Here is a 57,671-nt window from a genome sequence, read left to right as displayed (position 1 = left end):
CCGGCCGGGCTCTGGGTGAGCTCGTACTCGTACTCGAAGAGGTTCTTGAAGAAGAGGTTGCTCCACTGGGTCGGCGTCTCGGTCCAGGTGACCTCGAGGCCGGAGGTGATGGCGTCCTTGCCAACGCCCGTGTTGTACGTGCTCTTCCAGCCGAGGCCCTGCTGCTCCATCGGGGCGGCCTCGGGGTCGTTGCCGACGTTGTCCGCGGGGCCCGCGCCGTGGGTCTTGCCGAAGGTGTGGCCGCCGGCGATGAGGGCGACGGTCTCCTCGTCGTTCATCGCCATCCGGCGGAACGTCTCACGGATGTCGCGGGCCGCGGCAATCGGGTCCGGGTTGCCGTTGGGGCCCTCGGGGTTGACGTAGATGAGGCCCATCTGGACCGCGCCGAGCGGGCTCTCCAGCTCACGGTCACCGGTGTAGCGGGCGTCGCCCAGCCACTCGGTCTCGGGGCCCCAGTAGACGTCCTCCTCCGGCTCCCAGACGTCCTCGCGGCCGCCGGCGAAGCCGAAGGTCTTGAAGCCCATGGTCTCCAGGGCGACGTTTCCGGTGAGGACCATCAGGTCGGCCCAGGAGATGTTCTTGCCGTACTTCTTCTTGACCGGCCACAACAGGCGGCGGGCCTTGTCGAGGCTGGCGTTGTCCGGCCAGCTGTTGAGCGGCGCGAACCGCTGCTGGCCGGCACCGGCGCCGCCGCGGCCGTCGCTGATGCGGTACGTGCCCGCGCTGTGCCAGGCCATCCGGATCATCAGCGGGCCGTAGTTGCCGAAGTCGGCGGGCCACCAGTCCTGCGAGGTGGTGAGCACCTCGGCGATGTCCCGTTTGACGGCCGGGAGGTCGAGGGAGTTGAACGCCTCGGCGTAGTCGAACTCCTCACCGAGCGGGTTGGCCACGGCGGGGTTCTTGGCAAGAATCTTCAGATTCAGCCGGTCCGACCACCACTGGCGGTTGCCGCCGCCCTGCGTGGGGTGCGGCGCACGGCCATGGGCGACCGGGCAGCCTCCGCCCTCCTCGACCTTCGCGTCGGTGACGATTGCGTCCGGGTTCTCAGCCATGGGAAGCCTTTCGAACTGAGTGAATCGTGGTGCTGGAGGACTGCGCGGTGAGACAGCCGGGGCTGGGCCCCGCGGGGGGAGAGGTCGACCGAAACGGACTGAACCGCTCCCTTGGTCATCGTAGGAAACCGATCCTACGATGGACGCTGTCCAGGTCAAGAAGCTCAACTGATTCGTATTGATTCAGAATCCGTACGGGTGCCGGTAAACTCGTCGTACGCCACCGAGCCTGAATGGGTGAACCGATATGAGCGACCTGCTGGAGCGACTGCGAGGGCGTGGCTGGCGGGTGACCTCCCAGCGGCGTGTCGTCGCGGAGGTCCTCGACGGCGACCACGTGCACCTGACGGCCGACGAGGTGCACGCCCGCGCGGCGCACCTGCTGCCGGAGATCTCCCGGGCGACCGTCTACAACACCCTGGGCGAGATGGTCTCCCTCGGCGAGGTCATGGAGGTCTCGACCGACGGCCGGGCCAAGCGCTACGACCCCAACGCGCACCACCCGCACCAGCACCTGGTGTGCTCGAACTGCGGTGCCATCCGCGACGTCCACCCGAGCGGCGACCCCCTCGCCGACCTGCCGCAGGAGCAGCGCTTCGGCTTCACGGTGTCGCAGGTCGAGGTCACCTACCGCGGACTGTGCCCCTCCTGCTCCTAGCTCCCCGCTCGCACCTCCGGGCTCCGCACCACCCGGCCGGGCGTGTCCGGCCGGGTCGCCGCACGCACCGCGACGCGTCGCGGGAACGCCGTCGCACTGTGGCCGGAATTGTCGTCTGACGAGGGGTCAATTCCGGCTGATACTCAGGCCTGGGCGATCCGTCCCGCATTCCCCACGTCCGGAGGCCGCTGATGCACCAGACCAGTGTTCCGACCACCGCCGTGCTCACCGCCTGGCTCTCGGGTGCCGAGAGCGCGTACGGCCAGGCGAACCCCGCCGGGCCGCTGTACGTCGGCGGCACCGCCGCCGAGGCCGCGCTCACCGACCCGAGTGACTCCCTCTACGGCTTCTGCTCCAGCCCGAGCGGCTCGCACGGCAGTTGGTGCTGCTGACCGACGAGCGGGCGTGGGGGAGCGTGCGTGACGTCGCGTGCCCGGGCTTGTCGCACGGTTCCCCGCGCCCTGTCGTCGTGGTCGGACTGGTCTGCGTTGTCTGCGTTGTCTGCGTGGCGGTCGTCGGACAGGGGGATGGTGGACGGTGAGCGGATCGGCGGCGGGACACAGACCTGAGCAGCGGCACGAGGCGGACTGGTTCGCCCAGCCGGTACGCGCCATCGCCCGCCCCTGGCGCGACGAGCTGGCCCGGCGCCTCGCCGCCGTGGACGCGCTCACCCGCACGGAACGGGACGTGATCCTCGAAGCCGGGCGCACCTCCCTGCTGAGGTCCTTGCACGCCAAGCTGTCCCGCTTGTTCCTGATCGAACTGCACGCGCTGCGCATGACCGCGTCCGGCGGGCGTGTCGCCGAGAGCGCCGGAGCCGGATCCGACACGGAGACCTGGACCGCGTTCATCGAGGAGGCGTGCCAGGAGGGTTACGTCGACCGGCTCGCCGAGCGCTATCCGACCCTCGGCGCGCGGATCGCGGCGGTGGCACGGCTCTCCGTGGCCGCGACGGCGGGCTTCGCCGAACGGCTCGGCACCGACCGTGAACTGCTGCGGCCCCTCCTCGGCGCGTGCGCGGGGGAGTTACGGGCCCTCGCGTTCGGCGCGGGCGACAGCCACCGGGGCGGCCTGACCGTCAGCCGGGCCGATTTCGCCGCCGGAAGCATCATGTACAAGCCGCGGCCCTCCGGGACCGACGTCGCCCTGGGCGCCCTGCTGGACGAGGTGTTCGCGGACTTGCCCCACGCCCCGGCGCCGGACCGCCGCATCCGGGTGCCGCGCACCCTGGTACGCGAGGGATACGGCTGGGCCGAGTTCGTCCGCCACCGCTACTGCGCGGACGACGCCGAACTCGCCGCGTTCTACCGCAACGTCGGCCACTGGCTGGCCGTGCTGCGCTTCACCGGCGGCACCGACATGCACGCCGAGAACATGATCGCCGCGGGTCCGGTGCCGGTGATCGTGGACGGCGAGACGCTGTTCGACGCCCCGGCTCCGTTCCCGCCCAGCGGCCAGGGCGACGCGGTCGACGTGGCGGCGGCCGCGATCCGCCGCACCGTCCTGCGCACCGGGCTGCTGCCCGTGCGCGGCACCGGCTTCGCGCTCGCGGGAGTGGACATCTCCGGCGTCGGGGCGCTGCCCGGCCAGCAGCCGCTGATCCCGAACCCGGTGATCGCCGACGGCGGCACCGCGGCGGCCCGCTTCGAGGTGGACCTGGTGGCGATGCCCACCGCGGGCAACCACCCGAGCCCCACGCCGGTCCTGAGCGCGTACTGGGACCGGATCCTGGCCGGGTTCCGGGAGATGACCGCGCACCTGCACCGGCCCGGCACGGACCCGCACCGGTTGCTTCGCCGGTTCGAGGGCGCCCGGGCGCGCCGCATCCTGCGGCCCACGCAGGCCTACGTCGACATCGGCCGGATGCTGTGGCACCCGGCCTCCCTGCACGACGAACCGGCGGCGGTCGAGCGCGCCCGCGACATCCTGCGCCGCAACGCCGAGGTGCTGCCCGGCGCGCCGACCGACCGCGCGGCCATCGACGCCGAGATCGCCGACCTGCTGGTCGGAGACGTACCGATGTTCGGCTTCACCGTGGACGCGGCCGCGGTCGGGGCCACTGTGGAGGACTGGCGCAGCGCCGATCTGGAGCTGGAGGAGTCGGTGATCCAGGACGCGCTGGTGGGCGCGTACCTCAATGAGCGTTCGCTGCCCGCGCGGGTGCAGGCGGCCGCCCATGAGCCGCACGCCCGGGACCGGGAGCGGCGGCGCCGGGATCTTGCCGCGCGGATGGTGCGGCGGCTGTGCGACGGGGCGGTGCGCGGCGAGGACGGCACGGTCACGTGGATCAGCCCGGTGTTCACGCCTGCGGGCTGGTCGATCCGGGTGCTGCCCGCCGACCTCTACACCGGGCAGGGCGGGGTGGCGTTGACGCTCGCGGAGTACGTGAGTGAGGCGCGGGCGGGGCGCGCGGATCCGGTGCCGGGTGTCGCCGGGACGTTCGAGGGGGCGTTACGGGTCCTGGTCGGCACGGAGGACCGGACGGCCACGCCGTCGGCGGGGGCGTTCAGCGGCGCGGCGTCGCAGGTGTGGACGTGGCTGGCGCTGCACCGGGTCCTGGGGGAGAGCCGGTTCCTGGAGCGGGCGGCGGCGAGGGCCGAACTGCTCGCACCGAACCAGCGGTTGGTCGAGGCCGACGTCGAGGTGGACCTTCTGAACGGGGTCGCGGGCGCGGTCGTTCCGCTCCTTAACCTGGCCGAGGCGACGGGGCAGGACCGCTGGCTGGCCGCGGCCGCGCACATCGGGCGCCGCCTTGAGGGCCTGGCCACGGTCGAGGGGAGCGGGGCGCGCTGGACGACGCGGCTCAACCCCGAGGGCATCGGAGGATTCGCCCACGGCGCCACCGGCATCGGCTGGGCGCTGACCAGGCTCGCCCTCAGCGACGCGGGCACGGAGGCCGAGCGGGGCGGCTGGCGTCGGCTCGCCGAGCGGGCCTTCGCTTTCCAGGAGTCCCTCTACCGGCCGGCGGACGGCAACTGGCTCGATGTGCGCGTCGGCGCCGAGGAGGACTTCTTCACCAGCTGGTGCCACGGCAGCGCGGGAATCGGCGTCGGCATGCTCGATCTGCACCGGCGCACGGGTGATCCGGTGCACCTGGACATGGTCCGCCGTGCCGCGTGTGCCAGTGCGGTGGAAGGCTTCGGCTGGAGCCACACCCTGTGCCACGGAGACCTCGGCCTCTGGGAATTCCTCACCTCCTTGGACTTCGACGACGCGTCCGACGTGGACTTCGGCAGTGCGTCGGACCTCGACGGTGAAATCCTCACCGGCCTCGAACAGCGCGGCCCGGTCGGTGGTTTGGCGCGTGAGGCGTTCTCTCCGAGCCTCATGTCGGGTCTTTCGGGCGTCGTGCACACACTGCTGCGTATGCACCATGGTGTGGCACTGCCGAACCCCCTTCTCCTTGACTGACCGCATGGTTACGCGGGCCTTCTAGGGAAAGATTTGACTTGTGATCCATGTCACATCCCGCCCGTAAAAGATCTTGGTCCGTCATATCCACACAGCTGTTTGGTTGTGGCACGATGCCAACGGATTGCTCATGGTCCAAGTAACCGATTGCGAAACTTTCGACGTAGGTCTTGTCTTACTGAGAACGACTTGTTGATGGTGTTGGCTGGACGTAATTCGGGGGATGCAAGAGTGCCATCGATCATTGTTGTTGGATATCGTGACGACCTTGACCGCGCGGTGCGGAGTCGCGGTTTGGATCCCTACTACATCGTGCAGGCGCCGATGAGCCCGCCGCCAGGGCGCAGGTTCACGAGTGTCGTTGACATGGAGAACGCCCAGGAATTGCTGAGGGCGGTTCTCTCCGCGTGCATCGATGATGTGGCGGGCGTGCTGAGCGTGCATGAGATGGGTGTCTTCGGTGCCGCCTATCTGCGGCAGCAGTTGGACCTCCCCGGGAACAGGGACTCGAGGGCGGCCCTGTATTTCCGGGACAAGTATCTGCAAAAGAGCGGGCTGCCGGACGACGTCAGGCGGGCCCGGTGCCGGTACGTCACGGAAGGGACTTCATTCGCCGACCTCGTCGGCGAGTTGGGTGAGGTATTCGTCGTCAAGCCCGCGACCGGAGCGGGTTCCCTGCGTACGGAAATCGTGCGCACACCGGACGAATACGCGCGCGCCCTGAAGGAGTTGCCGAGCCAGTCGGATGTGGGCGTGGTCGCCGAGTCCTTCATCGACGCCCCGGAAGTCTATATGGACGGCATCTGGGAAGGCGGCGAGCTCCGCTGGTCGTCCATGAGCAGCAATCACATCTCGCCGCTCAGCGCCGTGAAGGGAGGCGTCCTTGCCGCACACGTCCTCGACCGGAGGCGGCACACGGATCTGTTCCAGCAGGCGGAGACACTCGCCAGACGCGTGCTCACCGTGCTCGGCGCACCGGATTGTGTCTTCCATATGGAAACGTTCGTCGAAGAGTCGGGGCTGACCCTGGGCGAGTGCGCCATCCGACTCCCGGGGGCGCTGTCTCCGAACGTCAACAAACTGACGTTCGGCGTCGACCTCTTCGACGCCGAGATCAGCCTCGCGCTCGGGGAGCGGATCACCCAGGAGCTGGACGGCGGAACACCGGATCGCTTCTACGGCTACATCCTGCTGCGCCGCTCCCAAGGCCTGACGCAGGAGGACTTCGAGCGCGCCTTCACCTTCGACGAGATCGACTACCCCTCGTCGCCGGATGCGCCGCTCGGCCCGTACGGCCGCGTCGGCCAGGCCGTCGTGTCCGACGCGGACGAGCTGCAACTGCAGAAGACGATCGAGGAGATCGTGCGTTTCAACGAGCTCGGCTGATCCTGACGGGTCCGTCAGGATCAGCCGGCCACGGCATCGCGGCAGGCTGCATTCGGGGGAGACAAGAATGCCGACAATGATCGTCATCGGGTACCGGGTGGATCTGGACCGGGCGCTGCGGCGCCGGGGCCTGGATCCCCACTACATCGTGCAGGCACCGGCGAGCCCGCCGCCGGGACGGCCGTGCACGCGTGTCGCCGACATGGAGAACGTGCAGGAGGTGCTGCGGGCCGTGCTCGCCGCACGCCTCGACGATGTGGCCGGTGCGCTGAGCGTGCACGAGATGGGTGTGTTCGGGGCGGCGTATCTGCGGCAGCAGCTGGACCTTCCCGGCAACAGGGACTCGAAGACGGCCCTGTATTTCCGGGACAAGTTCCTGCAGAAGAGCAAGCTGCCGCCGCAGATCAAGCGGGCGCGCTGCCGATATGTCACCCAGGACACCTCCCACGCGGACCTCGTCCGTGATCTGGGAGACGTCTTCGTCATCAAACCGGCGACCGGCGCCGGTTCCCTGCGGACGAATGTCGTGCGTTCCCCAGAGGAATTCGCGCGAGCCGTGGACGTGCTTCCGGACCAGTCGGACGTGCAGATCGTCGCGGAGTCCTTCATCGACGCGCCGGAAGTCTATATGGACGGCATCTGGAGCGACGGCGACCTCCTGTGGTCGTCGATGACCCGCTATCACCTCTCACCGCTGAGTGCGGCACACGGCGCCGTCCTCGCCGCGCACATCCTCGACGAACGACGGCATCCGGCTTTGTTCCGGCGGACAGAGGAAATCGCCAGACAGACGCTCTCCCACCTGGGGGCGCCCGACTGCGTCTTCCACTTGGAAGTGTTCGTGGAGGAATCCGGGTTGACCTTCGGCGAGTGCGCGATCCGGCTGCCGGGGGCGCTGTCTCCGAACGTCAACCAATTGACGTTCGGGGTCGACCTCTTCGACGCCGAGATCAGCCTCGCGCTCGGAGAGAAGCCGGAAAAGCCCGTGGGCGACAGCGCACCGGACCGTTTCCATGGATACCTCCTGCTGCGCCGCCTCGACGGAAACACCTTGACCCAAGAGGACTTCGAGCGCCGTTTCACCTTCGACGAGATCCAGTACTCGTCGTCGCCCGACACTCCGCTCGGTCCGTACGGCCGTGTCGGACAGGCGATCGTATCCGACCCGGACGAGCTGAAACTGCGGCAGAAGATCGAGGACATCGTGCGATTCAACGAGCGCGGCTGACCCCATGAGCTTCGCCTTACGCCTTCGATTACCCGTGTGCGTCACGACGCCCTGATGCCGTGACGGACAGCAAGCGGTAGTCCGGGCGCCACAGACGCCCTTTCCGAGATACCGAAGCACAAGGGAACCCGGACGCGAATCAGCGACCCCGCCCCTTTCGTACACCTACGGCAGCCCTGCCCCGTACGGCTTCGCCATCCCTGAAACACCCCATCGTGATGGAAATACAGGGCCGTTATCCGACCCTTCTGATCGGAGGTCTTCGCCCCTATGCCGGAACACATATCCCCCTCGACGCTTCCGCAGTTGCTGGAGAGCGCGGCACGTGACACCACCCGAGGCATCACCTTCATCGGCGGTTCGTTCCTGTCCTACGCCGAGCTGCGGGACAGCGCCCGCCGGATCACCCAGGGGCTGCGCGGCCAGGGCGCCGCCCCGGGAGACCGCGTCCTCATCACCGCCGGCGACCCCGAGTCCTTCTTCCGCGCCTTCTGGGGCTGCGTCCTCGGCGGCCTCGTGGCCTGCCCGGTCGCGCCGCCCGCCGACCCCTCCCGGTGGCAGACCCAACTGGAGCACCTGCGGGACCTGTTGGACGACCCGCTGGTCGTCGCCTCCAAAGCCACCCACGGAGACCTGCCCGACATCGGCCTGCGGACCGTCACGGTGGAGGAACTGAGCCACGCCGCGCCCGACACCGCCGAGACCCGCACACCCGATCCCGGCGACCTCACCCTCCTCATGCTGACCTCCGGGTCCACCGGATCGAGCAAGGCCGTCCGCCTGACCCACGCCAACCTCCTCGCCGCGCAGGCGGGCAAGGCCGGAGCCCTCGAACTCGGCCCCGCCGACACCTCGTTGAACTGGATCTCCACCGACCACATCGCCGCGATCGAGGCGCACCTGCTGCCGATGTTCAACGGCGCCGACCAGGTCATGGCCACCCCCGCGACGGTCCTCGCCGACCCGGTGGAGTTCCTCAGGCTGCTCGCTGCCCACCGGGTGCGTGTGACCTTCACCCCGAACTTCCTCTTCGGGCAGCTCAACCAGGCGCTCGCCAGGCGGCCCCCCGCGCGGGACGAAGCGGACCTGTCGCACGTCCGGCACATCATCTCCGGCGGCGAGGCCACCGTCACCGCGACCGTGCGGGACTTCCTGACCGCGATGGCCCCGTACGGGCTGCGCCAGGACGTCATCGTGCCCGCGTTCGGGATGACCGAGACGTGCGCGGGCAGCGTGTTCAACCGCGACTTCGCCGCACGCGACCTGCGCACCGAGTTCCCACCACTGGGGCAGCCGGTACGCGGCCTGCGCATCCGCGTCACCGACGGCGAGGGCCACGTCCTCGCCGCCACCGACGAGCCGGGGCCGACCGGGGCGGGCGAGGTGCAGCTGCGCGGCCCGATGGTCACCGACGGATACTTCGGCAACGACGAGGCCACCGCGCAGGCCTTCACGGCCGACGGCTGGTTCCGCACCGGAGACCTCGGACACCTCGACGCCGACGGCCGGCTGACACTGATCGGCCGGACCAAGGACTCCATCATCGTCAACGGCGTCAACTACTACAGCCACGACCTGGAAGCGGCCCTCGACGAGCTGGACGACGTGCGGCGGGGGCAGGTCGCGGCCTTTCCGATCCGGCCCGGGGGAGCCGACTCCGAACAGCTCGCCGTCGCGTTCGTCCCGGCGGGCGACCTCGCCGACGACACGGCGGTGTACCGGGCGATCGTCGCGATCCGCAGCTCCACGGTGATGCACTGGGGGTTCAGGCCCCAGTTCATCCTGCCCGTCACCGAGGAGCAGATACCCCGCAGCAACCTCGGGAAGATCCAACGCACCCGGCTGCGCAAGGCCGTCGAAGCGGGCGGCCTCGACGGGGCGGCCCGCCGGGCGAGCGAGGTGAGCACCCGCTTCCTCGGCGCCCACGTGGCACCCGAGGGAGCCGCCGAGACCGCGCTGGCCGACATCTACGCCCGTGTCCTGGACGTCACGTCGGTGCCGGTCACGGCCAGCTTCTTCGACCTGGGCGGCACCTCCCTGGACGTGCTGCGGCTCAAGCTGGAGATCCAGACCGGGTTCGGCATCGACGACGTACCGATGGCGACCCTCCTCCAGGCCCCGACCGTACGGGCCCTCGCCGGACGTCTCACCGGCGGGCGGAGCGGCGACGGGGACAGCGCCTACGACCCGCTGGTGCCCCTGCAGGTCACCGGGGACGGAACACCGCTGTTCTGCGTGCACCCCGGCCTGGGCGAGGTGCTCGTGTTCGTGAACCTCGCCAAGTACTTCACCGGCGAGCGGCCGTTCTACGCGCTGCGGGCCCGCGGCTTCGGGCAGGGCGAGAGCCACTTCGCCTCGTTCGACGAGATGGTGTCCACGTACGTCGACGCGATGCGGCGGACGCAGCCCAGCGGGCCGTACGCCGTCGCGGGCTACTCCTACGGCGCGGCGGTCGCCTTCGAGATGGCCAAGCGCCTGGAGGCCGACGGCGACGAGGTCAAGTTCGTCGGCGTCTTCAACCTGCCGCCGAGCATCTCCGGGCGCATGAACGAGATCACCTTCACCGACGGCGCCATCAACCTCGCCCTGTTCCTCGAACTGATCGGCGCCGCCGACGTCGAGAGCCTCACCACCAGGCTCCGCGGACTGCCGGATGCCGACCAGCTCGCGTACCTGATCGACCAGGCCCCGCGGCGCCGCCTCACCGAACTCGACCTCACCGTCGAGCGGTTCACCGCCTGGGTGAACCTCGCCCAGAGCATGGTGCACCTCGGTCGCACCTACGAACCCTCCGGGTCGGTGGCGCGGACGCAGGTCTTCTACTGCACCCCGCTGCGCGGCACCAAGGAGGAGTGGCTGAACAACCAGCTCCGCCACTGGGACGACTTCACCCGCACCACCAACCGGTACGTCGAAGTCGACGGCGAGCACTACACCCTCATGAGCCCGCAGCACGTACAGACCTTCCAGGCGACCCTGCGGCGCGAACTGGGCAAAGCGCTCGCGGGACAGCCCGACGACCCTGCTGCCACCGCTGCCACCGCTGCGAACGCCGCCAACGCCGACACGACCAGGAGCCACTGACCATGCACGGGAAGAAGATCCTCATCACCGGCGGCACCGGCCAGGTCGCGCGGCCCGTCGCCGAGGCGCTCGCCGCCGACAACGAAGTGTGGTGCCTCGGCCGCTTCGGCGACCTGGCCGCCCGCAAGGCCCTGGAGGAACAGGGCGCCCGCACCTTCACCTGGGACATGGCCGACGGTGACCTGGAGGACCTGCCGCGCGACTTCACCCACGTCCTGCACTCGGCGGTGCACCGCGGCGACCGGGCCGACTTCGAGGCGACCGCACGCATCAACGCGGTGGGCACGGCGCACCTCATGACGCACTGCTCGGCCGCGGAGGCCTTCCTGTACGTGTCGTCCGGCGTCGTCTACAACCGCGCCGACCGCACCCACCGCTACCGGGAGGGTGACCCCCTCGGCGGCACGGCGCCCTGGCTGCCGACCTACCCCGTCGCCAAGCTCTCCGCCGAAGGAGTCGTGCGGGGCCTGGCCGAAGCCCTCGGGCTGCCCTCGGTGATCGCTCGGCTCAACATCGCCTACGGTCCGTACGGTCACGGCGGCGTCCCCATGATCCTCTTCAACGAGATGCGCCGGGGACAGCCGTGCGCGGTGCCCCGCGAGGGGCAGAACTACTGCAACCTCCTGCACACCGACGACGTCGTCCGGCAGGTGCCCCTGCTCTGGGAGGCGGCACAGACGCCCGCGCGGGTCGTGAACTGGGGCGGCGACGAGGAGGTCGGCGTCACCGACCTGCTGGAGTACATGTCCGCGCTCACCGGCGTACCGGTCCAGCTGGACCGGGGCGACTACAGCCGCGAGACCGCGATCTTCGACCACAGCGTCCGCCGGAGCCTGATCGGCGACTGCTCGGTCGCCTGGAAGACCGGCATCGCCCGCACCCTGGCGGAGCTGTTCGAGGAGTACCAGGACCGCATCGGGGAGTACTTCGCCACCGAGCTCGACAGCGAACGGAGCTAGCATGCGCAGGCCCTCAGATCTCGACGCGCTCCAGCAGGTGCTGTGCGCCGCCCTCGGCTCCGCCGAACCCGTGGCCCCCCTGGCCCGACTCGGCCACGACACCCGGGCGTTCGCCACCCTCGACGCCGCCGTGCGCGAACGCCCCACCCTCATCGGCGGCGGATCCCTGTACAACCCGACCAGCCCCGTCCCGACCCCGCACGCCCTGGCGGAGCTGGCCCGCCGCGCGGAGGCGCTGGACGTGCACCAGATCCTCGTGCCCGGCGTGCGGCGCGCCGACGACACCCGCGCCCTGCGAGCGGCCGGACTCGTGCCGGTCCCCGCAGCCCCCGAGTGCGTCGTCCGGCTGACGGGGGAGGTGGACGACGTGCTGCGGACCCGCGTCGGCGCCGACCGGCTCCGCGACGTCCGGCGCCGCCACCACGCGGTGTCCCAGGAGACCACCTGGGAGCGGATCCGGCTGCGCGACCTCGCCGGGAAGCCCTGGGCACGCGCGGCCTTCGCGGACCTCCACCGACGCCAGGCGGAGCACGGGTATCCGACGGGGGAGCAGGACCAGGGCGACGGCCGCCACCACCCGTACAACGTCGACGCCCTCGACGCCCTCGCCCGCGGCGCGCTGGCGGACCGTACCGAGATGTTCGTGCGCCGCCGCAACGACATCGTCGTCCAGGCCGGCCTGACGACGACGTCCCACAACGGCCGCGGCCTCTACTGCCTCACGCAGGCCATCGACCACGAGGACGCCGACGCGCGCGACGACCTCTACGCGGCCACCCTGTACCAGCTGTACGCCGACGCCAGGACCTCAGGCCTGGAGTGGGTGCACCTCGGCCGGGGGGAGGCCGAGCGCATGCGGTGCCTCGGAGCCGACCTGTTCGTCCCCCTCGACCACTGGCTGCGTGCCGAGGGGGTCACGGCCCCGCAGGACGGGCCGGAGGAACCGGAACTGTCGCGGTTCACGGCCCCGCCCGTCACGACGGTGCCGGTCCCGGGCCCGGCCCGCTTCCGCCACCAGCCGCGGTTCGACACGGTCGACCTGACGAGCAACACCAACCCGTTCCTCGGACCCGAGAGCCAGTACCCCCACCTCGACACGGCGGAGCTGGCCCACGCCTATCTGAGCACCATCTCGGCGCTGCCCGGCCACGTGGGCGTCGACGCCCTGAGCCCCGACCACGTGCTGTTCACCAGCGGGGCGGTGGACGGCGTCATGCTGCTCCTCGCGGCGCTGGCATCGCCCGGCGAGAGCGTCTGCGTGACGCCCCCGACGTTCCCGCTCTACACCCACTTCGCCCGTGTCCTGCGCCTGCCCCTGGTGGAGGTGCCGCTGCGCGGCGACGACCTCTCCGAGCTCGACACCGAGCGGATCCTCGCGGCGGACCCGCGGGTCACGATCCTGTGCGACCCGAACAACCCCGTCGGGACCAGGCTCGATCCTGAGGAGGTGCACGAGCTCGTCACGGGCACCAGCGGCGTCGTGGTCATCGACGAGGCGTACGTGGAGTTCAGCGAGAACCCCTCGTACGCCGCCCTGGTCGCCCGGCACGACAACCTCATCGTGCTCCGGACCCTCTCCAAGGCCTGGGGCCTCGCCGGGGCACGCTGCGGGGTCGCACTCGCGCAGCCCGGCCTCATCGAGGCCCTGCGACGGCTCCAGGTGCCCTTCGGGTTCACCGACGCCTCGCAGCGCGCCGTGCGGGACCGGCTGACCAACGCGGGCCCGGCGCTCGCCGCCGTCAAGCTCATCCGCGCCGAGCGCAAGCGGCTGGCCGCGGCGCTGGCCGACCACCCCGCGGTGGACCGGGTGTTCCCCTCGCAGACCAACTTCCTGCTGGTCCGCCTCCACAAGCACGACCTGGTGATGGAGCGGCTGCGTGAAGCGGGGATCGCCGTCGCCGACACGGGCCACGTCATCCCCGCGACCTGCCGCGTCTCCGTCGGCAACCAGCGCGCGAACGACGCCTTCCTGGAAGCACTGTCCTTCGCCCTGTGAGCCGGTCGGCTCATGCCGCCCTGACGAAACGCCGCCGCCCCGCAACCCCCCCCGACGCCTCTCGGAAAGGAACCGCTTCGTGGGCACCGAGTCACACCCCGCCCTTCCGCACCCGCCCCTGACCAGCAAGGTCGTGGCCAAGAACTTCGACCGCTGGAGCCCGCCGCTGATCGAGGAGTTCGACGACAACGAGCACAACGGCCGCATCGGCCAGACCCTGCTCAAGGAGACCGGGACGCTGCGCGTCTGGGAGACCACGCTCCAGCCGGGAGAGCGCGTCCCGGTCCACCGGCACGTCCTCGACTACACGTGGATCGCCCTCACGGACGGCAGGGCCCGCCAGCACGCGAGCGACGGCGCCTCCCGTGAGATCACGTACGTACGGGGACAGACCCTGCACTTTCACTTCGAGGCGGGGCAACACCACCTGCACGACCTGAAGAACATCGGCGAGGACGTCCTGTCGTTCCTGGTCGTGGAGACGAAGGACGGGGCGAACGAGCCCGTCGAGCTTCCGTAGCCGGACCGGGATGCGGTCGGCGGCCGGTGGTCACGGCCGGCGGTCGGCCACATCCCCGGCGGGATCGTCGGCGAGCGCGATCGCCGTGGTGATGCGCTTGCCGACGGGCTCCCGCTGCATGTGCAGGCTCTGGCACAACGCCATCACGATCTCGAGGCCGTGCTGACCGATCCGGCCCGGATCGGCGGGCAGGACCGAGGGCAGCACGGGTTCGCTGTCCCACACCGTGACGTTGACGGCCCCGTCCTGGGCCTCCAGCGTCAGCAGGCACGGCCCCGGCGCGTACTTGCGGGCGTTGGTGACCAGCTCGCTGACCACCAGCTGCACGGTGCTCAGCACGCGCACGGAGACCGGCAGCCCGTGCACGGCTTGAATGTCGGTGAGGAACGACCGCGCCAGGTCCCGGGCGGCGCCGATCTCCTCGCTGCCCTCGAAGGCGCGGGACACCGACAGGTCCGTGCTGACCAGCGACGCCATGTCGCTCTCTGCCGCAACCCGATCCATCTGGTCCATCCCACCCGCTGCGAAGCCGTGTCTCACAGGAACGCCTCTACCCCGAAAACGTGAGGGAACGCGGCTGGATTTCGCCGGTCGGTCCGACGCAGGGGGAGAGCCCTGGGCGCTCATCAGCCGGTCGGGACCGTGGGCGACGAACCCGGCATGAGCCGGTGCGGGGAGCCCGAGCCGTCCGCCGGGACGGAGAAGAGGGTGGGCCTGCCGCGCAGCGAGCGGGCGTACGCGATCGTGTCGGCGTCCAGCCAGGAGGGCTGGTCGTCCACGTGGGCGCTCTCCGCGAGCGGGGTGTCCCCGCGCGGGGTCTGGCCCTTGCCGAGGCGGAGCACGTGCAGGCGCCACCGCCCGCGTTCCGTGCGTTTCTTGTAGGCCAGGCGCTTGCCGTCCGGGGAGAGGGACGGGCACTCGACGTTGGCGCGCACCGCCGTGAGGGTGCGACGGGCGAGGTCGCCGCGCATCAGCCAGGTGCGGCCCTTGGAGGCCATGGTCACGTAGAAGGTGCGGTCGTCGGGCGCGAAGGTGACGCCCCAGAAGTTGACGTCATCGGCCCGGTACGGGGCGCCGCGCACGAACGGCTCGAAGTCCTCCAGGGAGCCGTAGTGGCGGCCGTCGCGCAGGTCGTAGATGCCCGCCGTGGTGGAGAAGCGGCCGGGTACGGCGTACGAGTCGCCGGTGCGGAACACGGTCCAGGTGACGAGGTGCCCGGACGGGGAGACGCGGGCACGGCTCGGGGCACCCCAGACGGGGAGGGTGACCTCGGCCTTGCGGTGGCCGTCGGTGTACACGCGGACCTGGGAGGACTGCGCGGACAGCGGGCCGGGCCGGGTGCGCAGACAGATCAGGGTCGAGGCGGCGGTGGCCGCGCGCTGGCAGGTGGGTCCTTCGCCCACCGGTTCGCCACGCCGAGTGACTTGGCGGACGCGGTCGCGGTCGACGTACACGAGCGTGTCGTGCCGGTCCAGGCGGAGGTCCAGGCCGTTCTGCTCGGCTGCCGCCGTGCCGTGGCGCCACACGACGTATCCGGTCGCCGTCGCGAGGAGGGCGCCCACCAGGACGGTGGCGAGGAGCGGCCGCGGGCGGGTGAGGAGGGTCCGTGGGCGTGTCATGACGTGCTCCTTGACGCGTAGGGGAAGGCTGCCGCGGCCACGAGGACCAGCAGGGCCGCCGCAAAGGCGGTGAACGCCGTCGTCAGACCCCAGCCGGCCGCCGCCGCGCCGAAGGCCAGCGCGCCGCCCGCCCTGGTCAGTGCCTGCGAGGTCTGGACGACCGCCAGGCCCGTCGTGCGCACCCGCGGTGGCAGGACCGGGCCGACGTGCGCCATCAGCACACCGTCCGTCGCCGCGTAGAAGAGGCCGTGCAGGAGCAGGACGATGCCCGCCGGGATCCAGCCCCCGGGAGCCGCGGCCACCCATACGTAGGCGCAGAGCAGCATCAGGTGCCCGGCCAGGAAGAGCCGCCAGCGGCCGAGGCCGTCGGCCAGGCGGCCCACGGGCGCGGCCGCCGCCATGAACACCAGGGCCGTGCCGACCGGCAGCAACGGCAGTACCTGGTGCGGCAGGTCCATCTGCCGCTGGAGCGCGACGTACAGGAACATGTCACCGGCCGTGACCAGGCCGAGGAGTCCGGCCGCCACCACCACCCGCAGCGTGTCCCGGTCACGGAGCACCCGCAGGCACACACGCAGGCACCCCGTCCGGCCGGGCCCCGACGACGCCCGGTCCGGCCGGACGCAGACCGCGAGCAGCACCACCCCCGCCGCGGCGAGACAGAAGCTCACCAGGAACACCGCGTCGTAGTCGCCCGGTACGGCGAGGAGCACGGCGAAGGCGAGCAGCGGGCCGAGGAGGGCGCCCGTCGCGTCCATCGCCCGGTGCACGCCGAACGCGCGCCCCAGGTGCTCCTCCGGGGCGGCGAACGTGATGAGCGCGTCGCGGGGCGCGGTGCGGATGCCCTTGCCGGTGCGGTCGGCGGCGACCAGCAGGCCGACGCTCCCCGCCGACGTGCCGAGCCACGGCAGGCCGAGCTTGGTGAGTGCCGACAGGCCGTACCCGACGGTGGCGACGGACTTGGGGCGGCCGAGGCGGTCCGCCGCGTAGCCGCCGCCGAGGCGCAGCAGGGCGGTGGCGCCCGTGTACAGGCCGTCCAGGGCTCCGAGTTGGAGGTAGCCGACGCCGAGTCCGTACATCAGGTACAGCGGCAGGACGGCGGTGACCATCTCCGCCGACGCGTCCGTGACGAGGCTGACGGCGCCGAGGGTCAGGACGGTGGCGGGCACCCGGGTCCGGGCGGGGCCGGTCCGGGGGCCGGTGGTCCCGTTGCCGACGGTGTTGCGGGCGCCGTCGGCCGCCCGGGTCTGCGAGAGGTACATCGTGACACTCCAAGTGAGCCGCGGGGGAGCGAAGGGAGCTGCCGGGCGTGCGGGAGGAGACGGGAGGAGACGGCAGCAGAGGGGAGGAGAGGGGAGGAGGGGTGCGGTGTGTGGGGTTCACCGCACCCCTCCCGTCTCCGGAGGCGGGCCTCAGGGCAGGTGCGCCTCAGCTCCCTTGCCGCGCCCCCGACTTGGAGTGGCACGTGCCGGACACGGAGTCGGTGAAGGTGCGGCCGTCGACCGGGCGGAAGGTGAACTCGTAGCCGGTCGCGGACAGGTCGAAGCGGCCGACGCCGAAGGTGCGGTTGTGGAAGACCTCCGACGGGCCCTTGGAGGACGTGGTCTTCGAGTAGAGGGCGCGGCCCCCGGTCCCGATGACGAACTGGCGCAGTCCGTTCGCCTCGTCCTTCCTGCCGTCGGCCATGGCGGGTGCGAACCGTTCGTAGTGGTGGTCGTGGCCCGCCACGACGACGTCCGCCCTGTGGTCGGTGAGGATCTTGTAGTGGCTCGACATGGTGGTCTGGTCGCCGTGGTCGCCGGACGAGAACCGGGGGTGGTGCCAGTAGGCCATCGTGCAGGGCTTGGTGCTCGCTCCGAGGTCCTTGGCCAGCCACTCCCGCTGGGCCTTGTCCGCGCTGGAACCGAGGTTGGAGTTGAGCGCGACCAGGTGCCAGTCACCGAGGTCGAAGCTGTAGTAGCCCTTGCCGCGTTCGCCGACGTGGACGCCCTTGCCGCCGTAGTAGTCGAAGTAGCCCTTGGCGCCGCTGGTGCGGTACTCGTGGTTGCCGGGGCTCGGATGCACGACCTTGCTGAACTGGCCCCAGTGCGGGTCGTACTTGTTCCGGAACTCCGACAACGACCCCGAGTCGTAGGCGTTGTCGCCCGCCGTGAGCACCGCCTGCGGGTTCATGCTCTTGACCACCGGTGCGGTCTGGTTGCAGGCGGAGCCGCAGAGGTCGCCCGCGACCGCCACCGTGACGGTCGCGGCGCGCCCGGTGTCCTTGTCGTCCGTGGTGTCGTGCGTGAGCGGGGCCGACACGGCGAGGCCGCCGCCGAGCCCGGCCGCCGTGACCACGCCGAGTACCGTGCCCCAGACGACGCGTCGGACGGGTTTCGCTTGGTTCATCACAGGTCCCTTCGTCGCGGCTGCGAAGACGTTGCTGTGCGTCAAGGAACCACGGCCCGGGAAATGCGCCCAGGAATCTTCCGCACGGGACTGGATAACTCCGGACGGGGTCCCGTTACGATGCGGCGCCATGGAATTCAGCCGGATTCTGGGACGTGCCCTCACCCTGCGGGGATTTAGTCTGGACCAGATAGCCCGGGAATTACGCAGCAGAGGCACACCGGTCAGTACAAGTACCCTCAGCGCGTGGCAGACCGGTCTGAGTCGCCCCGAAAGGGCCAGTTCGCTCGACGCGGTCGCGGCCCTGGAGGACATCCTCGCCCTGCCCCCGGGACAGTTGCGCGCCGCGCTGCCCCCACGCCGCCCCCGCGGCCGCCGCCCCGTCTCCGCCGAGACCGCCGCCAACCTGCGCCGACAGTGGGGCGACGACGCCGAGGCCGTGCTGCGCACGCTCGCCAAGCTCGACGCCGACTTCAGCGACCTGGCCCTGCCGCGACCGCTCTCGTACCGCGTGCGCGTACGCGTCGGCGCGCACGGCCAGGAACTCGTGATGCACGTCAGCCGGGTGCTCACCGGCGGTCCCGGCGGAGCCACCCGCATGATCTACGTGACCCGCTACGCCCGCCTGCCGCAGGCCCCGTTGGTCCGCATGGCCCGCGGCTGCCGCCTCGCCCGGTTCCGCGGCGACCGGGACTCCGGGGTGGCCGCGTTCGAGTTCCTGCTCGACCCGCCGCTGCGTGCGGGCGCCATGGCCCTCGCGGAGTTCAGCATCACCTTTCCGCCCCGCCAGACGGACCACTTCACCAGCATTCGCATTCACCGGGGGACACGGGACGTGGTCCTCGAAGCCGTCTTCGACGACGGCTTCACCCCCGCGCTGTGCCAGGCCTTCTTCAAGGAATCCAGAGTGCTGCCGAGTAAGGTGCTGCGCGAGCTGCCCGGTGCCGAGGCGCACGGTCACTTCCAGTACATCGATTTCAATCCGTCGCCGGGGATCTACGGAATTCGCTGGGAATAGGGCACGGGAAGCGCGTCCGGCGGGCCAAGGCCGGTCACGGCGGGCCGGTGGACCGTGGTCGCCCGGCGGATCAGGGCCGTCCCGCGCGCGTGGCCTCGGCGAGCAGCAGCCTGATGTGGTCGAGGAACTCCGCGGTCGCGGGGTGCCGTGGCACCCGCGGATGGACGAGGTGGACGGTCACCGAGGGCGCGTCCGTGAGCGGGACGTAGCGGACGCCGGGGTGCGGGTGGCTGTGGCCCGCGCTCTCCGCGGTGACGCCGACGGCCTCCCCGGTGGCGATGGTGGTGAGCCATTCGTCCACGCCGGGCACTTCGAAGGTGTGCGGGCGCCGGCCGGTCGGCCACAGATGCGCGGCCGTGGTGGCGGCCGTGGAACAGATCACCACGGGCTCGTACGACAACTCCTCCAGGCGTACGGACTCCTGGTCCGCGAGCGCGTGGTCCGCGGCCAGGGCGGCCACACGGCGCTCGCGCAGCAGCGGTACGCACACCAGGTCGCTGTCCGGTACGGGCTCCGTGCGGACGAGCGCCAGGTCCACCTCGCCGCGCCGCACGGCCGCCTCCGGGTCGTCGCGGCGCAGGACCTGAGCCGCCGTGTCGGGCCGGTTCTCGCGCCAGGCGCGCAGCAGCGGCACCGTGTACCGGCCGAGCGCGGACCAGGCGAAGCCGATGCGCAGGGGGCGCCCGTCGGCGGCTGTCTCGGCCAGTGCGTCGTCGACCAGGCGCAGGATGCGGTGGGCGTGGTCGACCAGACGCCGTCCGGCGTCCGTGAGAGCCACGTGCCGGGTCGAGCGGTCGACGAGACGGGTGCTCAGCCGGCTCTCCAACTGGCTGAGGGTGCGCGACAGCGCGGGCTGACTGACGCCGAGGGCGATCGCGGCGTCCGTGATGGTGCCTTCGGCGTCGATCGCGACGAGGGCGCGCAGATGCCGCAGTTCCACGTCGGCGGCGTCCCCGTGTCCGGTCCGCACGGCCCCCACAGCGCCTCCGTGTCTGGTCCGCACGGCGCTCACGGAGTCCCCCTGCCCGGCCCGCACGGCTCTCGCAGCCCCGCTTCCAGCATTCATAACCGGGAAGCATAAGACCTGCGTGTCGGACATTTCCCGTGAGGCTCCGGGCGGTCCTAGGGTCCCTGCCATGAAGATTCTCCTGATCGGTGCCGCCGGAAAGCTCGGCGCCGCCGTCCACCAGACGCTGTCCGCGCGCGGCCACCAGCTCGTCACCGTCGGCCGCACCAGCGGCGACCTGCGCCACGACATCGCCGACCCGGCCCAGATCGCCGCCCTTTACGCGGCGGCCGGTCCCGTGGACGCGGTCGTCAGCGCCGCCGGTGACACGCCCTTCAAGCCCGTCGCGGAGATCGCGCCCGAGGACTACGAAGCGGCGTTCCGCGGGAAGGTGCTCAGCCAGATCGAACTCGTCCGCCAGGGCGTCGCCCACGTCGCCGCACGTGGGTCGTTCACGCTGATCTCCGGCGTCCTCGTCGACGAGCCGATCCCCACCGGGAGCGCCGCGTCCATGGCGAACGGCGCGATCGAGGCCTTCGTCCGGGCGGCCGCCATCGAGATCTCCCCGCAGCGGGTCAACGCGGTGAGCCCGACCGTCTTCACCGAGAGCCTGGAGGACTACGGCTCCTTCTTCCCCGGCATGCCGCCCGTCGACCTCGCCCGCGTCACCGAGGCGTACGTCCGCTCCGTCGAAGGCGCGCAGACGGGGCAGGTCTACGCCGTCCGCTGAGAACCCGTCCTCGGGGCGGTCGTCCGTGCGGTGCCCGCACTGGTGGCCGCCCAGCACGCGGCTGTTCTCCCCTGGGCGCCGCGGCCGCGACGCCCAGCTCGGCCCGGAGCCCCTCCGGTTCAGGCCGGTTCAGGCCGGTTCAGGCCCTCACGCGCGCCACTTGTGGCTGTCGCAGAAGCGGTCGTCACCGGTGCCCGAACCGTCGTGATCGAGGCAGACGCGGAAGGTGTACTTGGTGCCGTTGGCGAGGTTGTACCGGCCGCCGTCATCGGCGCTCCGGCCGTTGCAGTTGCCGTTCCCGCGGGCCCTGATCTTGTAACGGGTGCTTCCGTTCGGGTTGATGACGTAGCCGATCGCGCTCCAGCCGTCCGCTTGCTCGTCACAGACCTCTGTCTTGTCGCCGTCGCTGTTGAAGGTGAGCTTGCCGCCCGGGTCGCCGTCGTCGGTCCACAGGTCGCCGCCGTCGGCATGGGCCCCCGTGGCCGTCGCCACGGAGACGACGACCGCCGCCGCCATGACACCAGTGACCCTGAGCATGCCCTTGATACGCATGAATCTCCTGCCCTTCCTGTCGATGATCCAGCGTTGGCGGGACACCGCAGCGCACGGATCGCACCTGCCCTCGCCCTTCCGTCTACTGACGGAACAGGTCGGCAAGAGGTGACAGGCCGCAGCCCGCAGACGACGGCGATCAGTCGAAAGCGGCGAGGAGTTCCACGGCACGCCGATACCGCCGGACCTCGGCGGCCGCGGCGGCGCCGCCCTCCGGCTCCGCCGACGCGCGAAGCTGCTCGCCGGCCGTCACGAGGCGGAAGGTCACCGCGCGGGCGACGTAGCCGACGAAGCCGGGACCCCACCCGGGCGCGGCCTCCCGCAGCAGCCCGGCCCCGGCGCTGTGCCAGATCAGGGCGTCGCCCACCACGACCGCCGTACCGAACCCCGGCGGCCGCCAGTACGGCGAGAAGTCGATGACCGCAGGGGCGAGCCCCGGTGCGAACAGGACGTTGCCCGTCAGATCGCCGTGGACGAGCTGGGCCCGGTCCGGCGGCGCGTCGCCGAACAGCGCGACCAACTCCTCGTAGGGCCCGCGCAGACCGGGCGGCAGGTCGGCCTCGCACTCCTGCCACGCGACCCGGTCGCCCAGCGCCCACCAGTCCCGGCGCCGGTCCAGGAAGGCCGGGCGCGGTACGTCGGCCAGCGCGCGGTGGAAGGCACGGCCCGCGGCGACGACGTCCAGCCAGCGGGGCGCGGCCGCGTGGTCGGGCTCGGCGCCGGTGACGAAGCGGGACGCGGTCCACCCGGCGTGCGTCCAGGCGCCGGTGCGGGCCCGCAGGGGCCGTGCGACGCGGAAGCCGTCCTCGGGCAGGACGTCCATGACATCGGCCAGCCACTGCGCGAACTCGATGTCCGGTCCTGCGGGCTTCAGCACCACGTCGGCGACCCTGGCAGTCGGTCGCCACAGTAGCGATCACGTGCACGGCTGTAGCCCCAGGGGCGCGACGGGGGGACGCTCACCGTGCGGACAAGGCGCGTCACCCCGGCCCAGGGAGGCATCACTTGAACACGTCACGTCGTACGCCGTACCGGATGGACCCGGCCGGAGGCTGCCCGCACGCGGACAACGCCCGGCTGCTCGCGGAGGGCGCCGTGACCGACGTCGTGCTCCCCGGCGGCGTGCCGGGCGCGGCGGTACTCGGATACGAGGCACTCAAGGAGCTCCTCGCCCATCCCGAAGTCGCCAAGGGCGCCGCACACTTCACCGCGCTGCGGGAGGGCGCGATACCCGACGGCTGGCCGCTCCTGACCTTCGCCACCGTCCCCGGCATGACCACCGCGGACGGGGACGACCACCGACGGCTGCGCACGCTCGTGAGCAAGGCGTTCTCCGCGCGCCGGGTGGAGACGCTGCGGCCGCGCGTCGAGACGCTCACCGCCGAACTCCTGGACGGGCTCGAGGCGGCCGCCGACGGCGGCGGGATCGCCGACCTGCGCGCCTCCTTCGCCCTGCCGGTGCCGATGGGCGTGATCTGCGAACTGCTCGGCGTGGACACCGAACACCGGGACCTCCTGCACCATCTGTCGAACCAGGTGGTGAGCACGGCCATCGGACCGGAGGAGGCGATGGCTGCCAACCGCGCGATGACAGCGGCACTCACGGCCGTCGTCGCGACCCGCACGGAGCACCCCGGCGACGACCTCACCAGCGCGCTCATCGCGGCCCGCGACGAGGACGGCGACCGTCTCAGCCCGCAGGAGCTGATCGGCACCCTGCTGCTGATGATCATCGCCGGCCACGAGACGACGCTGAACCTGATCACAAACGCCGTGCGCGCGCTGTGCGCCCACCGCGACCAACTCCACCTCGTGCGCTCCGGCAAGGCCGACTGGACGGACGTCGTCGAGGAGACCCTGCGCTGGGACAGCCCCGTCAGCTACTTCCCGTTCCGCTACCCGACCCGCGACCTCGCCCTGCACGGAACCCTCATCCCCAAGGGCACACCCGTCCTCGCCGGTTACTCCGCCGCCGGACGCGACACGGCGGCGTACGGCCCCGACGCCCGCCTCTTCGACGTGACCAGGCCCGCCCGGACCACCGGATCCACACGGCACCTCTCCCTCGGACACGGCGCGCACTACTGCCTGGGCGCGCCCCTCGCCAGGATGGAGGCGACGATCGCCCTGGAGGGCCTCTTCACCCGCTTCCCCGAACTGGACCTGGCCGTCCCCGAGGCCGAACTCGCCCGGCACGAGGGTTTCGTGGGCAACAGCGTGCGGGAGCTGCCGGTGCGCTTGACGGGCTGAGCGATGGCGGGCCGGGTGGTGGCGGGACGAGCGATCACGGAAGCGGCGGCCCCGGCGAGGCCACGCACGTCCGCCGTCACCCGCCGCCCGCTCCCTCCAAGGCCCGCGCCGCAGTGCCGAACGTCACCGTGATGTCGAGGCCGCCCTCGGACCCGGGCCGGGCGGTCACCGGTGCGCTGTGCGCCTCGGCGACGGCGGCGACGATCGACATGCCGAGACCGTGGCCGTCCGGCGTCCCGGCGCGTGTCTCGAAGCGCTGGAAGGGCTGGAAGAGCGCCTCGACGCGCTCGTGCGGGATGACCGGCCCGCTGTTGGTCACCCGAAGGACCGGGCGGCCGTCCCGCACCCCGGTGCGCACCCGCGCCCAGCCGCCGGGGACGTTGTGGCGCACCGCGTTGCTGACGAGGTTCGTCACCAGGCTCTCCAGGAGCCGCGGGTCGCCGACCGTGGGCGCCGGGGCCAGCGACAGGTCGATGCGCACCTCCGCTGCCTGTTCGGCGAGGACCGTCTCCGTGATGGCCGCCAGGTCCGTGTGCTCGCGGCGCTGGAGGCCGCGCTGGCTGCGGGCCAGGGTGAGGAGCGCCGCGATCAGATGCTCCTGCCGCTCGCCCGTGGCCAGCAGGCGTTCGCACACGGTGCGCAGCGACTCCGCGTTCGCCGCCGGGTTGGCGAGCGCCACTTCGATCATCGCCCGTTGCAGGGTCAGCGGGGTGCGCAGCTCGTGCGACGCGTTGGCGACGAAGCGCCGCTGGGTGGTGAAGGCCGTGTCGAGGCGCCCGAGCAGACCGTCGAAGGTGTCACCGAGGTCCTTCAGCTCGTCGTCCGGCCCGCGGACCGCGAGGCGCTCGTGCAGATTGCGCTCGGAGATGCGGCGCGCCTTGTCGGCCATGGTGCGGACCGGGCGCAGCGCCCGGCCCGCCATCAGCCAGCCGAGCGCCACCGACACGGCCGACATCAGGGCGAGCGCGATCCCCGACTGCGTGAGCAACTGTTTGAGCATCGCCTTGCGCTGCTCGCCGCCCACGTCGGGGAGTTGATCCGTGTCGTGGGGCAGCCAGGGGGCCGGGCCCGGTGTGGTCTTGCGGACGATCTGCGGTTCGCGGGTGGCGACGAGGACGTACGTGATGATGAGCAGCGCGGCCCCGGACACCAGGAACAAGGCGCCGTAAAGAAGCGTCAGGCGCAGCCGTACGGTCCAGCGGAAGCGCCGCGGGGCGGGGGACGAGCCCGCCGGGTCAGATGCGGTAACCGGCATGGGGGACCGTCTCGATCACCGGCGGGTAGCCCAGCTTGCGGCGGAGCCGGCTGATCGTGACCTTGACGGTGTTGGTGAAGGGGTCGGTGGCCTGGTCCCAGGCGCGCTCCAGCAACTGCTCCGCGGAAACGACCCCGCCCTGGGCGCTCAAGAGGAGCTCCAGGACGGCGAGTTCCTTCGGGGACAGTTCGAGGCGGCGTCCGTCACGGCGGGCAACGCGCTGGGCGGAGTCCAGGGTGAGGTCGCCGCGACTGAGCACCGGCGGCACGGCCGGGTGGGCGCGGCGGGCCAGGGCTCGGACCCGGGCGATGAGTTCGGCGAAGGCGAACGGCTTCGGCAGGTAGTCGTCCGCGCCGAGGGACAGCCCGTCGACCCGGTCCTCGATGGTGGTGGCGGCCGTGAGCATCAACACCCGGCAGCGGCCGCCGCGTTCGACCAGGGCCCGGCACACCTCGTCGCCGTGCAGGCGGGGCAGATCACGGTCCAGGACGACGACGTCGTAATCGTGCACGACGGCGAGGTCCAGGGCCTCCTGGCCGTCGTACGCGATGTCGACGGCCATGCCGTCCTGGCGCAGGCCGGTGGCCACGGTGACGGCCAGCTCCTGATGGTCCTCGACGATGAGCACGCGCATAGCCGTCAGGATGCCGGAGGCGGGGTTACACCGGCATAACAACCAGCGTTCCTGCGGTGTAACCCCCGGCTACGTAGACCTGGATCGCATGACACGGACCAATAAGCGCAACAGCGCACACATATTCGCCGCCGCCCCGCTGCTCGTGCCGCTGGTGCTGACCGGAGCGCTCCTGACGGCCTGCTCGGACGGATCGTCGAAGGCGACGGCCGAGAAGGACGCGGGGAAGAACGCGGGCGGGCAGGCGCAGGCGTCGCCGACGAGCCCCCAGGAGCGCGGCCTCGCGTACGCCAAGTGCATGCGGGAGAACGGGGTCGCGAAGTTCCCCGACCCGGAGGGGGGCGGCATCAGGCTCGGGCCGGACTCGGGCGTCGACATGGGCTCGCCGGAGTTCAAGAAGGCCCAGGAGGCCTGCAAGGACCTCTCCCCTCAGGGGGACGGCGGCCCGAACGGCGGCAAGCCTCTCGACTCCGCGAAGGTCGCCGCGTGGGCGAAGTGCATGCGTGAGAACGGCGTGCCGAAGTTCCCCGACCCGGAGATCGACGGCGGCTCGATGGTCATCGACATGACGGCGGTCGGCATGACGGGCGACGACCCCAAGTTCGAGAAGGCCATGGAGGCCTGCCGGGACAAGCGGCCGAGCGGCGGCGTCATGATGAGGGGCGGCGGGGGCCAGTGAGCGGGTCCGAGACCGAGGACAGGGCGGAGGCCGACGGCGGGGCGGTGACCGGCGGCGCGATGACCGGCGGTCGGGCAGTGCCTGACGGCCGGGCTGAGGGCACCGTGCTCGCCGGCGACATCGTCGACGCGGATACTGCGGCAGATGCCGACGCGGATGGCGACGGGCCTGCCGCCGAGCCCACCCGCCGCCGTCGGCGCCCGGTGCGCACTTCCCTGGTCCTGCTGGCCGCGACCGCCGTCGCCGGAGCGGGTGGACTCGCCGCGACGGGCACCATCGGCGGCGACGGTACGGGCACGTCCGAGGCCGCTCCGGCGGGCCCGGCCCGGACCGCCACCGTCGAGAAGAGGACGCTGACCCGGGGCGAGACCGTCGACGGCAAACTCGGGTACGGCGAGGCGACCCCGGTACGCGCCGGGACGAGCGGAGGAAGCGAGCCGGAGGCAGGGGCCGACGCGAAGGACGGCGGGAAGCCCGCCGACTCCGGAGGAACGCTGACCTGGCTCCCCGACGAGGGCGAGGTGCTCGAACGCGGCGACGCGGTGTACGGCGTCGACGAGCAGAAGGTGCCCCTCCTGTACGGCTCCACACCGCTCTACCGCACGCTCGACGTCGGCAGCGAGGGCAACGACGTACGCCTCCTGGAGAAGAACCTGGCGGCGCTCGGACACACCGGCTTCACCGTCGACGACGAGTACACCTCCGGCACCGCGCAGGCGGTCGAGGACTGGCAGCGGGACCTGGGCCGGGAGGAGACCGGCGAGGTCGCGCCCGGCGAAGCGGTCGTGGCGGGCGGGGCAAGGCGGGTCGCCCAGGTCGAGTCGGCCCGCGGCGACTCCGCCTCCGGCGACGTGCTCACGTGGACGGGCACACGGCGGACGGTCACCGTCGACCTGGAGGCGCAGTACGAGGACTTGGTCGAGGAGGGCACGAAGGCGACCGTCGCGCTGCCCGACGGCACCGAGGTCCAAGCCCGGGTGACCGACGTCGGCAACGCCGCCACCGCCAAGCCCGCCGAGGGCGGCGGCGGCTCCGAGGGCGGCGCCGACGAGGCCACCCTGCCCGTCGAACTCACCGTCAAGGACCAGAAGAAGCTCGGCCGTTACCAGGCCGCCCCGGTCGACGTCACGCTGGCCGCGGAGAGCCGCGAGGACGCCCTCGCCGTCCCCGTCAACGCGCTCGTCGCCCGCAAGGGCGGCGGCTACGCGGTCCAGGCCGTCACCGGCTCGGACGTGGAGTACCGGCCGGTGGAGCTCGGCCTGTTCGCGGGCGGCATGGTCGAGGTGTCCGGAGACGGCATCACCGAGGGCCTGAAGGTGGCGGTGCCGAAGTGAGTACGCGAGCAGGGAGGCCGTGGCCGGACGTGGGGGCACCGGTGGGGGAGTCGGGGCATGAAACACCGCCGCCCGTCGTCGAGTTGGAGGGGGTGTCGAAGGCGTACGGGGACGTGGTCGCGCTCGCCGGGGCCGGGATCGTCGTGCGGCGCGGGGAGATGCTGGCGATCGTCGGTCCTTCCGGCTCCGGCAAGTCCACGATGCTCAACATCATGGGGACGCTGGACCGCCCCTCGGCGGGCACCGTCCGCGTCGACGGCCACACCGTCGACGCCCTGTCGGACCGCCAGCTCTCCGCGCTGCGCGCCCGCACCATCGGCTTCGTCTTCCAGGCCTTCCACCTGGCGGCGGGCGTACCGGCCCTGGACGCGGTCGCGGACGGCCTGCTCTACGGCGGGCTGCCGAGGGGCGAGCGGCGCGGCCTCGCGGAGCGCGCGCTGCGCAGGGTCGGGCTCGGGCAGCGCCTCCACAACGAACCGCACCAGCTGTCCGGCGGCGAGAAGCAGCGCGTGGCCATCGCGCGGGCCGTGCTCGGTGATCCGCCGCTGCTGCTCGCCGACGAACCGACGGGCGCGCTCGACTCTCGATCCGGCGAGGTGGTCATGGAGCTCCTCCACGAACTGCACCGGGCGGGCACGACGGTCGTCGTGATCACGCACGACCGGGACATCGCGGCGTCGCTGCCCCGGGAGGTACGCATCAAGGACGGCCGGATCGAGCACGACTCCGCCGCCGGGAACGCCGCCGCGGCGACCGTCGGGGAAGCCGTCGCGGAGCGGGTGGGCGTATGAGCACCGTCACCCCGACGCGACCGCGACCCCGGCCGACCCCGGCCCGGCTGAGCCCGGCGGACGTCGTGCGGACCGGCGGCTCGGGCCTGCGCTCACGCCCGATGCGCGTCTTCCTCTCGGCCCTCGGCATCGCGATCGGCATCGCCGCGATGATCGGCGTCGTCGGCATCTCCACCTCCAGCCAGGAGGAACTGGACCGCAAACTGGCGGCGCTCGGCACCAACCTGCTGACGGCGGCGCCCGGCCAGTCCTTCAGCGGCGGCGCGGCCCACCTGCCGGACGAGGCCGTCGAGATGGTCGGCGCGATCGACGGCGTGGAGTCGGTCTCGGCGATCGGCAAGACCGACGCGAAGGTGTACCGCAACGACCACGTCCCGAAGGAGGTGACCGGGGGCATCGGCGTCTACGCGGCCCGCACCGACCTGCCGGGGACCGTCGGCGTGGACGTCGCCGAGGGTCGCTGGCTGACCGCGGCCACGCACCGCTACCCGGCCGTCGTTCTCGGAGCGAAGGCCGCCGCGCAGCTCGGCGTGTACGGGTCGGGACCGGACGCCCAAGTGTGGCTCGGCGACCGGTGGTTCACGGTCGTCGGGCTGCTCGCGCCGAACGAACTCGCCCCCGAGCTGGACTCGGCCGCGCTCGTCGGCTGGCCCGCGGCCGAGAAGGAGCTGGACTTCGACGGCTTCGCCACGACGGTGTACGCGCGCGCCGAAGGCGCCGCCGTGAGCGACGTGCAGCAGGTCATGGGCGCGACGGCCAACCCGGAGAACCCCAACGAGGTCAACGTCTCCCGCCCCTCCGACGCGCTCGCGGCCAAGCAGGCCACGGACGACACCCTGTCCGGGCTTCTCCTCGGCCTGGGGGCGGTGGCGCTGCTCGTGGGCGGGGTCGGAGTGGCCAACACGATGGTCATCTCCGTCCTGGAGCGCCGGGCGGAGATCGGCCTGCGCCGCTCCCTGGGGGCGACCCGGGGGCAGATCCGGACCCAGTTCCTGTGCGAGTCCCAGCTGTTGTCGGCCCTCGGCGGCGTGGGCGGCGTGGCCCTCGGCATCGCGGTGACGGCGGGCTACGCCGGATACCAGGGGTGGCCGACGGTCGTGCCCCTGTGGGCGATGGTCGGCGGGGTGGGGGCGACGCTCCTGATCGGCGGGCTTGCCGGCTTCTACCCGGCGGTCCGCGCGGCCAGGCTCCCGCCGACGGAGGCGCTGGCTGCGGCGTGACGCGTACTGCGGTGCGGTGGGCGGGGGTGTGGCGTACTCCGGTGCGGCGGTGCGGCGGTGCGGCGGTGCGGCGGTGCGGCGGTGCGGCGGTGCGGCGGTGCGGTGTGTGGCATGCGGCCGTGCGGCGTGTGGCGTACCGCGATGACGACTGGCCCTCACCCCTCGCCGGGTGGGGGCCCGTCGCGCGGGCGAGCGGCTGACCTCGGCGACAGGCCGGGGCGCGGTCGTGGACGGACGGCGGACGCGGCCCGATGCTCTCACCCATGCCCCCGCTCATGATCTTGCGCCGCGTCGCCAAGTCCCACCGGACGAGCACCCCTCCGGCCCCGGGCCGCCGCACCCTTCCCGGCCCGGGCAGCGCCATTCCCGGCCTGGCCAGCACCCCTCCCAACCCGGGCAGTTCACCGCTCACCCCGAGTGGTGCCCCGCCCACCCGGTTCCGCGGCCTCGCCGTCCTCGCCACCGCCACCGCCTGCGCGACGGCACTGGGCGCCGTCCCGGACGCGAGAGCGACGGAGCACCGAGCCCGCACGGGGACCGCCATGGAGAACACGTACGGCCAAGCCCGCACGGTGACCGCCATGGAGAACACGTACCGCCAGGCCCGCACGGTGACCGCCACGGAGGACGCACACCGCCAGGCCCGCACGGGAACCGCCACCGGGCGCGCAGACCGCCAAGCCCCCACCGACACCCCCGCCGACCGTGCCCACCGCGACTTCCTCGACCACGGCCCCGGCATCTCCGTCATGACCGCCGCCCACCGCGGCCAGTGGCGGAAGGCCCCCGAGAACAGCCTCGCCGCCCTCCGCGCGGCCTTCGCCGACGGCGCCGAGATCGTCGAGGCGGACGTCCGGCTGAGCAAGGACGGCGTGCCCGTCCTGATGCACGACGCGACCGTGGACCGCACCACCGACGGCGTCGGCCGCGTCGCCGACCTCAGCTACGCCCAACTGCGCGGCTTGCGCCTGCGCGCGGGTCTCGGCGGCCGGGAGGCGGCCCTCACCGGCCACCGGATTCCCACGCTCGCCGAGGCCATGCGGGCCGCACGGACCAGCGGGCTCGTCAACCTCGACCAGGCCTGGAAGGACCGCGAGGCCGTCTGGCGCGTGCTCGTGGAGACCGGCACCGTACGCAACGCCCTGTTCAAGTCCGCCGCGCCCGTGCCCGAGGTACGGGCGTTCCGCACCCGCCACCCCGACGCGCTCTACATGCACCTCGTCGACGACACCAACGCCGCCTCCGTCGCGGAGTTCGGCACGGACCGGCCGCCCGCGTTCGAGGTCGTCTTCGACGACGTCGGCGACGCGGTGGCCGACGCCGCCTTCCTGCGGGGGCTGCGGTCGACCGGCCGCGTGTGGATCAACAGCATGCGGGACGCCCTCGCCGCCCGGTACACCGACGAGGCCTCCCTGATCGCGCCCGCGCGCGGCTGGGCCACGCTCATCGGCGTCTACGGGGCGTCGGTCCTGCAGACGGACAACGTCGAGGCGTTGGAGGCCTACCTCGCCACGGGGACGGCGGCCGCGGTGCCGTCCGGCGCGGTACGGGTCCAGGCCGAGGACTATGCCCCGGGCGGCGAGGGGGTGGGTTACCACGACGTCGACGCCGGGAACCGGGGCGACGGACCCGGCCGGTCGGGCGAGGACGTCGACGTGTGCGACCTCGACGGCGCCGTGGCCGTGTGCTGGATGCGCGCCTCGGAGTGGCTCGCCTACGAAGTGGATGTGCCGCAGTCCGGCCGCTACACGCTCACGGCCCGCGTGTCGTCACCGTACGCAGCCGCCGGGACCTACCGTATCTCCGTCGACGGCGGCACCCCCGGCGCGCCCGTGCCCGTCGTCGGCACGACGTCCCACCAGGCCTTCGCGCTCCAGGACAGCGGCCAGGTCCGGCAGTTGACGAAGGGACGGCACACCCTGCGGCTTTCCCTGGACGCGGCCTCGTACCAGAACTGGAACCTCGACCACCTCCAGCTGGATCCGGTGAGCGCCTGAGGGCACGACGACACCTGAAGGCTTCCTGACCAGGGGCGCCCGGGAACTCGCCACGATCGTCGCCGTGGTGACCACCCCGGCATCCGCGTCATCCTCCGAGTAGCTCGCACCCTGGGACGAACCTGTGAAACGCAGGTCGCGAGGCGTACACACAGCGCGTGCGAAAATTCGTTCTTCATGACGTCCGAGAAATGACGGGGGAGACGCGTGAACCAGGTGATCTATGCCGAGCGGTCCCGGAACCCCTTCGCCCAGCTGGTGGAGTTGACCGAGCAGGGGCTGAAGGCCAACTACCGCACGACACCGCTGAGCGAACTGCACCTTGTCGCGATGGCGGACGCGTACCGGCGGGGGCGCTGGCTGGGCGGCGGGGGCTCCGAACGCGGCATCGAGGAACTGGCGGAGGGGCCGGGCGTCGTGCCGGTCACCCGCGTCACCGGCACCACCAAGCCGATCAAGGTCCGCAGGGCAGCCGAGTTCGCGCACCGCCTGGGCGAGCTGGCGCTGCGGGAGAGCGGCGGCGCCGCGCGGGTGGCGGCGCTGGCCACGCAGGCCGACGTGGAGGGCGTGCCCCTGTGGCTGGCCCGGCGGTCCGCCCCGGGCCCCGCGGGGCCGGTGACCGTGGCCGTCGACCGCCGTCTGATCCGGGTGGACGTCTGGGGGCCCTACGCCCCCGCCGTCCGGATCCGGGCACCCCACGGCCTGGTCACCACCGACAGGTCACCGAGCCGCGGACTCGTCCTGACCGTGGGCGAGGCCGCGCTCTCCCTCACCCTCACCAAGGTCTGGCGCAAGTCCCGGAGTTTCGTGAGCGCGCGGGGACCGCTCGGCTCCTGGGAACTGCGGCGCGCGACAGCCGTCTCCTCTGAGCTGCTGCGCGACGGGCGCCGTGTCGCCCTGATCACGCGCCCCGAGCGGCGCCGTCGCCCCGTGCCGGACACGGTCCTGCTGCCGCTCACGGAGATACACCACGACACCCCCGACCCGCTCGACGCCGTCATGGCGCACACCTTCGCCGTCGCCTTCGGGCTCGGCGACACCACCGGCGCCTACCGCTTCCGTGCCCAGAAGCCGCGCGGCGCCCGCAGCGGCGAGCCCGTGGTCGTCGAATGGGACGCGCCCTGGTTCAGCAACCTCGGCTGGGGCGGCGACGACAACGACTCCGGCGGCGGGGACGGCTGGGGCTCGGACGGCGGGGACGGCGGCGACGGAGGAGGCGGCGGTGGGGACGGCGGCGGTGGCGGAGACGGTGGCGGTGGTGGCGGCGGGGACTGACCGCGCCGCGGGCGGAGGCCGGGGCCTGCCCGGATCCCGTCGCCGCCTTGCCGGGGCGACGCGCCGGTCCAGGGCGTGATCAGTAACATGCCGTGTAGCTCGTTCTTACGAACCTCTACTCGAAAGGCAACACAATGCCCCGTGCCACCGCCCGTCACATCCTGGTCAAGACCGACACCGAGGCGCTGCAGCTGAAGGAGCAGATCGCAGGCGGCGCGGACTTCGCCGAGCTCGCCAAGAAGCACTCCTCGTGCCCCTCGTCCCGCAACGGCGGCGACCTCGGCTCGTTCGGACCGGGACAGATGGTCGCCGAGTTCGACCAGGTCGTCTTCAGCGCCCCGGTCGGCGAGGTCCAGGGCCCGGTGAAGACGCAGTTCGGCCAGCACCTCATCGAGGTCACCAGCCGCGAGGACTAAGACCTGCCCGAGAGGCCGCCCGCCGGATGCTTCTTCGTCACCACGAACCGGTCGATGACCAAACAGTCGATCTCCGTGGCGAGGAAGCACTCCAGCGCGTCCCGCGGTGAGCAGACGATGGGCTCCCCGGCCACGTTGAAGGACGTGTTGAGCAGACAGGGCACATCGGTGCGCGCGGTGAAGGCGCGCAGCAGCCCCGCAAGGACGGGGTTCTGCCGGTCGTCGACCGTCTGGACGCGGGCCGTGCCGTCCACGTGGCAGGCGCCGGGGATGCGCTCCTGGTACTCCTCGCGCACCGGGAAGACGAACGTCATGTAAGGAGACGCCTTCTTCTTGCCCATCTCGAAGACGCGGGGTGCCTCCGACTCCAGGACGACGGGCGCGAACGGACGGAACGGCTCCCGGTGCTTCACCCGGACGTTGATGATGTCCTTGATGTCGGGGAAGGCCGGGTTGGCGAGGATGCTGCGGCTGCCCAGGGCGCGCGGCCCGAACTCGGTGCGGCCCTGGAACCAGCCCACGACGTTCTTCTCGGCAAGCAGCTCGGCCGTCCTTTCGGTCACCGCGGTGACGTCGGCCTCCTCCTGCCACTCGACCTGGTCCGCGTACGCGTCCAGGGTGTCAAGGACCTGCCGCTCGTCGAACGACGGGCCCAGGTAGGGGGTGGTGACGGCTTCGGCGGGCCGGTTCCTGAGACCCGCCGTGTACACGGCCGCGCCGATGGCGACGCCCGGGTCGCTCGCCCCGAAGCTGACCTCCATGCCGGTGAACGACGACCGCTCCAGCATCTTGGAGTTGGCGACGCAGTTGAGCGCGAGACCGCCCTCGAAGAGCAGCGTGTCCAGGCTGGAGGCCGCGCTGAGCGTCCGCAGCTGATGCGCGGTGACGGCCTCGACCATGTGCTGCGCGAGCCCGGCGACCTTCACGCGGAAGTCGAACTCCTCGCGCTTCACGCTGTCCCCGTCGAAGATGTCGTCGAACAGCGCGTAGTACGCCTGCCTGTCCCTCGGGACGGAGATCGTGTACGAGCCGTTCTCGTGCAGCCGCACCACGCGGTCGAGCAGGGGGTTGTGCCGCGGCGGCGGGCCGTACGCGGCCAGGCCCATCACCTTGTACTCGTCGTTGTTGGGCACGAACCCCAGGTAGCGAGTGATCCTCCCGTAGGCCACGCCGAGCGAGCTGGTCATCTCCACGGAGCTGTCGTCGAAGACGCGGACCACGCCGTCGCGCAGCTCGCCCATCACGGCGGACAGGGTCTCCGCGCGGCCGTCGCTCACCAGGAACGCGGCGTCGCCCCCTCCGGCGAGGTAGGCGCCGCACATCAGATGGGCCAGGTGGTGGGGGACGAGGGCGAGCTTGTTCGGGTCCAGCTCGTAGCCGGTGCGCCGCACGAAGTCGCCGTGCACCGCCTCCCGGCTGAGCATGTCGGTGTACAGCTCGCCCGTGCGTCGCAGGGAGTCGAACTTCGCCGCCACCGACAGGTCGGCGGCGCATATCCGGTCGATCATCTGCTCGGCCACCGTCGGCGAGAAACGCCAGGGGAAGGCGAACATGTCGACCTCGTCGAGGCCGACCCCGGCGGAGTCCAGGCACCACCGGATCGCCTGCTCCGGGAAGTCGGCCGTCTTCTTGACCCGGCTCAGCCGCTCCTCCTCGACCGCGGCGACCACCTCGCCGTCGATCACCAGCGCCGCCGCGGCGTCATGGCCCACCAAGAGGTTGCGGTCGACCCCCGTCGCCCCGTACAGCCGCCCGAAGAGTTCCGCACCCCTGGTGAATCCGTTGTAACCGAGCACGATCACTGGCCCTCAGCCTCCCCAAGCACGACAACAGCGGCGGGACGGCACGCTACTCGGCCGTATACGGGAGGGATAGATGTGACGCGTGAGCAGCATGGGTTCCGCTTTTGTGAAGGTCAGGGCTCCGTTTCCGTGCTGGTGAGGACTCCGGTTCCGTGACGGTGAGGGCTCCGGTTCCGTGCGGGTCGGGGCGCCGGGGAGACCCGGCCCCGGGGACACCCCCGGGCTCAGACGGGCCGTGCGCCGAGCACGGCCTCGGCGGCGGAGGTCCGGGCGTACAGCACGGACCGTCCGGCCCGGTGCGCGCTGACGAGACCCGCGTCCCGCAGCGCGGTGAGGTTCTGGGAGACCCCCGCCCGGGAGAGCCCGGTGCGGTGGGCGAGTTCGGTGGTCGAGGCCGGGGTCTCCAGCTCGGCCAGGAGCAAGGCGCGGGTGCGGCCGAGGACGGCGGCGAGGGCGGCGGTCCCGGTGCTGGGGTGGTGGCGTTCCCACAGGGCGCCGGTGCCGCGGGCCGGATAGGCGAGCTGCGGGGGCTCGGGCGGCGCCAGGAGGGTGAAGGGGACGGGGCCGGTGAAGACCGAGGGGATGAGGAGCAGGCCCGCGCCCGCCGCCCCGCGTGACAGGGGCCCGCGGCGACGGTCCAGGCGCAGCGCGTCCTCGTCCCAACTGACCGACGGGTGCAGGTCGTTGAAGAGGTGGCCCGCGCCGTGCTCGGCGGCCTGTCGTGCCCGGTGGAACACGTCGGCGTCGAGCACGGCCCGTATCCGCGCCCAGTAGGGAGCGAGAGCCAGCTCCCAGTAGGTCTCGATCTCCTCGGTGACCCGGGCGAGCCGGAGCTGCGGCTCGGCGTACAGGGTCTGCGCCCGTGGCCCGAGTCCTCCCTGCTCCCGCCCCAGGCGGTCGAGGTCCCGACGCACCCGGTCCGGGGGCGTGGCCCGCACTCTGGCCAGCTCCTCGGCCAGCGTGGGCGCGGGCCCGGCGGGCGCCGGATTGAGGAAGTCCGGGACGTACCCCGACGGCGGGACCAGCTCGGCGAGCCAGCCCCGGTCGAGCCCGGGACCCGCGAGGCGCGGCCGGACCTGCTCCGCCCAGCGCCGGTGAACCGGATGGGCGACCCCCGAGCGCAGCAGCCGAAGGCTCGGCCCGACCTCCCACATCGGCGACACGGCGAACCGCATCTGCGCGAGATCGCTCACCGAGAAAGCCAGCTCCGCCTGCACCGCCACTCCAAGGATTCACTCATGCCCGAATCAATGGCCGGGACTCTACAGCGCGGAGATCATCCACGGCATGACCACAGAGACGACCACGGACAGGGCTACGGACAGGGCTATGGACAGTGCCAAGGACAGCGCCACGGGCAGGACCGCAGAGGTGGCCGCGGGAGCGATCAGCGCCGCGGCGGCGGGCACCTGGACGCTCGGCGACCTGGAGATCAACCGGATCGGCTTCGGCGCGATGCGCCTGCCGCAGACCGGGGAGGCGTTCGCGCCGGACGCCGTCCCCCGCGACCGGAGCGATGCCATCGCCGTGCTGCGCCGCGCCGTCGACCTCGGCGTGAACCACATCGACACCGCCGCGTTCTACTTCTCCCGGCTCCGCTCCGCCAATGAGCTGATCAACCAGGCCCTCGCCCCCTACCCCGAAGACCTCGTCATCACCACCAAGGTCGGACCGGGCCGCGCCCCCTCGGGCGACTGGCTGCCCCACGCCACCCCCGGCCTGCTGCGCGGCCAGGTCGAGGAGAACCTGCGTCAGCTCGGCCGGGACCACCTCGACGTGGTGAACCTTCGCGTCGTCGGCACCGATTCGATCGTCGAACGCTTCGGGGCGCTCGCCGACCTGCGCGCCGCCGGGCTCATCCGGCACCTCGGCATCTCCAACGTCACCCCGGAACACCTCGAAGAGGCCCGGGCCATCGCGCCGGTGGTCTGTGTCCAGAACCAGTACGGCATCGGAGTGCGACCCGAGCACGACGCGTTCGTGCGCGCCTGCGGTGAACAGGGCATCGCGTTCGTGCCGTTCTACGCGATCGCGGGCACCGGACGCACCGCCGGAGCACGTGCCACCGAGCACGAGGACGTGCTCGCCGTGGCCCGCGCCCACGGCACCGGCGCCGCCGCGATCCGGCTGGCCTGGACCCTGCACCAGGGGCCGCACGTCCTGGCGATCCCCGGCACCGGCGACCCCCGGCACCTGACCGAGAACGTCGCCGCCGGCGCGGTGCGGCTCTCTCCGGACGAGCTGACCGCCCTCGACTCCCTGCACCGGCGCACCGCCTGAGCGCACGGGCGGCACCGAAGGCCGGTCGGGGCGCTCAGGGCGCCAGGCGCTTGATCCTCTCGAAGGGATACCCGGCGACGGCCACGACGACCAGACCGTAGACCGCGACGATCAGCATCCCCGTCGTGCTGATCGCGCGGTCGCCGTCGGAGAGCAGGACGCTGCCGAGCGGCACCAGCGGGGCGACGCTGAGGATCGCAGCGCCGGTGCACCAGTGCGCGACCAGGTGGTTGGCGCGGGCGCGCAGCTCCGGGTCGCGCTTCACCTCGTCCGGTACGTCGTAGCCGACCCCGCGGTCACCGACCTCGCCGCGGCGCCCGACGCGGGCGGCAAGGAGCGAGACTCCCGCCATCAGGAGGAAGCAGCAGAGGATGAAGACGTACGCCATGAGAGTGCGGGCCCCGGAGGTCTGGTGAGATTACGTGCTGATCAACAGTACTCGGCATCCATGATGGGCAGGATGGAGTCCGACTCCCAGTCCCCGTTGTAGTTGAACGCGAGCTGATGGCGGCCGTCCTCGCTGGTGACGGCCAGGGAGAGCCAGCCCACCATGCCTCCGCCGTGGCCCCAGACGGTCCCGCCGCACTTCGTCTCGAACCGCTGCAGGCCGAGTCCGTAGCCCGTGTCCTGGCCTTCGGCGTTGCTGACGGTGGTCTTCATCGCCTTGAGCTGGCGCGGCGGCAGCAGCTTCCCGCGCAGCAGGGCGCTGTAGAATCGGGTCAGGTCTCCGGCGGAGGAGATGATGTCGCCGTCGCCCCAGCCCTGGGAGCCGTTCATCTCGGTGATGTCGTCGATCCGGTCGGGCTGCGACCTGAACAGCTTGGAGTAGCCGCGGCTGCTCGGCCGGGGCAGATGGATGCTGTTGCCCGGGTTGGAGGTCGCCTTCAGACCCAGGGGCTCGATGATGCGGTCGCGGACCTCGTCCTCGTACGTCCTCTTGCCGATCTTCTCGACGATCAGCCCGGCGAGGATGTAGTTGGTGTTGGAGTACGAGTGCTTGGCTCCGGGCTTGAACAGCGGCCGGTGGGAGAGGGCCACCCTGATGTGCTTCTTGGGCGGCAGGGTGTCGTAGCGGTGCTTGAGGTAGCCGTCGCCTTCCATGTACGTCTCGCTGTACTTCTTGTCGGCGAGGTAGTCGAACAGGCCACTGGTGTGGTTGAGGAGCTGCCGCACGGTGATCCCGCGGCCGTCGTTGCCGTTGCCGCGCACCAGGCCGGGCAGGTGGTGGTCCACGGTGTCGTCGAGGCTGAGTCTGCCCTCCGCCTCCATCTGGAGGAGCACGGTCGCCATGAACGTCTTGGTGATGCTGCCGACGCGGAACCTGTCGTCCTTGCCGCGCGGCTCGCCCGTCTTGAGGTTGCCGACGCCCGACGCCGCCTTCCACACGCCGCGGCCGTCGCGGGCCTGGGCCGTGACGCCGGGGACACCCGCCCGCACGGCAGCGTCCATCGCGCGCTGCGTCGCCCCGTGACCGGACGCCCCGGCGGGGTCCGGCGCCGCGTGGGCGGGGGCGGTGAAGGCGGTGGCGGCCACCGCGGCCACCACGAGACCCACCCCACCGATCCTGGACCTCTTGCGTAATGCCATCCCGCTTCTCCTCACTGTCGTCTTCGTAACAAGACCGAGCAAGGTGACGAAGTGGTTGAGAAGGACCCGAACTCTTCGTTCCTGTACGGCGGGTGGGATCGCGCGGTGCGTCCCGGAGCGTCAGCCCTGGACCGGCAGGGAGTAGCGGAGTTTCTCCTTGGCCCGGGCGCCGAGGCGGTCGTAGAAGCGGATCGCGCCCTCGTTCCACGCGGGCGTCTGCCACTGCACTTCCTCGGCACCGAGGGCCCGCGCCTCCGCCACGACGGCGTCCATGAGCGCCGCGCCGAGGCCCGAGCCGCGGTGGCCGGAGCGCAGGAAGAGGCAGTCCATGTGGAGGTACTCGCGGCCGTCCCACGTCGAGATCTCCGGCGCGCAGGTGGCGTAGCCGATCACCTCGCCGTCGTCCGCCTCCGCCACGAGGCAGCGCAGGCGGGGCGCGGGGGTGTCGAAGAGGAGCACGCCGAGGCGCTCCGCCAGGTCCGGTACGGGGGGTGCGGCCTTCTCGTAGACGGCGTGCTCCGCGGCCAGCTCCGCGACCCGGGGCAGATCGTCGGGGCGTGCGTGCCGCACCGGCCGGGCGGACGTCATCGGACCTCTCCCGACAGGACGTCCTTGCTCCACGCCACCACCCGGTCCGCGATCCGGCCGCCGCCGTCCAGGACGTGCCGCGTGAACGCCTCCCGCTCATGGGCGAGGAGGGCCGCCTCCCACACGCAGGGCGCGAGCCCGACCCGCCCCGGCCGCAGCCGGTCGGGCTGTCCGGGCGGGCCGACGAACACCGCCAGGTCGGACATGTAGCCCTCGATCCAGGTGGACACGAGGACGTAGTCACCGTCGCCGCCCGCGTGCACGATCAGCACCGCGAGGCCCAACGAACCGCGGGCGCGCCCCAGTTCCAGATGGGCACCGGCGAGCCGCAGCGCGGCCGCCTCGTCCTGCGCGGTGACCGTACGGCCCGGCGCCTCCAGCGCGTACACCTTCACGACGTGACCGCCGGCCTGTCGGACGGCCGAGGCGCGGGCGGTACGCGCGTGATGGCCGTCGGCCAGGGCCTCCAGCGCCTCGGTGTCGAGCCCGGGCGGCATCTCTCTGAGATCACTCATCCGGCCATGATGCCCTGGCCCGGCCCGCAGGCGGCCGGGACCAGGGCACTGTGCGGCGCTGCCGTCAGTACAGCTTCTTCACCGCCGTGGCCGTGGTGGTCTTGAAGGCGGACACCGGGGCGTCGGAGAAGTCGCCCATCTGCCCCCAGTGCACGAGCGTCACCGTCCTGCCGTCCCGGCCGACCGCGTACATGTTGATGTCGGAGGCACCCCAACTCGCCTCGGTGTGGACGCCGTAGACGTGCGCGCCCTCCTCGACGTCCACCTTGCCGTAGTACTTCTGCGCCGCGGTGACGTCCGGGTACTGCGCCATCACCTTCTTCGCACAGCCCGCGAGGTCCTTGCGCAGGAGCTCGGCGAAGGCCTTGGCGCGCTGCACGTCGCGCTCGACCACCGTCACCTGCAGGGCGCCGGTGTCCAGGTCCGTGCGGTAGGCGCGGTGCACGGACGTCGACGGCAGCGCCTCGCCCCCGCACATCGGCAGCGGGTCCGGCTGGCCGGAGGTGATCGGCCCCGCGTGCCAGGCCGACGACGCGTGCGGCGGCAGCTCGGACGCGGAAAGGAACTTGGGCGTGCCCTCGGCGGCCGCGGCCGGAACGGTTCCCACCGCCACGCCCGAGGCGGCCACCACGGCGGCCATCGCCAGCAGCTTCACATTCACACGCACATTCATCATCGACATCTCCCCACGTCGGAGCGTCGACCCGCCGCTCCGGGCCGACAGGACCGCCCCCACGGCGACCCACGCCCCATACGACCCGCGGCCCCCCGCACCCGTTGCCCCCGCGCATGTCACGGCTCTGTCCCTCATGTCACCGAACAGCAACAGCCATACGGGGCAAGGGAGTCGGCGCGCGGCGCCGGCAGTGCGCGGGGCAGTCGGCGCGCGGGGCCGTCAGTGCGTGGGGAGCACGCACACGCTGTCGATGCCGAGCACGTGGTTGAGCCTGCCGAACGCGAGCCAGGAGCCGATGCTCATGCTCAGCTCCACGATCTCCACCTGGCTGTAGTGCGCCTTCATCCGCGCCCAGAACTCCTCGTCCAGACCGTGGTGGTCCAGGGCGTACCGTTCGGCGTACTCGGCGGCGAGCCGGGTGCGGTCGTCGAAGGCGTCGGTCGTGCGCCACGCGGTGACCGCGTCCGCGAAGCCGTCCTCGACCTTCTTCCCGTCGCGTTCGGTGCGCCAGTCGAGGCAGAAGACACACCCGTTGATCTGCGCGGTCCGCAGCCGCGCGGCCTCGAACTCGCGCAGCCCGAGCGTGCTGTGCTCGTACACCGCGAGGGAGAAGTTCGCGGCGGCCGCGCCGATGCCCGGGACCAGCTCGCCCCACACGTACCCGATCGGCTCCTGCCCTTCGGGAATGTCGATGATCATGGCAACTTCCTTCCCAGGCTGCCCACCGCGGGCCGCAGCGGGACGTCGAGGGCGTCGTAGAGTCCGGGCTCCGCCGCCGTGAGCCAGTCGATGGCGCCCACCAGGCGGCCGACCGCGGTGGCGTTGCCGCCCGCCGACCGGTTCTCGTCCTCGTCGGTGGCCTCGACGGTCACCGCGATGCGCGGGCGGCCCTCGATGAGGACCCGGTGCGCGCCGTCGCCGTCCGGGGGAGTGGGCCAGTCCGGGGCGCAGGAGGGGTGGATGCGCGTGACGTGCTCGATGACGATCCGGGGCGCGCCCGCGACGATGCCCTGCACCTCGAACCGCACGGCGCCCTGCGTGCCCGCCTCGAACCGCCCCATGGTCCGGGTGGTCACGGTCGTCTCGAGCGGGCGGCGCTCCACCGTCTCGCGGATCTCGTCGAGTTCGACGCCGAGGGCGCGGCACATCAGGCGTATCTGCCCGCCCCACACCATGGTCGGCACCGAGTCCGCGAGCATCAGCGGCTCGTAGGCCATCGGGTGCCCCATGCCGATCAGATCGCGGACCGAGGTCTCCTGGTCGTACGTCGAGTAGTCGAAGATCTCCTGGCAGCGGATCACGTCCATGGTGGTCCCGAGCCCGCTGACCAGCAGCGGCAGCACGTCGTTGGCCCAGCCCGGGTCGACGCCGGAGACGAACAGCGAGCCGCCCCCGGCCGCGACCGCGGCGAGGACGGGCTCCCGCAGTTCGGGCGGGGCGCCCACCTTGTCGTAGAACGCGTACAGCGAGGGCGTCACGACCACGGCTCCGACGCCGATCGCCTTGATGACGTCGGCCATCGCGTCGTCCGGGCGGATGTCGCCGGACGCCGCGTACACCACGGCCCGGGGCCGGGCGGCGAGCACCGCGTCGACGTCGTCGGTGGCCGCGACCCCGAGGCCGCGGCCGAGCCCGGCGAGCTCCCCGGCGTCGCGGCCGACCTTGGCGCGGTCGTGCACCAGCACGGCCGCCAACTCCAGCGCCGGGTGGGCGTCGACGGCGCGGACGGCCGCCCGCCCCACATTGCCTGTGCCCCAGACCACCGTGGAAATCATGCGGCGGAGGGTAACGACAGGGCCTCGCACTTCCTAGGGGCATGACCGCACCTTGTGCGCGAAGGGCGGGGCGGGGGAGCGGCCGGTGGAGGGTCGGCGACGGGTCGGAAGGTCAGCGGCTGAGGGCGTGGAGGTGGTGGTGCAGCGCCTGGTGGCCCTCGGCGGTGGGGTGCAGGCCGTCGACGAGGAGTGCGGCGTTGTCGCGCAGGGGCTCCCACACGTCGAGGTGGTCGACGTGGTTGTCCTCGCACCACTTCCGCAGGAACGCGCGCAGGGCCTGGGCGCGTTCCTGGGTGAAGCGCAGCCCTTCGTAGTCGTGGGTCCGGGCTTCGTCGACCCAGGTCGGTCCCGCGACGACGAGGCGCGCGTTGTGGGCGAGGGCGGTGGCGGCCAGCGAGCGGAGACTGGCGGCGACGTCCGTCAGCCAGTCGTCGGGGGCCGCGGGACCGGTGAGCGGCAGCGCGGAGTCGTTGATGCCGGCGGCGACGAGGAGCGTGTCGGGCAGGCGGGGGGCCAGGAGGGCGGGTGTCTGCGTGCTGACGTCGCGCAGGGTGCTGCCGGGGATGGCGAGGTTGAACACCCGGTGATCCGACTCGTTCGCGGCGATGTGGTCGGCCGCGAACCGAGCCGCCCAGCCGCCGTCCGGATCGCAGCGGCCGTACGCGATGCTGTCGCCCACGATCACGATGCGGGCCGCCGGACGCAGCGGCTTCGCGTCCAGGTAGGCCCAGGCGGTCTCCCCGGAGGACAGCAGGACGCGGCGGCGCACGTAGTCGTCGACCTCGTAGGCGTCGGCCGCGGCGAGGTCGTCGTCGGTGAGGTGCAGGACGGCGCCCTCGACCGCGGAGCCGTGCTGCCGGGCCAGGGTCAGGTGGACGTCGAGGCCGCTGGTGGCGATCACGGCCGGGTCGGTGATCGGCAGGGGCCTGGTGGTGTGGCCCGCGAGTGCCGCCGGGGTGCTGGGCACGGCCTGGCCGAACAGGGAGGTCTGGACCCGCTCGTCGAGCAGCGTGCCGAAGGAGAACAGGGTGTGCGGGCGGAGCGGGGTCACCTCGGGCGCCAAGGCCTTTCTTCCGGGAAGCGGAAGATCATCCTATGTGCGCGTCACCGGCCTCGTCCGGCCGGGGGATTCGCTCCGTCGCAGGTGGGAGCGGAGCGGGGCGGCTTTCGGGCGCCTTGTGCCGACGGTCTCCGTCCTCCCCGTGCCATCGGTCCCCGTCCTCCGCGTGCTCCAGCACCCTCTCCCCGCCGCCCGGCGACCGGAACGTCCCCTCGCGCGGCGACACCGCGGCGAGCACCGCGAGCAGCCCCCCGAAGACCAGGAACACCACGGGCGTCGGCATTCCCTCCAGCATCACCCCGGCCAGCGTCGCCCCCAGCGGAGGCGTGGCCATGAACAGCAGCCCGATCGTGCTGTTCGTACGGCCCTGGAGGTGGCCCGGAGTGTGGCGCAGGCGGGCGAGGGTCATCACCGAACCCGAGACGGCCACCGCGAGAGCGCACCCCGCGAGCAGGGCGGCGAGCGCCGCCGCCGTCGACGTCAGGGCCATCGCGCCGACCAGGACCGCGCACACGACGCCGGTGAAGAGCAGGAGCGTCGGCGGTCGCAGGCGCCTGCCCGCCGACGGCGCCAGCATCACCCCGGCCATCGCCCCGACCGCCGAAGTCGCCGTGACCATCCCGACGGACAGCGCCGACACGCCCTGCCGGGCGGTGGTCACCACGATCGCCAGGTACACCCCGTCGAAGACGAAGTTCTGCGCCGAGGCCACCAACGTCAGCCGCCGCAGCAGACGTTGGCGCCACAGGAAGCGCAGCCCCGTGGTGAACGACGCCCACCAGCCCTCGCGCGCCCCCGGCGGGGTGCCCGGACGCACCCGGAGCGCGAGGACGCAGCACACCGAGATCGTGTACGAGGCACAGTCCAGCCAGAACGGCCAGCTCGCCCCCACACCGAACAGGGCGCCGCCGACCACCGGACCCAGCAGGTAGGCGGCCTGCCCGCGCACCTGGTTGACGGCGAGGGCCGTGGGCAGCTTGGACTCGGGCACCACCTCCCGCACCAGCGGAAGCACCGCCGCGTTGAACGGCGCGGTGAGGAACCCGAGGACCGCCCCCGCGACCAGGAGCACCGGAAGCGACGCCGCTCCGGCGAGGACCGCCGCCGCGAGGGCCGCGCTCGCCACCGCCCGGCCCGCCTCGCACATCAGCAGCACCGTGCGGCGGTCGAAGCGGTCGGCGATCGGTCCCGCGGGCAGGCACGCGAGCGCCAGCGAGCCCGTCCACACCGCCTCCACCAGGCCGACGTGCAAAGGCGATCCGGTGGAGCGCAGGACGAGCAGCGGCAGGGCGATGGCGGACGCGCCCGAGCCGAGCAGGGACAGGCCCTGCCCGGCGCACAGGAGTTGGAAGTCCCGGTTGCGGCGGAGGCTGTCGGGCGCGCGGGCCCCGCGCCGCCCGGCAGCGCCCCCGTGCCTCACCTCGGCGCCCCGGCAGGCATCCGCTCCTCCAGGAACGGCAGCGCCGCGTGCCGCGCGTCCGCCGGACCGGCCCGCAGCGCGGTGTGCACGGCGAGGAGCACCCCGGCCGTACCGGTGGCCAGGTCCATCGACAGGCGGAGCAGGCCGTCGAGCGCGAAGGCCCGCCGCCCCCGGAAGCGCACGCAGTGGAGGCCCAGGCCGCGCAGGTGCGGAGCCAGTGCGGGGCCTGGGCCGGCAAGGTGGGCGGTGGCGTGCAGGAGCCCCGCCTGACCGTCCAGGAGGCCGGGGGAGAGCAGGAGTTCCGTGCCCAGGCCGTCGCGGATGCGGTCGCGTACGCGTGCGAAGTAGGGGTCGTCGGTGCGCCGGACGTACGCGTCGAGGACCAGGCCGATCCCGGCGCTGCCGCGGTCCAGCGTCGACAGCCACCGCTGCCCGTCCCTGACCTGGACCCGGCCCTCGCGCGGCGCCCCGCAGCGGCCGAGGTCGCGGGCCAGCGCGGTCTCCGCGAGGCGCAGCCACCGGTCCTCGTCCGTCGCGGCGTGCAGGTGGACGAAGAGCAGGGCCGGGCCCGACCAGCCGTGGGTGAGCCCCACGGCGTCCGCCGGGCCCGGCAGCCGCCCCCCGTCGGTGACGAGCCGCGCGAGGCGCTCCCCCAGCGCCCGCCCCGCGTCCACGTCACCGAAGCGCAGCCTCGCCAGACCGATGCCCGCGAGGCCGCCGAACAGGCCCGCGCCGCACCGGTCGAGCCCGATGCCGCCGACGCGGTCGAGGGTCGCGCGCGCTTCGTCGGCGCGGCCCAGCTCGTCCAGGACGTACGCGACGCCCGCGAGCCCGTCGTAGAGCCCGGGACGCGGCCAGCGGGTGCGCTCGGCGGCCCGCGCCAGCCAGTCGACGTACCCCTCGAAGGCGGGGTCGTCGGCGTACCCGGAGACGAGCAGCGCGTGCAGGACACCCGCCGCGCCGAAGGCGAGCGACGCCCCCTGGTTGTCGAACTGCCGGACGTCGCCCGGGAAGAGGCGGTCCTCGCGCTCGGGCGTCGCGGAGAGGCGGATCGCCTCGGCCAGCGAGTCCAGCGCGTCGCGCGCGTCGGCGCCGGGCTCCTCGGGCCAGCGGGAGCCGTCCGGCGGGATGTCGTCGTCGGCCCGCGGCCAGTGGGACGGCGGGGCCAACTGCTCGCGCAGGCGCGTGGTGAACTCGGGCCGCACCGGGAAGCGCCCCCGCGTCCAGTCCGTCAGCTGGACGTACTTGTCGCGGTCGAAGCGCAGCAGCGGGGTCAGCGGGCAGAAGAGCGCGAGGCCGATCGCCGCGAGCCCGTACGTGTCCACGGAACGGCCCGACCGCGCCCAGCGGGCGGTGAACCCGGGCGTGCCGAGCGCGGGCCGGTGGTCCTCGGCCTCCTCGAACGCCGTCTCGAAGTCGACCAGGCACACGCTGTCGTCCGGGCGCACCATGATGTTGCCGGGCTGCAGGTCCCCGAAGACGACGCCCCGCGCGTGCAGTTCGGCCACCGCCTCCTCGACGCGGCCGATGATGTCCTGGGCCCAGAGCGTGTACGCGGCGAGTTCCGACTCGTCCGCGCCGTCCCGGAACAGCGGATGCCGACGGCCGACCGCCTCCTGCAGCGTCTCGCCCTCGATCAGCTCCTCGACCAGGAAGTGGTGCTCCCAGTGCCGGACTCGGTCGTACAGCGCGGGGACGCAGCCGAGTCCGGCGAGGCGCTCCAGCATCTCTTCCTCGTGCGCGAGCCGGGCCACGGCGTCGGCGCCCCGGTCGTCGAGCCCCGCGTGCGGCCGGGCCTCACGGAGCACCACAGGGCGCCCTGTGCTCTTCTCGACCGCGCGGTAGACCCCGCCGCCGTTGGAGAAGTGCAGCGCCTTTTGCACCCGGTAGGGGAAGCCGCCCGGCGCGGCCGCCCGTGACGCCTCGATGCGCGCCGCGAGGAAGCCGGGCGGCTCCACCCACGGCGGCACCCGGAACGACGTGCCCCGCACATCGGGCAGCAGGACGCCGTCGGGGCCCTCGACCGCCGGGACGTACTCGCCGTCCGGCGCGAAGCAATAAGCCAGTTGGAACCCGCCGTAGCGCACGTACAGCGGGCCGTCCTCCCAGCGCAGGTCGCTCAGGACGTACGCGCCCTCGACGCCGCCCAGGACCTCGCCGAGCCCGGCCAGCGTCCGCTGCAGTTCCCGCTCGTCGGCCGGGTAGACGGTGACGAGCTTGCCGCTGGCCGAGCGGGGTGCCTGCTTGCTGTTCATGTGGTGGAGGAGCACGGAGCTGCGCAGGAACTTGAAGCTGACGGAGCGTCGGGTGCAGTAGTCCCAGACGGTGTTGACGACGTGCTCGGCGCGGTCCGCCGTGGCCGAGGCGTGGATCTTCCAGCCCTGGCGGGGCAGCGGGACGCCGTCCCGGTGCAGGACGACCCAGCCGCCGCGCTCCGTTCGCGCCCACCCCGAGGGCGCCGGACTGTCGGTGCGTGCGAAGCGCTGCCCGGTGTCGTCGATGCGGTCGAGCGCGTCCACGAAGCAGTCGTCGGCGATGAGGTGGCCCTGAGCGAGCATGGTGCGTGCTCCTTCGCGGAGTCATTCGGCGTCATTCGGTGTCGATCTGGGGTCGTCCGGTGTCGTTCGAAGTGCCCGGCGTCGTCCGGAGTCAGGGGCGGTGGGCGTCGCGGGACACGGGGCTCCTGGTCCGGGAGAGGACCAGGAGCCCCGGCTGCCACCGGTGGCACCGATCGCCTGCCGGCCGTGAGGGGCCACGGCCGGAAGGCGTTCGGGGTGGCAAGCTGTGCGTCAGGCGACGCCGCGGGCGCTCTCGAAGCTGTTGGCGCAGGGCCACAGGGAGGGGGTCTCCTCCTCGAGCTCCTGCAGTTCCAGGATCTCTGCCATGTGTGTCACCTCCTCAGGGGCGGTCGATGCGGTGGCGGGCGGGACGCGTGGTGCGGCGCGCGTCAGCCCATGCCGAGGCTGCTGTGAGAGCTGTTGGCACACGGCCACAGGGAGGGGGTCTCCTCCTCGAGCTCCTGCAGGTCCAAGATCTCCGACATCCGAGAATCACCTCCTCCCGTCAGCTCGTGCGGACGTCGACCGCGGGTCGAGGTAGGGCAGGACGGGCCCGCCTCCCTCGAACGCGGAGTCCAGGGCGAGCAGTACGCCCGCCGCGCCGGTCGCGAGGTCCGCGGACAGGCGCAGCATCCGGAAGCCCGGGAACGCGAGCTGCCCGCGGTAGGAGTGCGCGTACCAGGCCATGCGGCGCACCTGGGCGCGCGCGGCCTCCCGGTCGCCGGGGCCGTCCATGGCGGCGAGCACGGCGATGGCACCCGCGCGGCCGCGCAGCAGTCCGGCGTTGCGTACGTACAGGGCGCGGCAGGTGTGCCGCACGGCGGCGAGCGTGTCCGACCGGCCCGGGTCGGGGCGGCGGCGCAGCAGCGCCCGCAGCGGGAAGGCCAGCCCGCCGCTGCCACCGTGCAGGTACGGCAGGTGGTGGGTGCCGTCGAAGAGCGTCAGGGCACCGTCGGAGCCGGTCGTGCATCGGGCGACGTCGAACCCGAGCGCGCGGTCGGCGAGTTCGAGGAAGCCGGCCGCGCCGCCGTCCTCGTACAGCTGCAGGAAGAGCAGGGCGATCCCGGCCGGGCCGTGCAGCAGACCGTAGGGCGGGGGAGTGCCGGTCCGGGGGACGGGCGGGCCGTCCACGACGAGCGCGGCGAGGTCGTCGGCGATGCGCAGGGCCGCGTCGTGCAGCGCGGAGTCGTGGGTGGCCTTGGCGAACCGCAGCAGGTTCAGGGCGATCCCGGCCCGGCCGCCCGCGAGGTCCGGGCGGACCACACGGGCGTCGAGCGGACGGGAGCGTTCGAGGACGGCGAGGGCCCGGTCCCGGTGGCCGAGCAGGTCCAGGGTGAGGGCCACGCCGTGCAGGCCGTCGTACAGGCCGGGCCGGGGGTCGGGGTCGCGGATCGCGGCGTCCGCCAGCCAGTCGGCGTACTCGCCGGGGACGGGCGCGCCCACCCGGTGCAGCGCGTACAGGACCCCGGCCGCGCCGTGGCCGAACGACGTCCCGCCGAGCGACGCCGGGCCGGACGGAGTGCCCGGGAACAGCCGGTCGGTGCGCTCGGGCGTGGCCATGGCGTGCAGCCCGGCCACCAGCCGCCCGCGCAGAGCGGGCCAGTCGGGGTGCTCCGCGGCGAGTGCGCGGGCGTCGTCAGTGCCGCTGGCGCCGTCGGTGCCCTGTGGGCCTTCGGGTCCCGCACCCCGGCGCAGGCGTGACAGGAGCGTGGCGCCGAATTCCGCGGGCAGCGGGTAGAGCTCGTCGACGGTCTCCGTGAGGACGCGCAGCGTCGCGGGGGCGCGGTGGGGCACGGGAAGCAGCAGCCACAGGCGCAGCGTGTCGAGGAGATGGGTGTGGGCGGCGGCGCCGCGCAGGCCGACCGGGGCGGTGAAGCCCTCCTCGCCGACGCTCGGGGGCCGGTCGTCCGTCAGGTCGGTGGCCGTGCGCAGGCGGGTGAGGACGACGCGGCCGTCGGGGCGCAGGACGATGTGCTCCGGGTTGAGTTCGCCGAGGCGTACGCCGCGCCGCCGGAGGGAGTCGAGGGCGTCGGCTACCCGGTCGGTGACGTCGAGGGCCCACTTCGCGTAGTCCGCGGCCCCGCTGCGCGCCTGGTCGTCCGTGGTCAGCGGGAAGGCGGCGGCCGCCGCCTCGGCGAGGCTGCGGCCAGAGGGGGCCTCGACGGCGAGGAAGTGGTGCCCCGCCCGGACGTGCTGGCCGACGACGTCAGGCACGCAGTCCAGGTCCGCGAGGCGTTCCAGGAGGGCGCGTTCGCGGGCGAGGCGGGTGACGGCATCGTCACCGCGCACGTCGAGACCGGCGTGCGGGCGTGCCTCGTGCAGGAGGACGGGGCGGTCCGTGGCGGACTCGGTGGCGCGGTACGTGCCCTCGCCGGTGGTCTGGGACAGGGCGCGCACACCGCGGTAGGGGAACGACGACTGCGGCGGCGCGAGCAGCGCCTCCAGGTCGGCCCGCAGGACCTCGGGCAGGGCGACCCAGTCCGGGAGGCGGAACACCGGGCGCCGGTCCTCGGGCACGAGCGTGCCGTCGGGCCGCTCGAGGGCGGGCACCAGGTCGTGCTCGTCGCCGGGGGCGGTCGGGTGGCCGCCGGCGGGACATCGACGGTTCTCCGCGGCGGCATAGCGTACGTACAGCGGGCCCGCTCCGTGCCGCAGCGCGCCCGGGACGTACGGGCCGGGCAGCGGTTCGAGGAGGGCGGTGAGGTCCCCGAGTGCGGTGGCGAGTCCGGTCTCGTCGGCCGGGTGCAGGACCAAAAGGTCGGCGCTGGTGAGGCGGTCGGCGCGGACGTCGGCGAGGGCGTGGGCCGCGGTCACGCCACGGACCAGGTCGCAGCCGAGGCCCCGGTGCACGCAGTACTCCCGGACGATCTCCGCCGTCCGCTCCAACTGCGGCAGCGTCACCGATACGTGGATCCGCCAGCCCTGACCGGAAGTCCGGGCGGCGGGCGGCCGCAGCCGCACCCACCATCCGGCCTCCGTGCGCTCCCATCCGCGCGGCGTCTCGCGCAGGACGGCGGACAGCCGGTCCGGGGCGTCGTCGGCCAGTCGTTCCGGGAATTCGAAGAAGTCCGGGTCCGCGCGGTAGAAGCGGTCGTAGTCCTGAAGTTTCATCATGGCGCGGTCCTTTCAGCCGGAATGAGGAGCCGAACCCGCTGCCGGGCGGTGGCTCGGGGGGTCGAGTGACACGAGGAATCCGGGGACGAATCCGGCCGGAATACGGGCGAGTTCCGGACAGAGATCAGCAGCGTTCTGGACAGTGGGCGGAAGGGCGCCGGGGTGGAATGACGGGCCGGTGTCCGCCGCGGAATGCTGGTATGCGGAAGCGATATGACTGCGGAATACCCGCAGGGGCAGACGGACGGCTGCCCCCTGTCAGACGGAGTGCCGCCCCGGTGACCCCTGGGAGGCCACTACCGCCGGAGCAATGAATTCCGGCGGATTCGTGCGGACCGTGCGCCGGTCGAAGCGGGCGATGTCCTCGGCGGTCCCGAAGCGGCGGTCCATGAGCCGGACCGCCTCCGCCCAGGTCCCCATGGAGTGGACGGACGACAGGGTCTCCACGACGAACGGGTCCTGGAGCCGCGCGAGCGTGCGCTCCCACAGAACCGATCCGGGCTCCTCCAGGAGGCTGCCGACCGTCCCCTCGTACACGGGGATCCCCCGCACCAGGCCGTCCGGCTCCACCTGCATCACCAGGGTGTCGACGCGCCGGGCGACGCGTTCGGGGTTCATCACCAGGTTCATGTTGTCCGTGGTGTCGACGGACACCGACGGCGGCGCCAGGTTGCGCAGCCGGGAGCGGAGCGTCTCACTGGTCAGCTCGGCGACCTGGTCGTCGTCGAGGAGCTCCCGCTCGCAGAACTCCGTGCGGCTGGCGAGACCTTCGGGCACGGCGGCGTTGAACCCCAGGGTGGTCAGGTGCGGGAACCGGTGGGCGATGTCGGCCGCGAAGGCCTCCAGCTGCGGGAAGTTGCTGCGGATCACCACACAGTCGATGCCGAAGCGCAGCCGCCCCCGTTCGGCCGCGCTCCGTTCCCCCGCCACCTCGTCGAGGAGTGCCAACGTCGCAAGGACCCGGTCGAAGGAACCCTTGCGGCCCCGGATGCGGTCGTGCACCTCGGGCGTCGCCCCGTCGAGGCTGACGATCACCTCGTCGAACCGGTCCGCGAGCTGTTCGGCGAGCGCCCGGCTCATCACCCAGCCGCTGGTGTTGATCGACAGCTTCACCCCGCCGGCCCGCAGTCGCGCCGCGACGTCGAACAGGCCCCGGACGACGAGCGGTTCGCCTCCGGACAGCGCCACGACCCGCGGCCCGAGCGCGACGAGCGCGTCCGCGACCCGCAGCATGTCCTCAGGGCCGAGCTGTCGCGACGGCCGCCGTCCCGATTCCGAATAGCAGTGCGAGCACCGCAGGGGGCACGCGTATGTGGTGTCCCACACGACCACTTCCGGACCGGAACAACGACTCATGACAGCCACCCGTTCTCGAGGAATCCGCGTCGGCGATTGAGTTCAGAGTGTTCTCGCCGGCGTCATTCCGCGGCACCCGGGCACCCCCCAAACCGTATGGCGGTTTTCCTCCATACGCGGTGGATTATTTCCGTGGACGCCCGTCCTGGCAGCGGCCGATAATGACGCCCGTGGCAGGCAGAAGCAGGGGGATGTGCCTTGTCGCCGTAAGTGGCGGAGTGTTCATGCTCTGGGCAACGCTTATCGGGACAACGCAGTTGGAGAACCGGTATGTTCTGCCCTGGGTCCTCGGATCCGTACTCCCGTGCTATTTCGCAGGTCTTTTCACCTGGTGGCACGCCCCGTCGAGCCCCGTGGCCCGCCGCCTGCTGCTGCTCGGCGCCTGGCTGTCCGTCGCCATCGCCGTGCGCCACACCACGAACCTGATGATCCGTGAGCTCGGATGGCACCTCCGCCCGAAGGTCGTCGGCCCGGTCCTTCCGCTCGACCTCGGCCTCCAGATCACCCACGAGATCTGCAACCTCGCGGTGAGCATCCTCATCCTGCGCCTGCTCGCGCTACTGCCCGACGGCCGCTACGCCTTCCGCTACGAACGCCACGTCCTGCGCGCCCTGTGGGGCCTGCTCGCCCTGCCGATCGCGCTGCCCCTCGCCGGGGTGCCGCAGCACATCGTCTACTACATCGTCTTCTACTACCCCGAGGCCTGGCTGCCCGGCATCGGCGCCGCGCTCCTCGCCGTACGCTGCCTGCGCGCCCGGGCCGCGGGCCGCGCCGACATCGCCGCTCTGCTGCCCTGGGCCGTCCTCGGCGCCGTCGTCCTGCTGTCCCGGGCCGCCACCCGGTTGTTCCGCTCCTGGCAGGGCGAGCAGGGCACGTTCTTCTTCATCGGCGCGCTTCTCGGCGCCCTGCCCTACATCTCGATCTCCGTCACCCTCGTCTACGCCGCCTTCCGGCACCGGCTGCTCGGCGTCGACATCGTGCTGAGGCCCTCCGCCGTCTACGGCTCGCTGTGGTTCATCATCAACAGCTGGTACCTCGGCATGGCCCTCACCCTCGGGCTCACCGCCGGACTGTTCTTCCCCGTCGGCCTGTCCCTGCTGGTCGCCGTCGTCGCCACCGCCCTGTTCCGGCCCCTGCGCGACCGGCTCAACACCCTCGTCGAGCGGCGCGTCTTCGGCAAACGCCTGAGCAGGTTCGAACTCCTCGTCCAGTTCAGCACCGCCCTGGAGCACGCCTACGACCTCGACCGGCTCGCCCCCCAGCTCGCCACCGGCCTGCGCGAGGGCCTCGGCCTGCGGTGGGTACGGGTCCGCCTCGGCGGGAACGGCCTGCCCCTGTCCACCGCCGAATCCGGCGAACGGCCCGCCGCCGCCCGGCCCGTCAAGCAGTTCCCGCTCTTCTACGGCGACGACACCCTCGGCCTCATCGAGTACGGCCCCAAGACCGAGGGCCGCGCCACCCCCGAGGACGACGCCATCGGCGGCACCCTCGCCCGCTCCGCCGCCCTCGCCGTGCACAACGTCCGCCTCGCCGCCGAACTGTGCGCCCACGCCGACGAGATGCAGCGCCAGGCCGCCGAACTCGCCGCGTCCCGCGCCCGCATCGTGCACGCCCAGGACACCGAGCGCCGCCGCATCGAACGCCGCCTCCACGACGGCATCCAGCAGGACCTCGTCGCCCTCGTCGCCAAACTCGCCCTCGCCCGCAACCGACTGCACCGCGGCGGCGGCATCGACAGCGCCCTCACCGAGATGCAGGACGACGCCTACCGCGTCATCGACGAACTCCGCGAACTCGCCCACGGCATCCACCCGCCCATCCTCACCGACCAGGGCCTCGTCGCCGCCGTGACCTCCTGCGCCCGCCGCATGCCCATCCCCGTCACCGTCCAGAGCGGGCAGTCCCTGGCCGGTGTGCGCTTCGCCCTCGACATCGAGGAGTCCGCCTTCTACCTGGTCTCCGAAGCCCTCACCAACGTCCTCAAGCACGCCCGCGCCGGACACGTCACCGTCCGCATCACCCGCGCCGACGGCCGCCTCCAGGTCGAGGTGACCGACGACGGCACGGGATTCCCCACCGCGACCACCCATGGCTCGGGCCTCATCGGCATGCGGGACCGCACCGAGGCCGTGGGCGGCGAACTCACCATCACCAGCCGCGCCGGTACCGGCACCGTGATCCGCGCCCGGCTCCCGGAACACGTCAGGGAGGACACCCGTGCCTGACCCCAGACCCGCGCCCGGCACCCAGGGCTCCGCGCCGCTGCGCGTCGTCATCGCCGAGGACCACTACCTGGTGCGCGAGGGCACCCGCCGCCTCCTGGAGGACACCGGCGAGGCCGACGTCCTCGCCGCCGTCGGCACGGCCGCCGAACTCCTCGACGCCGTCGCACGCCTGCGCCCCGACGTCGTCGTCGCCGACATCCGGATGCCGCCCGGCCACCACACCGAGGGCATCACCGCCGCCCACGCCATCCGCGAGTCGCACCCCGGCATCGGCGTCGTCGTGCTCTCCCAGCACGCCAACGAGAACTACGCCTTCGACCTGTTCCGGCGCGGCACCGACGGCCTGGCCTACCTCCTCAAGGAGCGCATCGGCGAGGTCGACGAACTCCTGCGCGCCCTGCACGAGGTCGCCGCCGGACGCTCCGTCGTCGACCCGCGCATCGTGGAGGTCCTCATGGGCAGCCACGCCCGCGGCGCCGACGCGCCCCTGTCGCGCCTCACCCCCAGGGAACTGGACGTCCTGCGGCACATGGCGGAGGGCAAGACCAACCGCGCGATCGCCGACTCCCTGCGCCTGTCCGAGTCGACCATCGAGAAGCACGTGAACTCCACCTTCGCCAAGCTCGGCCTCGCCGAAATACCGCAACTCCACCGCAGGGTCAGCGCGGTCCTCGCCTACCTGCGGCACGCCCCGCCCGGCCCGCACTGAGTCGGGCCGGACCGGTCGGTGTCCGTCAGCGGTGCACTGCGGCCGCACGGCGGGGTGTGCGCGTGAACCCCCGCGGGAAGCGCTGTGCGCCGCTCGCGCCGTTCGGGACCCGGCGGCTCGCGCCGTCTGTGCGCGCAATGCCCTCCTGTGCCGATCGCGTCGGCTGTACCACGATGGTGTGCGCACACCGACCTGTGTCGGACTGCGTCTGAGGCGGCGCGCGTTCCCTCCCGGACCCGGGAGGGACACGCCTCGCGCCAGTTGTGCCGGGACGGGCCAGGGGCGGCCCGAAGGGCTCTGGACGCCGACCACGTCGGCGCCTTTCAGCGGTGGTGAAACCCAAGGGGGAGGGTCAGCACCAGCCATCATCCGCATCGCCCCGCATCCGGCAGCGAGCCACGGTCCGGCCTTTCCTCGCGGAGGCGAACCGCGCTCTCGCCTCTGCCCCCCTTTTTTCTTTCCTTCCGGCGTGGCAGGGAGATGCCGCCGCCGGATGCGCAGTGCAGCAGTGGTGAAAAGTCCGTACGGCGTGCCGCGGCGCGGTGTGCCCGGACGAGAAAAGGAGTGAGGGCTTGTTCTCCATCACGAAGGAATTCCACTTCTCGGCCAGCCACCAATTGGCCCACCTGCCTCCGGACCATCCCTGCGGGAGGCTGCACGGACACAACTACATCGTCGTACTCGAACTCTCCGCCGAGTCGGACGAGTTGACCCAGCCCGGTTTCGTACGCGATTACGGAGAACTCGGGCAGTTCAAGAAATGGCTCGACGAGACGCTGGACCACCGGCACCTCAACGACACCATCGGCGAGCGGAATCCCTCGGCGGAGAACATCGCCCTGTGGATCTACCAGACCTGGACCGACGACTATCCGGAACTCACCGCGGTGCGTGTCTCCGAGACACCGAAGACATGGGCGACCTACCGGCCCACGGCGGCCCTCGCCGCGCGCCCGGACCATGCGGGCGACTGACCGCCCGACGCGCCGGGCGCGACGGAGCGGTCCGGCACTCGATGCGACGCGCCCCGCGCGGGCGGGAGGGAGGTGATGCCCATGTCGGTTCCGAACCTCGTGGTCAACGAGATCTTCGGACCCACCTAGCGCCGTCCAGGGCGAGGGGCCTTCCACGGGAAGGTCGTGCGCGTTCCTCAGGCTCGGCGGCTGCAATCTGACGTGCCGGTGGTGCGACACGCCGTACACGTGGGACTGGAAGGGCGAGTCCGACACCGGGATCGCCTACCGGGCGGCCGAGGAACTGCACACGCTCACCACCGACGACGTGACGGAGCGGCTCCTGGGGTTTGGCGTCGGGCTGATCGTCGTCTCCGGCGGTGAGCCCCTCAGCCAGCAGGACCGGGTGCTGCCGACGGTCCGCGCGCTGCGCGCGCACGGCATCGCCGTGGAATTCGAGACGAACGGCACCGTCATTCCCGCCAGCGCCTTGGTGGATACCGGAGCGAGCTTCAACGTGTCGCCGAAGCTCGCCCACTCCGGAGTGGCCGAAAGGCGCCGCAAGGTCCCCGAGGCACTCCACTGCTTCGCGCGCCTGCCGAATGCGGCGTTCAAGTTCGTCTGCGGCGACACGAGCGATCTCGAAGAGGTCGAGGCGTTCGTGACCGAATTCGGGCTGCGCAATGTCTGGATCATGCCGAGGGGGCAGTCGCCCGAGGAAATCGACCTGGGCATCCGCACGTTGGCGGACGCGGTGATCGCACGGAAATGGAACCTGTCCGGACGACTGCACGTGAACATCTGGGGAAACAAACGGGGGGTCTGATGACCAGCAGCATTGAGGTACTGGCCGAGGAAGTGGCGCTGAGCGGCGAGGCGCCGGGAACGGATCCGTTGGAAGGGCCAGCTCCGCTGGAAGCCGCGGATCGGCTGGCGGGTACGGATCCGTTGGAGGACATCGCCCGCCGACTGCTCGTGGAGATCGGGGAGGACCCGCAGCGCGACGGACTGCGCGACACCCCCGGGCGGTTTGCCCGCTGGTGGCGCGAGTTCACCCAGCACGACCCTGGCTCCGTCGACACGGTCTTCGAGACCACGGCGAGCGGCAGCCTGGTCGCCGTGTCCGGGATCGACGTGTGGTCGCTCTGCGAGCACCACCTGCTGCCGTTCTCCTGCCGCGTCACCATCGGCTACCTGCCGCGCGAACACATCCTCGGACTGAGCAAGTTCGCCCGTGTCGCGCACCGGCACGCACACCGGCTCCAGTCCCAGGAGCAGCTGACGCAGGACATCGCCGACGACATCGAGAAGCTGACGGGCTCGCCGGACGTCGCCGTCATCGGCCGCGGCGAACACCTGTGCATGGCCATGCGGGGCGTCCGCACCCCCGCGACCATGACCACCGCGGTGTGGCGCGGCGCCCTCAAGGACAACGCCCTGCGCCAGGAGCTCACGGCTCTCACCGGCGAGAACCGTCACTGAACGGATCGACGGACGGCGGGCCCGGCGGGGGCGGGGGGGGCCCCGCGCCCCCCCCCCCCCCCCCCCACCAACCCTGAGCGAGAAGCGAGCCCACAAGAGACACCCCACTAAGG

Annotated in this window: 47 protein-coding genes and 2 pseudogenes (1 of these 49 running past the window's edge); 25 read left to right on the top strand and 24 right to left on the bottom strand. The window is 72.1% G+C overall.

The genetic code is table 11. The annotated features are described in order from the left end of the window. Nucleotides 1-1,052, bottom strand: the beginning of a protein-coding gene (katG, locus tag ACFVHO_RS00825; RefSeq protein WP_385708159.1) for a catalase/peroxidase HPI. The gene continues 1,165 nt to the left of window position 1, outside the view; only the first 1,052 of its 2,217 coding nucleotides appear in the window; its start codon is at nt 1,050-1,052; its stop codon lies off the left edge, out of view. Between the two features lie 247 nt (nt 1,053-1,299). Between katG and ACFVHO_RS00820 the strand changes: the two genes are divergently transcribed. From ACFVHO_RS00820 to ACFVHO_RS00780, 9 genes are all read left to right on the top strand, one after another. Further along, a complete protein-coding gene (locus tag ACFVHO_RS00820; RefSeq protein ID WP_385708156.1) occupies nt 1,300-1,710 on the top strand; it encodes a Fur family transcriptional regulator in 411 nt (136 codons plus the stop codon). Between the two features lie 191 nt (nt 1,711-1,901). Continuing rightward, the gene (locus tag ACFVHO_RS00815) at nt 1,902-2,102 is read left to right on the top strand and encodes a DUF6229 family protein (protein ID WP_289943152.1); all 201 of its coding nucleotides are present in this window, start codon (nt 1,902-1,904) and stop codon (nt 2,100-2,102) included. Nucleotides 2,103-2,247: 145 nt separating this feature from the next. Further along, nucleotides 2,248-5,121 (top strand): type 2 lanthipeptide synthetase LanM family protein, encoded by a 2,874-nt coding sequence (locus ACFVHO_RS00810; protein ID WP_385708153.1) that lies wholly within the window; start codon nt 2,248-2,250, stop codon nt 5,119-5,121. 231 nt (nt 5,122-5,352) lie between these two features. Continuing rightward, nucleotides 5,353-6,507, top strand: a complete 1,155-nt coding sequence (locus ACFVHO_RS00805) for an acetyl-CoA carboxylase biotin carboxylase subunit family protein (protein ID WP_385708150.1) — start codon at nt 5,353-5,355, stop codon at nt 6,505-6,507. A 67-nt stretch (nt 6,508-6,574) separates the two neighbouring features. Continuing rightward, on the top strand, nt 6,575-7,735 hold the full coding sequence (locus ACFVHO_RS00800; protein ID WP_385708147.1) for an acetyl-CoA carboxylase biotin carboxylase subunit family protein: 1,161 nt from the start codon (nt 6,575-6,577) through the stop codon (nt 7,733-7,735). Between the two features lie 270 nt (nt 7,736-8,005). Beyond that, the gene (locus tag ACFVHO_RS00795; protein WP_385708145.1) at nt 8,006-10,819 is read left to right on the top strand and encodes an alpha/beta fold hydrolase; all 2,814 of its coding nucleotides are present in this window, start codon (nt 8,006-8,008) and stop codon (nt 10,817-10,819) included. 2 nt (nt 10,820-10,821) lie between these two features. Beyond that, nucleotides 10,822-11,778 (top strand): NAD-dependent epimerase/dehydratase family protein, encoded by a 957-nt coding sequence (locus ACFVHO_RS00790; protein ID WP_385708142.1) that lies wholly within the window; start codon nt 10,822-10,824, stop codon nt 11,776-11,778. A 1-nt stretch (nt 11,779) separates the two neighbouring features. Continuing rightward, nucleotides 11,780-13,774, top strand: a complete 1,995-nt coding sequence (locus ACFVHO_RS00785) for an aminotransferase class I/II-fold pyridoxal phosphate-dependent enzyme (protein ID WP_385708139.1) — start codon at nt 11,780-11,782, stop codon at nt 13,772-13,774. 79 nt (nt 13,775-13,853) lie between these two features. Next, nucleotides 13,854-14,294 (top strand): hypothetical protein, encoded by a 441-nt coding sequence (locus ACFVHO_RS00780; protein WP_385708136.1) that lies wholly within the window; start codon nt 13,854-13,856, stop codon nt 14,292-14,294. Nucleotides 14,295-14,324: 30 nt separating this feature from the next. Here ACFVHO_RS00780 and ACFVHO_RS00775 read toward each other — a convergent pair whose 3' ends face one another. From ACFVHO_RS00775 to ACFVHO_RS00760, 4 genes are all read right to left on the bottom strand, one after another. Next, entirely contained in the window at nt 14,325-14,798 is a 474-nt protein-coding gene (locus ACFVHO_RS00775; protein ID WP_385708133.1) for an ATP-binding protein, read from the bottom strand. Between the two features lie 122 nt (nt 14,799-14,920). Continuing rightward, a complete protein-coding gene (locus tag ACFVHO_RS00770; protein WP_385708130.1) occupies nt 14,921-15,913 on the bottom strand; it encodes a TolB family protein in 993 nt (330 codons plus the stop codon). Beyond that, entirely contained in the window at nt 15,910-17,175 is a 1,266-nt protein-coding gene (locus ACFVHO_RS00765) for an MFS transporter (protein ID WP_385708127.1), read from the bottom strand. The genes ACFVHO_RS00770 and ACFVHO_RS00765 overlap by 4 nt, the downstream gene beginning before the upstream one ends. Before the next feature lie 166 nt (nt 17,176-17,341). Then, nucleotides 17,342-18,301 carry a metallophosphoesterase family protein gene (locus ACFVHO_RS00760; protein ID WP_385708124.1) on the bottom strand — a complete coding sequence of 320 codons (960 nt, stop codon included), beginning with the start codon at nt 18,299-18,301 and terminating at the stop codon, nt 17,342-17,344. A 130-nt stretch (nt 18,302-18,431) separates the two neighbouring features. Here ACFVHO_RS00760 and ACFVHO_RS00755 point away from each other — a divergent pair, with 130 nt between their 5' ends. Further along, nucleotides 18,432-19,319: a hypothetical protein gene (locus ACFVHO_RS00755; protein WP_385708121.1), complete on the top strand. Its 888-nt coding sequence runs from the start codon at nt 18,432-18,434 to the stop codon at nt 19,317-19,319. A 70-nt stretch (nt 19,320-19,389) separates the two neighbouring features. Here ACFVHO_RS00755 and ACFVHO_RS00750 read toward each other — a convergent pair whose 3' ends face one another. Then, the gene (locus tag ACFVHO_RS00750; RefSeq protein ID WP_385708118.1) at nt 19,390-20,289 is read right to left on the bottom strand and encodes a LysR family transcriptional regulator; all 900 of its coding nucleotides are present in this window, start codon (nt 20,287-20,289) and stop codon (nt 19,390-19,392) included. Nucleotides 20,290-20,455: 166 nt separating this feature from the next. On the opposite strand from ACFVHO_RS00750, the gene ACFVHO_RS00745 reads away from it, so the two are divergent. Continuing rightward, entirely contained in the window at nt 20,456-21,055 is a 600-nt protein-coding gene (locus tag ACFVHO_RS00745; protein WP_385708115.1) for a short chain dehydrogenase, read from the top strand. A gap of 147 nt (nt 21,056-21,202) precedes the next feature. Here ACFVHO_RS00745 and ACFVHO_RS00740 read toward each other — a convergent pair whose 3' ends face one another. After that, nucleotides 21,203-21,607 (bottom strand): hypothetical protein, encoded by a 405-nt coding sequence (locus ACFVHO_RS00740; RefSeq protein WP_385708112.1) that lies wholly within the window; start codon nt 21,605-21,607, stop codon nt 21,203-21,205. A 139-nt stretch (nt 21,608-21,746) separates the two neighbouring features. After that, nucleotides 21,747-22,487, bottom strand: coding sequence for an aminoglycoside phosphotransferase (locus ACFVHO_RS00735; RefSeq protein ID WP_385708109.1), 741 nt, complete (start codon nt 22,485-22,487; stop codon nt 21,747-21,749). 155 nt (nt 22,488-22,642) lie between these two features. On the opposite strand from ACFVHO_RS00735, the gene ACFVHO_RS00730 reads away from it, so the two are divergent. After that, complete coding sequence (locus tag ACFVHO_RS00730) at nt 22,643-23,857, top strand: cytochrome P450 (protein ID WP_385708605.1); 1,215 nt, start codon at nt 22,643-22,645, stop codon at nt 23,855-23,857. Nucleotides 23,858-23,933: 76 nt separating this feature from the next. Here ACFVHO_RS00730 and ACFVHO_RS00725 read toward each other — a convergent pair whose 3' ends face one another. Beyond that, nucleotides 23,934-25,112: a sensor histidine kinase gene (locus ACFVHO_RS00725; protein WP_385708107.1), complete on the bottom strand. Its 1,179-nt coding sequence runs from the start codon at nt 25,110-25,112 to the stop codon at nt 23,934-23,936. Continuing rightward, entirely contained in the window at nt 25,093-25,746 is a 654-nt protein-coding gene (locus tag ACFVHO_RS00720) for a response regulator transcription factor (protein ID WP_385708104.1), read from the bottom strand. The genes ACFVHO_RS00725 and ACFVHO_RS00720 overlap by 20 nt, the downstream gene beginning before the upstream one ends. Before the next feature lie 88 nt (nt 25,747-25,834). Here ACFVHO_RS00720 and ACFVHO_RS00715 point away from each other — a divergent pair, with 88 nt between their 5' ends. From ACFVHO_RS00715 to ACFVHO_RS00685, 7 genes and pseudogenes are all read left to right on the top strand, one after another. After that, the gene (locus ACFVHO_RS00715) at nt 25,835-26,425 is read left to right on the top strand and encodes a hypothetical protein (protein WP_385708101.1); all 591 of its coding nucleotides are present in this window, start codon (nt 25,835-25,837) and stop codon (nt 26,423-26,425) included. Continuing rightward, nucleotides 26,422-27,759 (top strand): peptidoglycan-binding protein, encoded by a 1,338-nt coding sequence (locus ACFVHO_RS00710; RefSeq protein ID WP_385708099.1) that lies wholly within the window; start codon nt 26,422-26,424, stop codon nt 27,757-27,759. The genes ACFVHO_RS00715 and ACFVHO_RS00710 overlap by 4 nt, the downstream gene beginning before the upstream one ends. Nucleotides 27,760-27,788: 29 nt before the next feature. Next, a complete protein-coding gene (locus ACFVHO_RS00705) occupies nt 27,789-28,550 on the top strand; it encodes an ABC transporter ATP-binding protein (RefSeq protein ID WP_385708096.1) in 762 nt (253 codons plus the stop codon). Then, nucleotides 28,547-29,770 (top strand): ABC transporter permease, encoded by a 1,224-nt coding sequence (locus ACFVHO_RS00700; RefSeq protein ID WP_385708093.1) that lies wholly within the window; start codon nt 28,547-28,549, stop codon nt 29,768-29,770. The genes ACFVHO_RS00705 and ACFVHO_RS00700 overlap by 4 nt, the downstream gene beginning before the upstream one ends. A gap of 263 nt (nt 29,771-30,033) precedes the next feature. Then, entirely contained in the window at nt 30,034-31,767 is a 1,734-nt protein-coding gene (locus ACFVHO_RS00695) for a glycerophosphodiester phosphodiesterase family protein (protein ID WP_385708090.1), read from the top strand. Between the two features lie 207 nt (nt 31,768-31,974). Continuing rightward, nucleotides 31,975-33,042 carry a hypothetical protein gene (locus ACFVHO_RS00690; protein ID WP_385708088.1) on the top strand — a complete coding sequence of 356 codons (1,068 nt, stop codon included), beginning with the start codon at nt 31,975-31,977 and terminating at the stop codon, nt 33,040-33,042. 116 nt (nt 33,043-33,158) lie between these two features. Continuing rightward, nucleotides 33,159-33,458 (top strand): annotated as a pseudogene (locus tag ACFVHO_RS00685) (peptidylprolyl isomerase); the annotation flags it as partial. Here ACFVHO_RS00685 and ACFVHO_RS00680 read toward each other — a convergent pair. After that, a complete protein-coding gene (locus ACFVHO_RS00680; protein WP_385708085.1) occupies nt 33,455-35,260 on the bottom strand; it encodes a carbamoyltransferase in 1,806 nt (601 codons plus the stop codon). The pseudogene ACFVHO_RS00685 and the gene ACFVHO_RS00680 overlap by 4 nt on opposite strands. A gap of 224 nt (nt 35,261-35,484) precedes the next feature. Then, the gene (locus tag ACFVHO_RS00675; protein ID WP_385708083.1) at nt 35,485-36,477 is read right to left on the bottom strand and encodes a helix-turn-helix domain-containing protein; all 993 of its coding nucleotides are present in this window, start codon (nt 36,475-36,477) and stop codon (nt 35,485-35,487) included. A gap of 112 nt (nt 36,478-36,589) precedes the next feature. Between ACFVHO_RS00675 and ACFVHO_RS00670 the strand changes: the two genes are divergently transcribed. Next, nucleotides 36,590-37,540: an aldo/keto reductase gene (locus ACFVHO_RS00670; RefSeq protein ID WP_385708602.1), complete on the top strand. Its 951-nt coding sequence runs from the start codon at nt 36,590-36,592 to the stop codon at nt 37,538-37,540. A gap of 34 nt (nt 37,541-37,574) precedes the next feature. Here ACFVHO_RS00670 and ACFVHO_RS00665 read toward each other — a convergent pair whose 3' ends face one another. The 12 genes from ACFVHO_RS00665 to ACFVHO_RS00610 form a co-directional block, all read right to left on the bottom strand. Then, the gene (locus tag ACFVHO_RS00665; RefSeq protein ID WP_385708080.1) at nt 37,575-37,928 is read right to left on the bottom strand and encodes a hypothetical protein; all 354 of its coding nucleotides are present in this window, start codon (nt 37,926-37,928) and stop codon (nt 37,575-37,577) included. Nucleotides 37,929-37,969: 41 nt separating this feature from the next. After that, nucleotides 37,970-39,127 (bottom strand): serine hydrolase domain-containing protein, encoded by a 1,158-nt coding sequence (locus ACFVHO_RS00660; RefSeq protein ID WP_385708077.1) that lies wholly within the window; start codon nt 39,125-39,127, stop codon nt 37,970-37,972. 120 nt (nt 39,128-39,247) lie between these two features. Continuing rightward, the gene (locus tag ACFVHO_RS00655) at nt 39,248-39,715 is read right to left on the bottom strand and encodes a GNAT family N-acetyltransferase (RefSeq protein WP_385708074.1); all 468 of its coding nucleotides are present in this window, start codon (nt 39,713-39,715) and stop codon (nt 39,248-39,250) included. Next, entirely contained in the window at nt 39,712-40,230 is a 519-nt protein-coding gene (locus ACFVHO_RS00650; protein WP_385708071.1) for a hypothetical protein, read from the bottom strand. Before ACFVHO_RS00650 ends, ACFVHO_RS00655 begins: the two co-directional genes overlap by 4 nt. Before the next feature lie 64 nt (nt 40,231-40,294). Beyond that, on the bottom strand, nt 40,295-40,906 hold the full coding sequence (locus tag ACFVHO_RS00645) for a hypothetical protein (protein ID WP_385708069.1): 612 nt from the start codon (nt 40,904-40,906) through the stop codon (nt 40,295-40,297). A 219-nt stretch (nt 40,907-41,125) separates the two neighbouring features. Further along, entirely contained in the window at nt 41,126-41,605 is a 480-nt protein-coding gene (locus ACFVHO_RS00640; RefSeq protein WP_385708066.1) for a carboxymuconolactone decarboxylase family protein, read from the bottom strand. Next, the gene (locus tag ACFVHO_RS00635) at nt 41,602-42,681 is read right to left on the bottom strand and encodes a dihydrodipicolinate reductase (protein WP_385708063.1); all 1,080 of its coding nucleotides are present in this window, start codon (nt 42,679-42,681) and stop codon (nt 41,602-41,604) included. Before ACFVHO_RS00635 ends, ACFVHO_RS00640 begins: the two co-directional genes overlap by 4 nt. A 112-nt stretch (nt 42,682-42,793) precedes the next feature. Then, nucleotides 42,794-43,744, bottom strand: coding sequence for a GDSL-type esterase/lipase family protein (locus ACFVHO_RS00630; protein WP_385708060.1), 951 nt, complete (start codon nt 43,742-43,744; stop codon nt 42,794-42,796). Between the two features lie 25 nt (nt 43,745-43,769). After that, nucleotides 43,770-45,161, bottom strand: a complete 1,392-nt coding sequence (locus tag ACFVHO_RS00625) for an MFS transporter (RefSeq protein ID WP_385708057.1) — start codon at nt 45,159-45,161, stop codon at nt 43,770-43,772. After that, complete coding sequence (gene lanKC, locus ACFVHO_RS00620) at nt 45,158-47,719, bottom strand: class III lanthionine synthetase LanKC (RefSeq protein ID WP_385708055.1); 2,562 nt, start codon at nt 47,717-47,719, stop codon at nt 45,158-45,160. The genes ACFVHO_RS00625 and lanKC (ACFVHO_RS00620) overlap by 4 nt, the downstream gene beginning before the upstream one ends. A 492-nt stretch (nt 47,720-48,211) precedes the next feature. Continuing rightward, nucleotides 48,212-50,833 (bottom strand): class III lanthionine synthetase LanKC, encoded by a 2,622-nt coding sequence (gene lanKC, locus ACFVHO_RS00615; RefSeq protein ID WP_385708052.1) that lies wholly within the window; start codon nt 50,831-50,833, stop codon nt 48,212-48,214. A 258-nt stretch (nt 50,834-51,091) separates the two neighbouring features. Continuing rightward, a complete protein-coding gene (locus ACFVHO_RS00610) occupies nt 51,092-52,189 on the bottom strand; it encodes a radical SAM protein (protein WP_385708049.1) in 1,098 nt (365 codons plus the stop codon). 353 nt (nt 52,190-52,542) lie between these two features. On the opposite strand from ACFVHO_RS00610, the gene ACFVHO_RS00605 reads away from it, so the two are divergent. The 5 genes and pseudogenes from ACFVHO_RS00605 (at nt 52,543) to folE (ending at nt 57,558) form a co-directional block, all read left to right on the top strand. Further along, nucleotides 52,543-54,414 (top strand): sensor histidine kinase, encoded by a 1,872-nt coding sequence (locus tag ACFVHO_RS00605; RefSeq protein WP_385708046.1) that lies wholly within the window; start codon nt 52,543-52,545, stop codon nt 54,412-54,414. Then, complete coding sequence (locus ACFVHO_RS00600) at nt 54,407-55,123, top strand: response regulator (RefSeq protein WP_385708043.1); 717 nt, start codon at nt 54,407-54,409, stop codon at nt 55,121-55,123. The genes ACFVHO_RS00605 and ACFVHO_RS00600 overlap by 8 nt, the downstream gene beginning before the upstream one ends. Nucleotides 55,124-55,695: 572 nt before the next feature. Continuing rightward, nucleotides 55,696-56,097: a 6-pyruvoyl tetrahydropterin synthase family protein gene (locus tag ACFVHO_RS00595; RefSeq protein WP_385708040.1), complete on the top strand. Its 402-nt coding sequence runs from the start codon at nt 55,696-55,698 to the stop codon at nt 56,095-56,097. Between the two features lie 193 nt (nt 56,098-56,290). Continuing rightward, nucleotides 56,291-56,902 (top strand): annotated as a pseudogene (locus ACFVHO_RS00590) (radical SAM protein); the annotation flags it as partial. After that, on the top strand, nt 56,902-57,558 hold the full coding sequence (gene folE, locus ACFVHO_RS00585; protein WP_385708037.1) for a GTP cyclohydrolase I: 657 nt from the start codon (nt 56,902-56,904) through the stop codon (nt 57,556-57,558). The pseudogene ACFVHO_RS00590 and the gene folE, both read left to right, overlap by 1 nt. Nucleotides 57,559-57,671: the final 113 nt, after the last annotated feature.

Origin of the sequence: Streptomyces sp. NPDC127108 (assembly GCF_042677545.1) — a bacterium.
In the GTDB taxonomy this organism is placed as follows: Bacteria; Actinomycetota; Actinomycetes; order Streptomycetales; family Streptomycetaceae; genus Streptomyces.
Note: the sequence above shows the minus strand (reverse complement) of the source record. Positions and strands in the feature narration are given on the sequence as shown.

Coding starts and splice junctions, on each gene's coding strand:
- ACFVHO_RS00820 (WP_385708156.1), top strand. CDS start 1,300: ATGAGCGACCTGCTGGAGCGACTGCGAGGGCGTGGCTGGCGGGTGACC.
- ACFVHO_RS00815 (WP_289943152.1), top strand. CDS start 1,902: ATGCACCAGACCAGTGTTCCGACCACCGCCGTGCTCACCGCCTGGCTC.
- ACFVHO_RS00800 (WP_385708147.1), top strand. CDS start 6,575: ATGCCGACAATGATCGTCATCGGGTACCGGGTGGATCTGGACCGGGCG.
- ACFVHO_RS00795 (WP_385708145.1), top strand. CDS start 8,006: ATGCCGGAACACATATCCCCCTCGACGCTTCCGCAGTTGCTGGAGAGC.
- ACFVHO_RS00790 (WP_385708142.1), top strand. CDS start 10,822: ATGCACGGGAAGAAGATCCTCATCACCGGCGGCACCGGCCAGGTCGCG.
- ACFVHO_RS00785 (WP_385708139.1), top strand. CDS start 11,780: ATGCGCAGGCCCTCAGATCTCGACGCGCTCCAGCAGGTGCTGTGCGCC.
- ACFVHO_RS00775 (WP_385708133.1), bottom strand. CDS start 14,798: ATGGATCGGGTTGCGGCAGAGAGCGACATGGCGTCGCTGGTCAGCACG.
- ACFVHO_RS00770 (WP_385708130.1), bottom strand. CDS start 15,913: ATGACACGCCCACGGACCCTCCTCACCCGCCCGCGGCCGCTCCTCGCC.
- ACFVHO_RS00765 (WP_385708127.1), bottom strand. CDS start 17,175: ATGTACCTCTCGCAGACCCGGGCGGCCGACGGCGCCCGCAACACCGTC.
- ACFVHO_RS00760 (WP_385708124.1), bottom strand. CDS start 18,301: ATGAACCAAGCGAAACCCGTCCGACGCGTCGTCTGGGGCACGGTACTC.
- ACFVHO_RS00755 (WP_385708121.1), top strand. CDS start 18,432: ATGGAATTCAGCCGGATTCTGGGACGTGCCCTCACCCTGCGGGGATTT.
- ACFVHO_RS00745 (WP_385708115.1), top strand. CDS start 20,456: ATGAAGATTCTCCTGATCGGTGCCGCCGGAAAGCTCGGCGCCGCCGTC.
- ACFVHO_RS00740 (WP_385708112.1), bottom strand. CDS start 21,607: ATGCGTATCAAGGGCATGCTCAGGGTCACTGGTGTCATGGCGGCGGCG.
- ACFVHO_RS00730 (WP_385708605.1), top strand. CDS start 22,643: ATGGACCCGGCCGGAGGCTGCCCGCACGCGGACAACGCCCGGCTGCTC.
- ACFVHO_RS00725 (WP_385708107.1), bottom strand. CDS start 25,112: ATGCCGGTTACCGCATCTGACCCGGCGGGCTCGTCCCCCGCCCCGCGG.
- ACFVHO_RS00720 (WP_385708104.1), bottom strand. CDS start 25,746: ATGCGCGTGCTCATCGTCGAGGACCATCAGGAGCTGGCCGTCACCGTG.
- ACFVHO_RS00715 (WP_385708101.1), top strand. CDS start 25,835: ATGACACGGACCAATAAGCGCAACAGCGCACACATATTCGCCGCCGCC.
- ACFVHO_RS00700 (WP_385708093.1), top strand. CDS start 28,547: ATGAGCACCGTCACCCCGACGCGACCGCGACCCCGGCCGACCCCGGCC.
- ACFVHO_RS00695 (WP_385708090.1), top strand. CDS start 30,034: ATGCCCCCGCTCATGATCTTGCGCCGCGTCGCCAAGTCCCACCGGACG.
- ACFVHO_RS00670 (WP_385708602.1), top strand. CDS start 36,590: ATGGACAGTGCCAAGGACAGCGCCACGGGCAGGACCGCAGAGGTGGCC.
- ACFVHO_RS00665 (WP_385708080.1), bottom strand. CDS start 37,928: ATGGCGTACGTCTTCATCCTCTGCTGCTTCCTCCTGATGGCGGGAGTC.
- ACFVHO_RS00660 (WP_385708077.1), bottom strand. CDS start 39,127: ATGGCATTACGCAAGAGGTCCAGGATCGGTGGGGTGGGTCTCGTGGTG.
- ACFVHO_RS00655 (WP_385708074.1), bottom strand. CDS start 39,715: ATGACGTCCGCCCGGCCGGTGCGGCACGCACGCCCCGACGATCTGCCC.
- ACFVHO_RS00650 (WP_385708071.1), bottom strand. CDS start 40,230: ATGAGTGATCTCAGAGAGATGCCGCCCGGGCTCGACACCGAGGCGCTG.
- ACFVHO_RS00645 (WP_385708069.1), bottom strand. CDS start 40,906: ATGATGAATGTGCGTGTGAATGTGAAGCTGCTGGCGATGGCCGCCGTG.
- ACFVHO_RS00640 (WP_385708066.1), bottom strand. CDS start 41,605: ATGATCATCGACATTCCCGAAGGGCAGGAGCCGATCGGGTACGTGTGG.
- ACFVHO_RS00635 (WP_385708063.1), bottom strand. CDS start 42,681: ATGATTTCCACGGTGGTCTGGGGCACAGGCAATGTGGGGCGGGCGGCC.
- lanKC (WP_385708055.1), bottom strand. CDS start 47,719: ATGCTCGCTCAGGGCCACCTCATCGCCGACGACTGCTTCGTGGACGCG.
- lanKC (WP_385708052.1), bottom strand. CDS start 50,833: ATGATGAAACTTCAGGACTACGACCGCTTCTACCGCGCGGACCCGGAC.
- ACFVHO_RS00610 (WP_385708049.1), bottom strand. CDS start 52,189: ATGAGTCGTTGTTCCGGTCCGGAAGTGGTCGTGTGGGACACCACATAC.
- folE (WP_385708037.1), top strand. CDS start 56,902: ATGACCAGCAGCATTGAGGTACTGGCCGAGGAAGTGGCGCTGAGCGGC.